At 62.4% G+C, this 54,858-nt stretch carries 62 protein-coding genes, 1 tRNA gene and 1 riboswitch (2 of these 64 running past the window's edge); of the genes, 44 read left to right on the forward strand and 19 right to left on the reverse strand.

Translation table 11 applies throughout. The annotated features are described in order from the left end of the window. On the forward strand, positions 1-250 hold the final stretch of the coding sequence (locus M0D68_RS27580) for a flagellar basal body L-ring protein FlgH (protein WP_093643420.1). The gene continues 422 nt to the left of window position 1, outside the view; only the last 250 of its 672 coding nucleotides appear in the window; its start codon lies beyond the left edge, outside the window; its stop codon occupies positions 248-250. A 90-nt stretch (positions 251-340) separates the two neighbouring features. Here the strand turns inward: M0D68_RS27580 and M0D68_RS27585 are convergent, their stop codons facing one another. The 5 genes from M0D68_RS27585 to M0D68_RS27605 all read right to left on the reverse strand — a co-directional run bounded on the left by M0D68_RS27585 (position 341) and on the right by M0D68_RS27605 (position 5,126). Continuing rightward, positions 341-1,084 (reverse strand): response regulator, encoded by a 744-nt coding sequence (locus tag M0D68_RS27585; protein WP_093643571.1) that lies wholly within the window; start codon positions 1,082-1,084, stop codon positions 341-343. Between the two features lie 92 nt (positions 1,085-1,176). Beyond that, positions 1,177-1,818: a hypothetical protein gene (locus M0D68_RS27590; protein ID WP_093643423.1), complete on the reverse strand. Its 642-nt coding sequence runs from the start codon at positions 1,816-1,818 to the stop codon at positions 1,177-1,179. Between the two features lie 90 nt (positions 1,819-1,908). Beyond that, positions 1,909-2,370 (reverse strand): hypothetical protein, encoded by a 462-nt coding sequence (locus M0D68_RS27595; protein WP_093643425.1) that lies wholly within the window; start codon positions 2,368-2,370, stop codon positions 1,909-1,911. Between the two features lie 171 nt (positions 2,371-2,541). Next, a complete protein-coding gene (locus M0D68_RS27600) occupies positions 2,542-3,315 on the reverse strand; it encodes an SDR family NAD(P)-dependent oxidoreductase (RefSeq protein ID WP_200650977.1) in 774 nt (257 codons plus the stop codon). Positions 3,316-3,374: 59 nt separating this feature from the next. Next, positions 3,375-5,126, reverse strand: a complete 1,752-nt coding sequence (locus M0D68_RS27605; RefSeq protein WP_093643427.1) for an ABC transporter ATP-binding protein/permease — start codon at positions 5,124-5,126, stop codon at positions 3,375-3,377. A 362-nt stretch (positions 5,127-5,488) separates the two neighbouring features. Beyond that, a riboswitch (TPP riboswitch) is annotated at positions 5,489-5,611 on the forward strand. A gap of 229 nt (positions 5,612-5,840) precedes the next feature. Between M0D68_RS27605 and M0D68_RS27610 the strand changes: the two genes are divergently transcribed. The 29 genes from M0D68_RS27610 to tatC all read left to right on the forward strand — a co-directional run bounded on the left by M0D68_RS27610 (position 5,841) and on the right by tatC (position 28,046). Then, on the forward strand, positions 5,841-6,971 hold the full coding sequence (locus M0D68_RS27610) for an FAD-dependent oxidoreductase (protein WP_266225960.1): 1,131 nt from the start codon (positions 5,841-5,843) through the stop codon (positions 6,969-6,971). 84 nt (positions 6,972-7,055) lie between these two features. Then, on the forward strand, positions 7,056-7,253 hold the full coding sequence (thiS, locus tag M0D68_RS27615) for a sulfur carrier protein ThiS (RefSeq protein ID WP_028199627.1): 198 nt from the start codon (positions 7,056-7,058) through the stop codon (positions 7,251-7,253). A gap of 39 nt (positions 7,254-7,292) precedes the next feature. Beyond that, positions 7,293-8,108, forward strand: a complete 816-nt coding sequence (locus tag M0D68_RS27620; RefSeq protein WP_266225961.1) for a thiazole synthase — start codon at positions 7,293-7,295, stop codon at positions 8,106-8,108. Then, positions 8,105-9,208 carry a thiamine phosphate synthase gene (thiE, locus tag M0D68_RS27625; RefSeq protein ID WP_266225962.1) on the forward strand — a complete coding sequence of 368 codons (1,104 nt, stop codon included), beginning with the start codon at positions 8,105-8,107 and terminating at the stop codon, positions 9,206-9,208. The genes M0D68_RS27620 and thiE overlap by 4 nt, the downstream gene beginning before the upstream one ends. A gap of 94 nt (positions 9,209-9,302) precedes the next feature. Continuing rightward, a complete protein-coding gene (locus M0D68_RS27630; RefSeq protein WP_093643433.1) occupies positions 9,303-10,124 on the forward strand; it encodes an ABC transporter ATP-binding protein in 822 nt (273 codons plus the stop codon). Then, positions 10,121-10,888 (forward strand): lipid asymmetry maintenance ABC transporter permease subunit MlaE, encoded by a 768-nt coding sequence (gene mlaE, locus M0D68_RS27635; RefSeq protein ID WP_054036607.1) that lies wholly within the window; start codon positions 10,121-10,123, stop codon positions 10,886-10,888. The genes M0D68_RS27630 and mlaE overlap by 4 nt, the downstream gene beginning before the upstream one ends. Positions 10,889-10,979: 91 nt before the next feature. After that, the gene (gene mlaD / locus M0D68_RS27640; protein WP_200619828.1) at positions 10,980-11,543 is read left to right on the forward strand and encodes an outer membrane lipid asymmetry maintenance protein MlaD; all 564 of its coding nucleotides are present in this window, start codon (positions 10,980-10,982) and stop codon (positions 11,541-11,543) included. 11 nt (positions 11,544-11,554) lie between these two features. Next, on the forward strand, positions 11,555-12,574 hold the full coding sequence (locus tag M0D68_RS27645) for a VacJ family lipoprotein (protein ID WP_093643435.1): 1,020 nt from the start codon (positions 11,555-11,557) through the stop codon (positions 12,572-12,574). A gap of 118 nt (positions 12,575-12,692) precedes the next feature. Then, positions 12,693-13,325, forward strand: coding sequence for a phospholipid-binding protein MlaC (locus M0D68_RS27650; protein ID WP_200619826.1), 633 nt, complete (start codon positions 12,693-12,695; stop codon positions 13,323-13,325). Then, on the forward strand, positions 13,322-13,615 hold the full coding sequence (locus M0D68_RS27655) for a lipid asymmetry maintenance protein MlaB (RefSeq protein ID WP_093643439.1): 294 nt from the start codon (positions 13,322-13,324) through the stop codon (positions 13,613-13,615). The genes M0D68_RS27650 and M0D68_RS27655 overlap by 4 nt, the downstream gene beginning before the upstream one ends. A 170-nt stretch (positions 13,616-13,785) precedes the next feature. Next, entirely contained in the window at positions 13,786-14,718 is a 933-nt protein-coding gene (locus M0D68_RS27660; RefSeq protein WP_093643441.1) for an ABC transporter ATP-binding protein, read from the forward strand. Next, positions 14,715-15,470 carry an ABC transporter permease gene (locus M0D68_RS27665; RefSeq protein ID WP_093643443.1) on the forward strand — a complete coding sequence of 252 codons (756 nt, stop codon included), beginning with the start codon at positions 14,715-14,717 and terminating at the stop codon, positions 15,468-15,470. The genes M0D68_RS27660 and M0D68_RS27665 overlap by 4 nt, the downstream gene beginning before the upstream one ends. A 15-nt stretch (positions 15,471-15,485) precedes the next feature. Beyond that, positions 15,486-15,725 (forward strand): BolA family protein, encoded by a 240-nt coding sequence (locus M0D68_RS27670; RefSeq protein ID WP_054036615.1) that lies wholly within the window; start codon positions 15,486-15,488, stop codon positions 15,723-15,725. Between the two features lie 12 nt (positions 15,726-15,737). Then, positions 15,738-17,099 (forward strand): UDP-N-acetylglucosamine 1-carboxyvinyltransferase, encoded by a 1,362-nt coding sequence (murA, locus tag M0D68_RS27675; protein WP_244179514.1) that lies wholly within the window; start codon positions 15,738-15,740, stop codon positions 17,097-17,099. Next, positions 17,096-17,791 (forward strand): ATP phosphoribosyltransferase, encoded by a 696-nt coding sequence (gene hisG, locus M0D68_RS27680; protein WP_093643445.1) that lies wholly within the window; start codon positions 17,096-17,098, stop codon positions 17,789-17,791. The genes murA and hisG overlap by 4 nt, the downstream gene beginning before the upstream one ends. A gap of 60 nt (positions 17,792-17,851) precedes the next feature. Beyond that, the gene (gene hisD, locus M0D68_RS27685) at positions 17,852-19,174 is read left to right on the forward strand and encodes a histidinol dehydrogenase (RefSeq protein ID WP_093643447.1); all 1,323 of its coding nucleotides are present in this window, start codon (positions 17,852-17,854) and stop codon (positions 19,172-19,174) included. 182 nt (positions 19,175-19,356) lie between these two features. Continuing rightward, positions 19,357-20,427 carry a histidinol-phosphate transaminase gene (hisC, locus tag M0D68_RS27690; RefSeq protein WP_266225963.1) on the forward strand — a complete coding sequence of 357 codons (1,071 nt, stop codon included), beginning with the start codon at positions 19,357-19,359 and terminating at the stop codon, positions 20,425-20,427. 114 nt (positions 20,428-20,541) lie between these two features. Then, positions 20,542-21,129: an imidazoleglycerol-phosphate dehydratase HisB gene (gene hisB / locus M0D68_RS27695; RefSeq protein WP_054036619.1), complete on the forward strand. Its 588-nt coding sequence runs from the start codon at positions 20,542-20,544 to the stop codon at positions 21,127-21,129. A 59-nt stretch (positions 21,130-21,188) separates the two neighbouring features. Next, positions 21,189-21,809, forward strand: coding sequence for a MarC family protein (locus M0D68_RS27700; protein WP_054036621.1), 621 nt, complete (start codon positions 21,189-21,191; stop codon positions 21,807-21,809). Beyond that, positions 21,806-22,447, forward strand: coding sequence for an imidazole glycerol phosphate synthase subunit HisH (hisH, locus tag M0D68_RS27705; RefSeq protein ID WP_093643455.1), 642 nt, complete (start codon positions 21,806-21,808; stop codon positions 22,445-22,447). Before M0D68_RS27700 ends, hisH begins: the two co-directional genes overlap by 4 nt. A 214-nt stretch (positions 22,448-22,661) precedes the next feature. Next, positions 22,662-23,414, forward strand: a complete 753-nt coding sequence (hisA, locus tag M0D68_RS27710) for a 1-(5-phosphoribosyl)-5-[(5-phosphoribosylamino)methylideneamino]imidazole-4-carboxamide isomerase (protein WP_054036624.1) — start codon at positions 22,662-22,664, stop codon at positions 23,412-23,414. A gap of 228 nt (positions 23,415-23,642) precedes the next feature. Beyond that, complete coding sequence (hisF, locus tag M0D68_RS27715; RefSeq protein WP_054036627.1) at positions 23,643-24,416, forward strand: imidazole glycerol phosphate synthase subunit HisF; 774 nt, start codon at positions 23,643-23,645, stop codon at positions 24,414-24,416. 1 nt (position 24,417) lies between these two features. Then, positions 24,418-24,828 carry a phosphoribosyl-AMP cyclohydrolase gene (gene hisI, locus M0D68_RS27720; protein WP_200566042.1) on the forward strand — a complete coding sequence of 137 codons (411 nt, stop codon included), beginning with the start codon at positions 24,418-24,420 and terminating at the stop codon, positions 24,826-24,828. Next, on the forward strand, positions 24,825-25,217 hold the full coding sequence (locus tag M0D68_RS27725) for a phosphoribosyl-ATP diphosphatase (RefSeq protein WP_211703562.1): 393 nt from the start codon (positions 24,825-24,827) through the stop codon (positions 25,215-25,217). Before hisI ends, M0D68_RS27725 begins: the two co-directional genes overlap by 4 nt. 106 nt (positions 25,218-25,323) lie before the next feature. Continuing rightward, a complete protein-coding gene (locus tag M0D68_RS27730; protein ID WP_063497496.1) occupies positions 25,324-25,719 on the forward strand; it encodes a hypothetical protein in 396 nt (131 codons plus the stop codon). A gap of 82 nt (positions 25,720-25,801) precedes the next feature. Next, on the forward strand, positions 25,802-26,167 hold the full coding sequence (locus tag M0D68_RS27735) for a histidine triad nucleotide-binding protein (RefSeq protein WP_012434499.1): 366 nt from the start codon (positions 25,802-25,804) through the stop codon (positions 26,165-26,167). Between the two features lie 267 nt (positions 26,168-26,434). Next, positions 26,435-26,674 (forward strand): Sec-independent protein translocase subunit TatA, encoded by a 240-nt coding sequence (tatA, locus tag M0D68_RS27740; RefSeq protein ID WP_093643459.1) that lies wholly within the window; start codon positions 26,435-26,437, stop codon positions 26,672-26,674. Between the two features lie 39 nt (positions 26,675-26,713). Continuing rightward, positions 26,714-27,232: a Sec-independent protein translocase protein TatB gene (gene tatB, locus M0D68_RS27745; RefSeq protein WP_093643461.1), complete on the forward strand. Its 519-nt coding sequence runs from the start codon at positions 26,714-26,716 to the stop codon at positions 27,230-27,232. Between the two features lie 34 nt (positions 27,233-27,266). Next, positions 27,267-28,046, forward strand: a complete 780-nt coding sequence (gene tatC, locus M0D68_RS27750; RefSeq protein ID WP_054036635.1) for a twin-arginine translocase subunit TatC — start codon at positions 27,267-27,269, stop codon at positions 28,044-28,046. A 106-nt stretch (positions 28,047-28,152) separates the two neighbouring features. Here the strand turns inward: tatC and M0D68_RS27755 are convergent, their stop codons facing one another. Continuing rightward, positions 28,153-29,376 (reverse strand): Do family serine endopeptidase, encoded by a 1,224-nt coding sequence (locus M0D68_RS27755; RefSeq protein ID WP_054036636.1) that lies wholly within the window; start codon positions 29,374-29,376, stop codon positions 28,153-28,155. Between the two features lie 19 nt (positions 29,377-29,395). On the opposite strand from M0D68_RS27755, the gene M0D68_RS27760 reads away from it, so the two are divergent. The 8 genes from M0D68_RS27760 to M0D68_RS27795 all read left to right on the forward strand — a co-directional run bounded on the left by M0D68_RS27760 (position 29,396) and on the right by M0D68_RS27795 (position 36,010). Then, entirely contained in the window at positions 29,396-30,142 is a 747-nt protein-coding gene (locus tag M0D68_RS27760; RefSeq protein ID WP_093643463.1) for a Nif3-like dinuclear metal center hexameric protein, read from the forward strand. A 221-nt stretch (positions 30,143-30,363) separates the two neighbouring features. Then, complete coding sequence (gene petA / locus M0D68_RS27765; protein ID WP_120289276.1) at positions 30,364-30,984, forward strand: ubiquinol-cytochrome c reductase iron-sulfur subunit; 621 nt, start codon at positions 30,364-30,366, stop codon at positions 30,982-30,984. Further along, on the forward strand, positions 30,984-32,363 hold the full coding sequence (locus tag M0D68_RS27770; protein WP_054036639.1) for a cytochrome bc complex cytochrome b subunit: 1,380 nt from the start codon (positions 30,984-30,986) through the stop codon (positions 32,361-32,363). The genes petA and M0D68_RS27770 overlap by 1 nt, the downstream gene beginning before the upstream one ends. Positions 32,364-32,385: 22 nt before the next feature. Beyond that, entirely contained in the window at positions 32,386-33,141 is a 756-nt protein-coding gene (locus tag M0D68_RS27775) for a cytochrome c1 (RefSeq protein ID WP_093643467.1), read from the forward strand. Between the two features lie 95 nt (positions 33,142-33,236). Next, a complete protein-coding gene (locus M0D68_RS27780; protein WP_006052302.1) occupies positions 33,237-33,848 on the forward strand; it encodes a glutathione S-transferase N-terminal domain-containing protein in 612 nt (203 codons plus the stop codon). A 74-nt stretch (positions 33,849-33,922) separates the two neighbouring features. Further along, positions 33,923-34,444, forward strand: a complete 522-nt coding sequence (locus tag M0D68_RS27785) for a ClpXP protease specificity-enhancing factor (protein ID WP_093643469.1) — start codon at positions 33,923-33,925, stop codon at positions 34,442-34,444. A gap of 19 nt (positions 34,445-34,463) precedes the next feature. Continuing rightward, positions 34,464-34,539, forward strand: a tRNA-Thr gene (locus tag M0D68_RS27790). Positions 34,540-34,885: 346 nt separating this feature from the next. After that, entirely contained in the window at positions 34,886-36,010 is a 1,125-nt protein-coding gene (locus tag M0D68_RS27795) for a class I SAM-dependent methyltransferase (RefSeq protein ID WP_266225964.1), read from the forward strand. A 50-nt stretch (positions 36,011-36,060) separates the two neighbouring features. Here M0D68_RS27795 and M0D68_RS27800 read toward each other — a convergent pair whose 3' ends face one another. Further along, positions 36,061-37,341 carry a TIGR03862 family flavoprotein gene (locus M0D68_RS27800; RefSeq protein WP_266225965.1) on the reverse strand — a complete coding sequence of 427 codons (1,281 nt, stop codon included), beginning with the start codon at positions 37,339-37,341 and terminating at the stop codon, positions 36,061-36,063. A gap of 396 nt (positions 37,342-37,737) precedes the next feature. Between M0D68_RS27800 and M0D68_RS27805 the strand changes: the two genes are divergently transcribed. Beyond that, complete coding sequence (locus M0D68_RS27805; protein ID WP_093643476.1) at positions 37,738-37,947, forward strand: DUF1059 domain-containing protein; 210 nt, start codon at positions 37,738-37,740, stop codon at positions 37,945-37,947. Between the two features lie 91 nt (positions 37,948-38,038). Here M0D68_RS27805 and M0D68_RS27810 read toward each other — a convergent pair whose 3' ends face one another. After that, positions 38,039-38,359, reverse strand: a complete 321-nt coding sequence (locus M0D68_RS27810; RefSeq protein WP_093643478.1) for a DNA-binding protein — start codon at positions 38,357-38,359, stop codon at positions 38,039-38,041. A gap of 386 nt (positions 38,360-38,745) precedes the next feature. Here M0D68_RS27810 and M0D68_RS27815 point away from each other — a divergent pair, with 386 nt between their 5' ends. Further along, positions 38,746-39,588: an SAM-dependent methyltransferase gene (locus tag M0D68_RS27815; protein ID WP_093643480.1), complete on the forward strand. Its 843-nt coding sequence runs from the start codon at positions 38,746-38,748 to the stop codon at positions 39,586-39,588. 41 nt (positions 39,589-39,629) lie between these two features. Here M0D68_RS27815 and M0D68_RS27820 read toward each other — a convergent pair whose 3' ends face one another. Together M0D68_RS27820 and M0D68_RS27825 are read right to left on the reverse strand one after the other, a co-directional pair. After that, positions 39,630-40,184, reverse strand: coding sequence for a DUF1415 domain-containing protein (locus M0D68_RS27820; RefSeq protein ID WP_266225966.1), 555 nt, complete (start codon positions 40,182-40,184; stop codon positions 39,630-39,632). An 86-nt stretch (positions 40,185-40,270) separates the two neighbouring features. Further along, entirely contained in the window at positions 40,271-40,912 is a 642-nt protein-coding gene (locus tag M0D68_RS27825) for a TetR/AcrR family transcriptional regulator (RefSeq protein ID WP_266225967.1), read from the reverse strand. A 153-nt stretch (positions 40,913-41,065) separates the two neighbouring features. Here M0D68_RS27825 and M0D68_RS27830 point away from each other — a divergent pair, with 153 nt between their 5' ends. Next, complete coding sequence (locus tag M0D68_RS27830) at positions 41,066-42,349, forward strand: MFS transporter (protein WP_211706475.1); 1,284 nt, start codon at positions 41,066-41,068, stop codon at positions 42,347-42,349. Positions 42,350-42,535: 186 nt separating this feature from the next. Next, positions 42,536-43,129 carry a nitroreductase family protein gene (locus M0D68_RS27835; RefSeq protein ID WP_200574028.1) on the forward strand — a complete coding sequence of 198 codons (594 nt, stop codon included), beginning with the start codon at positions 42,536-42,538 and terminating at the stop codon, positions 43,127-43,129. A 90-nt stretch (positions 43,130-43,219) separates the two neighbouring features. On the opposite strand, the gene M0D68_RS27840 is transcribed toward M0D68_RS27835, so the two are convergent. Next, positions 43,220-44,695, reverse strand: coding sequence for an MFS transporter (locus tag M0D68_RS27840; RefSeq protein ID WP_093643491.1), 1,476 nt, complete (start codon positions 44,693-44,695; stop codon positions 43,220-43,222). Between the two features lie 190 nt (positions 44,696-44,885). On the opposite strand from M0D68_RS27840, the gene M0D68_RS27845 reads away from it, so the two are divergent. Next, positions 44,886-46,136, forward strand: a complete 1,251-nt coding sequence (locus M0D68_RS27845) for an Hsp70 family protein (protein WP_093643493.1) — start codon at positions 44,886-44,888, stop codon at positions 46,134-46,136. A 122-nt stretch (positions 46,137-46,258) separates the two neighbouring features. Here M0D68_RS27845 and M0D68_RS27850 read toward each other — a convergent pair whose 3' ends face one another. Further along, the gene (locus M0D68_RS27850; protein ID WP_007180251.1) at positions 46,259-46,462 is read right to left on the reverse strand and encodes a cold-shock protein; all 204 of its coding nucleotides are present in this window, start codon (positions 46,460-46,462) and stop codon (positions 46,259-46,261) included. Positions 46,463-46,992: 530 nt separating this feature from the next. Between M0D68_RS27850 and M0D68_RS27855 the strand changes: the two genes are divergently transcribed. Next, entirely contained in the window at positions 46,993-48,588 is a 1,596-nt protein-coding gene (locus M0D68_RS27855; RefSeq protein ID WP_093643495.1) for an APC family permease, read from the forward strand. 147 nt (positions 48,589-48,735) lie between these two features. On the opposite strand, the gene M0D68_RS27860 is transcribed toward M0D68_RS27855, so the two are convergent. The 7 genes from M0D68_RS27860 to M0D68_RS27890 all read right to left on the reverse strand — a co-directional run. Beyond that, entirely contained in the window at positions 48,736-49,521 is a 786-nt protein-coding gene (locus M0D68_RS27860) for a class III extradiol ring-cleavage dioxygenase (protein ID WP_093643497.1), read from the reverse strand. 217 nt (positions 49,522-49,738) lie between these two features. After that, the gene (locus M0D68_RS27865; protein ID WP_093643499.1) at positions 49,739-50,338 is read right to left on the reverse strand and encodes a UbiX family flavin prenyltransferase; all 600 of its coding nucleotides are present in this window, start codon (positions 50,336-50,338) and stop codon (positions 49,739-49,741) included. Positions 50,339-50,387: 49 nt separating this feature from the next. Continuing rightward, on the reverse strand, positions 50,388-50,699 hold the full coding sequence (grxD, locus tag M0D68_RS27870; protein ID WP_012434475.1) for a Grx4 family monothiol glutaredoxin: 312 nt from the start codon (positions 50,697-50,699) through the stop codon (positions 50,388-50,390). Between the two features lie 115 nt (positions 50,700-50,814). After that, complete coding sequence (gene prmC, locus M0D68_RS27875; protein ID WP_266225971.1) at positions 50,815-51,657, reverse strand: peptide chain release factor N(5)-glutamine methyltransferase; 843 nt, start codon at positions 51,655-51,657, stop codon at positions 50,815-50,817. A gap of 6 nt (positions 51,658-51,663) precedes the next feature. Then, complete coding sequence (gene prfA / locus M0D68_RS27880; RefSeq protein WP_093643504.1) at positions 51,664-52,746, reverse strand: peptide chain release factor 1; 1,083 nt, start codon at positions 52,744-52,746, stop codon at positions 51,664-51,666. Between the two features lie 122 nt (positions 52,747-52,868). Beyond that, the gene (hemA, locus tag M0D68_RS27885) at positions 52,869-54,155 is read right to left on the reverse strand and encodes a glutamyl-tRNA reductase (protein ID WP_200621451.1); all 1,287 of its coding nucleotides are present in this window, start codon (positions 54,153-54,155) and stop codon (positions 52,869-52,871) included. 62 nt (positions 54,156-54,217) lie between these two features. Beyond that, positions 54,218-54,858, reverse strand: partial view of a response regulator transcription factor gene (locus M0D68_RS27890; RefSeq protein WP_093643508.1) — the 3' portion only. 70 nt of this gene lie beyond the right edge of the window; 641 of the gene's 711 nt are visible here — the last part of the coding sequence; its start codon lies off the right edge, out of view; its stop codon occupies positions 54,218-54,220.

Genomic DNA, 54,858 nt, shown 5'->3' on the forward strand with positions numbered 1-54,858 from the left:
GACCGTGATCGGGACGATGTCAACCGGCAATCTGGTGGTGTCGGGCGAGAAGGTGATCTCGATGAGCGGCAACCGCGACCGTCTGCGCTTGTCGGGCATCGTCAATCCGAAGGATATCGAATCAGGCAATTATGTCGCGTCGAGCAAGGTCGCGAATGCGCGCATCGAGCAGGCCGGCGCGGGGATGGTGTCCGACTCCACCACGATGGGCTGGCTGCAGAGAATGTTTCTGAGTGTGCTGACGTTCTAGCGTGGATGCGGCGTGTGCGCGAGATGCGCGACACGCCGCATTCATTCTCTTAAGTCCGAGGCCTGGCGCCGGGCGCCCGCCGGGCAAGCATCAGGCAAGCGGCGCCGGCGCGTCGCGTTCCGCAGCGCCGATTTCACCGTCCGGTACGAACACGTAGCCGCGTCCCCAGACGGTCTGCACATAGCGGGGCTCGGACGGATCCACTTCGATCAGCCGCCGCAAACGCCAGATCGAGACGTCAAGACTGCGATTGCGATGCACCTCGCTATTGCCGTGCAGTTTCTCCAGCAACTGCGCGCGCGTGAGTACGGTCATTGAGTGCGTGACGAACACCTTGAGCATGGCGAATTCGCTCGAACGCAGCGGAATCCGCTCACCGTCGCGGCGCAATTCGCGCGCCGGAAAGTTCACCTCGAAACGACCGAAGCGATAGGGCGCGCGTTGCTCCGGCGCGCTCGGCGCAATCGTGCCGCGGCGGCGCAGGACCGTGCGAATCCGAGCGACCAGCTCGCTTGGTTCGAATGGCTTGCCGAGATAGTCGTCGGCGCCGAGTTCGAGGCCGATCACGCGGTCGATCGGATCGGCACGCGCGGTCAGGAGGATCACAGGTATATCGTCGCCGGCGACGCGCAATGCGCGCAGCGCGCTAATGCCGTCGAGCTCCGGCATCATGATGTCGAGCACGACCAGCGCGGGACGTTCGTCCTGCAAGCTACGCTGCAGCGCCATGCCGTGTTCGAGCGTGGAGACCTTGAAGCCACGCCCCACCAGATATTCGCTGACGAGCTCACGTACGACGGGGTCGTCGTCGACGACCAGAATGGATTGGTTCATCCAGGTCATCTTAGTGATCCACGCGAGCGGAGCAAAGCGCGAAACGCTTTCGAATTCTTTCTCGCGTAAGAGAAAGCAAGCAGACGGTGCGGCTAGTTTGCCAGCGACGTCTGAATGGTCTGCATCGGCTGCCGGACCAGTTGGGTCTGATCGACCACCATCTTGTCGATCAGACCATTGAGTTTGGTCGAGGCGGTAGAGAAGCGGTCGGTGTTGAGGCCGCCGGTCTGGTAACGCGCGGTGACGAGAATGCGGCCATGCTGAATCAGCGTCAGATCGATGATCGACAGATACTGGATCGTTTCGTCGCTGAATGAACGGCGTCCGTAATCGACCGCGGCGTTGTAGACGAGACGCGCCTCGCATCCGGCGGGCGAGGTGCCCGGATTGTAGACGTCCGAACGAATGCCGTGCCGGTCGAGCGCAAGCTGCAGCGCCGGCACGAAATCGCCGACTGTCACAGTCTGATTCACTTCGATGCAGACGTTATGCACGTCTGCCGGCCGGCCATTGACGAAGGTCGGCGATGAGTAGTTTGCCGCGATCGCGTAGCCAGCCTGAATCACGGAGCCGGTGGCGTCGGCCGCCGAGATCAGCGTCCACGCGCAGCCGTTCAGGCCGAAGGCGAGGGTGGCCGAGGCGGCGAACCACGCACACGGCCGCCGCAACATGACCCACGCGGCCATTGGGGCCCGCGTGAAAGCGTAAGCGCGCAAGCTTGGCGTAGAGGTCATGATGCGGTGCCTGGTGGCGGTGAGGAAGTACGGCAAATGACAACGGGTCCCAGCAGAAAAGCAGCGGAGCGTGGCAAAAACGGCCCACGCTCAGCGCGTGATGCGCAGGCGCAGTTCGTTTTGCCCTTGCACGCTGGCCGTCACGTTTACGCGCCGATCTTCGGTGGTCACGATGAAATGCTGACGCGTCGGCGTGTTGACGTCGTGCACGACGTTCGGAAAGCAGGCGGCGATATCGGCGCCGAATTCTTCGAGCGGATCGTTGACGACACCGTCGGCTTGCCAGTGCGCGCGCCAGTGGCAATCGTAGGCGTGCGTGTTGGCGCGGCAGTCGTCCACGGCCGATACGCCCGGCAGTTGCGCGGCAGGTTGCGCGTGCAGCTGCTTGAAGTCGGGTGCGTCGACGATGTGTTTGAGCGCGGGGCAAACATCCGCCGGCTCAGTGGGCTGGGTGGCTTGCGCAGCGTACGCGGCGCTCGTGAGCAGCAGGGCTGCGCCAAGCGCAAGCGCTGCGCGCTGGGTCAAAGGATAGAAGCGGCGATCGAGTGACATGTGCGGAGAGTCCAGTAGCAGTGAGGGGCGGGGCGGGGCGGGCTGCGCGTGGTACGGCCCGCACGACTATCGTCGCTGCTACAGGGGATTTTCAAAGCGCGGAACAACTTGCCCGCTTCGCAACTGCTTTCGAACTGTTCTCGCGTATTTCCGGATGTTGCGGCGTGCTGCCTAGCCGAGCGTGAGGCCGCCGTCGATATGAATCACCTGGCCGGTGATGTGACGCGCTTCGTCGGAGAGCAGGAAAGCGATCAGCGCGGCGATATCCGCAGGCTCGGCGACGTGACCGAGCGGCGTCGCTTCGGCGGCGCGGGTCCACACCGATGCATTATCGGCACTTGGGCCGCGATCTTTACGGGTATAGCCGGGCGCTACGCAATTGACGGTCACGCCATGCGGCGCAAGTTCGGCGGCTGCGGTTTTAGCCAGTGACTCGATCGCCGCTTTCGCCGCCGCCGTTGCGGCGAACGGCGCTTCCACGCGATAGCGATGCGCGACGAACGAACTGAGCGCGACCACGCGACCTCGCTTCGAGGTTTCCAGGGCAGGCGTCGCACGCTTGACGAGCGCGGCGAATGCGGCCGGCATGGCGGCGAAGGCGGCGCTGAACACGTCCGCGTCGAGTGCGTTGAGCGTTTGCCGTTGCGCGTGGCCGGCGTTCGCTACCAGCTGATCAAGCGCGCCGAAGCTCGCGAGCGTTTGATGAATCACGTGTTCGGCGGCGCCGCGCTCGGCGAGATCGCCGAACACCGTCGCGCAGCGCGCGCCGTTCGCGCCGCAATCGGCGGCGACCTGTGCTAGACGCTGGCGCGCTTCGTCGTCGGCGCCACGGGCGTGCAGCATCAACGCGGTGCGCGGCGCGGCGATGCGTCGGGCCAGTGCGGCGCCGATGCCGGAGCCCGCGCCGGTGATCAGGACGACCCGATCGAGCCCGGCGCCGCTCATGCCAGTCGTGCTGCTCGCGTCACCGGTGCTGCTCATGTCGCTCGCGTTGTTCATGCTGTTCACGCAGCAATCGGTTCGCCCGAGCGTTCGACGTCGAGCGTTTCGTCATGGAATGCCGCCAGCGATTCGCGATGCGCGACGCTGACGATTGCCGCCTGCGGCAGCCGCTCGGTGAACAGGTGATAGAGGCGTGCTTCGTTTTCCGAATCGAGCGCACTGGTTGCTTCGTCGAGGAACAGATAGTCCGGTTTGTGCAGCAGCACGCGGGCGCCGGCGAGGCGCTGTTGTTCACCCGGCGAGAGAATGCGCGTCCAGTGCCCCGATTCCTGCAGGCGGTCGGCGTACTCCGACAGGCGGCAAGTGATGAGCGCTTCGCGGCATTCGTCGTCAGTGTAGGTATCTGCAGAAGACGGATAGGTGAGCGCGGCTTTCAGCGTGCCGATCGGCATGTAGCTGACCTGCGGGATGAACATCATGCGCGCGTTGACCGGTGCGTCGATCGAGCCGTCGCCGAACGGCCACAAGCCGGCGAGCGCGCGCATCAGCGTGCTCTTGCCGGAGCCGGACGGGCCCCGCACCAGCCAGCGCGAGCCCGGCTTGATCGCGATATCGCGGATGCGCGACAACGGATTGCCGTTCGGCAACGCGAGCTGGAGACCTTCGGTGGTGAGCTTGTCTTCGTCGACGAAATGCAGATTGATGCCGCCATGCGCAGTAGCGGGCGAGACCGATTCCTTCAGACGCGGCGCATGCACGATGCGCTTGAATTCACGCAACCGGTTCACGGTAGCGCGCCATTCAACGAGGCTGCCGTAACTGTTGATGAACCACGAAAACGAATCGCTGACGGTGCCGAATGCGCTCGAGATCTGCATTAGAACGCCGAACGTGAAAGCGCCCGCAAAGTAGCGGGGCGCGGCGACCACCAGCGGAAAGATGATTGCAATCTGGCCGTAGAAAGCCGTCACGAAGGTGAGCCGCTTGGTGTACTTCATCACCTGCCACCAGTTGTCGCGGATGCGGCCGAACAGCGAGTGCGTGTTCTTCTTCTCGGTCTCCATGCCGTTGTAGAAGGCGATCTGCTCGGCGTTTTCACGCAGACGGATCAGGCCGAAACGGAAATCCGCCTCGACTTTCTGTGCCTGGTAATTGATCGACACGAGCGGATGGCCGACCTTCTGGATAATCACTGAGCCGACCACCGCGTAGAGCGCCGCGGCCCACACCATATAGCCCGGAATCTGCACCGGCATGCCGCCGAGCGAAACGGTCAGCGCACCGGCCAGCGACCACAGGATCGTCATGAACGAGACCAGTGTGACGATCGTGGACAGCAGGTCGAGGGTCAGCGAGAGCGTGCTGGTGGCGAGTGATTGCAGGTCGTCGCTGATCCGCTGGTCGGGGTTGTCGGCGAGCCGGTCGCGTTCGATCCGGTAGAAGGCGCTGTCGTGCAGCCATTCGTTGAGATAACGTGTGGTCAGCCACTGGCGCCAGCGGAAGCCGAGCATCTGGCGTAGATAGCGGCCGTACACGGCAAGGATGATGAAGCCGAACGCGAGCCCCGAGAACACCATCAGCAGGTGCGGGAAATCGTGCACGTTCTTCGTTTGCAGCGCGTTGTAGAAGTCGGCGCTCCAGCGGTTCAGGCGCACGTTGATCCACACGATGAGCAGATTCATCACGATGATCGCGATGAGCAGCGCCCACGCCGTTTTTCGTTCTTCGGAAACCCAGTAAGGTTTGATCAGGCTCCATGCGGAGACTTTTTCGTCCGGCGGCAGCACGGGGCTGGAAGCGGTATTCGGTGTCATGAGCATCCTGGTGAAGTGCTGGCCCGCGTCGGGCGGCCCCCAAGTCGGGCCGGCCCCACGGCGGGTTTGCGGTGCGTGCCCCGGGCGTCGTGCTCGACGAACGCACGTCCGGGTGAGCGACCGATTCTGGCGCGAAGCCCTTAAGTGAAAATTAATTTCCGCTCAGAGGTCCCGCCTCGATGCCGCTGGCGCGCGGGCGGCGAAGCATGTCGCCCGCGCGCCAGCGGTATCCGGTCCTGGCATTGTGCCAGAGCGCTGCATTCGGCCGTATTGATGAATCGAAAGATAGTGACGGATCAATGGCGTGTGACGGCAGAGGCCGTTGGTTTGCGGGCGCCGCGCCTTTTATGGTCTAATGACCTTCGACGAAACAGGGGTGCTTTGCCCACAGGCAGCGTGATTTCACGCAGCGGCGGCGAGGCTGAGAGAGACCCTTTGCACCCGATCCGGGTAATACCGGCGCGGGAAGTTTCCGGAAGCAGCCAGTCTTCCATTCCCCGCCGGGCGGCGTCCGTCATTGGACGTGCTTATTGCCCGGCCGGCCTCACCCGCCGGTTTCGTCCTGGGTACGTGCGTTTTTTTGCCGTACGGAAAGGACTCGATGACCGCCTATTCTTCAGACATGTGTTTTGCTCGTCACCGCGTTTTCGTCGGTTGTGTCGGCGCGCCGGGCTGTTTTAGCGTTGCTTGCCGTTGTGACCCGGAGCGCACGCGATGAATCGTTTAGCTCAACCCGATTTCGCCGTGCTCGGCGGTGGGCTGTGCGGGCGTCTCGTCGCGTGGCGCCTCGCCGGTGAAGGGCATCGCGTGGCGCTCTATGAGCGCGGCGACGCCGCAGGTACGCAATCCGCGGCCTGGGTCGCCGCCGCCATGCTGGCGCCGCTCGCCGAAGCCGCCAGTGCCGAACTGCTGATCACCCGTCTGGGCGCAAGTTCGCTCGACACCTGGCCGCGCGTGCTGGCCGAATTGCCCGAACCGGTGTTCTTCCAGCGCAATGGCACGCTGGTCGTATGGCATCACGCCGATCGCACCGAAGCGCCATTGTTCGAACGCCGGGTGCGCTCGAACGCGCCTGCTGAGTTGCTCGACGGCGGCTTCGTGACGCTGGCGGGCGCTCAGGTCGGCGCTGCCGAGCCCGCGTTGGCGGGCCGCTTCAACCAGGGCTGGCTGCTGCCGCGCGAAGGCCAACTGGATAACCGTCAGGTGTTGACCGCGCTCGCGGCAGGCCTCGCCCAGCGCGGTGTCGAAACGCACTGGAACACGCCAGTCGACGATCATGCGCTGCCGGCCGCACGCATCACGATCGACTGCCGGGGTTTGGGCGCGAAGCCGGTGCTGCCGACGTTGCGGGGGATCCGCGGTGAAGTCGCCCGCGTGCATGCGCCGGGTATCAAGCTGACGCGGCCGGTGCGTCTGCTGCATCCGCGCTACCCGCTGTATATCGCGCCGAAGCAGGACGATCTCTACGTGATCGGCGCGACCGAAGTGGAAGGCGAGGACATGTCGCCGGTCAGCGTGCGCTCGGCGCTCGAACTGCTGAGCGCGGCGTTTTCCGTGCACCCAGGCTTCGGCGAGGCGCGCATCCTCGAACTGAATTCGCAGTGCCGCCCGACTTTGCCGGATCACCGTCCGGCCTTGCTGTGGGATGGCGCGCAGACATTGCGCGTGAACGGCCTGTACCGGCACGGCTACATGATCGTGCCCGAAGTCGCCGACGAAGCCGTGCGCTTCGCTGCCGCGCTGCTCGACGGCCGCATCGGCGACGCCGATGCTTTCGCCGACTGGCAAAATGCCGCGCGCTGGAGCGAGTTGTTTCAACTGGACGCCACGCGGGAGCCGGCATGAGCGTTGCGCGTCTGCCGGCGAAATAACCGCAGGCAAAACAGGCGGACGTCGCTCCCCCAATCGATTGAACCGTATTCGAACACCATGGACATTCATATCAATCAGAAGCCGTTGTCGTTGCCCGAAGGCGCGACTGTCGCCGATGCGCTCGCCGCGTTCGGCGCGCGTCCGCCGTTCGCGGTCGCGCTGAACGGCGATTTCGTCGCACGCACCCAGCATGCGGCGCGCGCGCTGCAGCCGGGCGACAAGCTCGATGTCGTGCAACCCGTGGCCGGCGGTTAAGCCCCGCGCCACGCCTTGCCGGAGACCAGGATTATGCAAATGACTAACCCCCAAACCGCCGACGCGCTCACGCTCTACGGCCAGACTTTCGCGAGCCGCGTGCTGCTCGGCACCTCGCGCTATCCGTCGCTGCAATCGCTGTCCGATTCGATCGACGCGGCGCAGCCCGGCATGGTGACCGTCGCGCTGCGCCGGCAGATGAACGAAGGCGGCGCCGAAGCCGGTTTCTTCGACCTGCTCAAGCGCCACGGCGTGCCGCTGCTGCCCAATACCGCAGGCTGCCTGACCGTCGGCGAGGCCGTGACGACCGCGCATATGGCGCGCGAGATTTTCGAAACCGAGTGGATCAAGCTCGAACTGATCGGCGACGACTACACGCTGCAGCCTGATCCGGTAGGCCTGATCGAAGCGGCCACGCAGCTGATCAAGGACGGCTTCAAGGTCCTGCCGTATTGCACCGAAGATCTGGTGATCGGCCGCCGCCTGCTCGATGCGGGCTGCGAGGCGCTGATGCCGTGGGGCGCGCCGATCGGCACCGGCAAGGGTGTGATCAATCCGTACGGCCTGCGCGTGTTGCGCGAGCGCTTGCCCGACGTGCCGCTGATCGTCGACGCCGGCCTCGGCGTGCCGTCGCATGCGGCGCAAGTGATGGAGTGGGGCTTCGATGGCGTGCTGCTGAACACCGCCGTTTCGCAGGCGACGCACCCTGACGCCATGGCGCGCGCCTTTGCGCTGGGCGTCGAAGCGGGCCGCCAGGCTTTTCTGGCGGGGCCGATGGCCGAGCGCGAAAGCGCGCACGCGAGCACGCCGGTGGTCGGCATGCCGTTCTGGCACCAAGACGGGAGCGCCGCATGACGCAAACTTTGCCTTTGACTGGCCGCGACCTCTTCTGGCCGCCTGCCGATGAACTCACCGAAGCCGCCGAGCGGATCCGCGCCCGCCTGGGCGAGTGGCCGCCAACCCACGCGCCGTGGCGCATCTGCCTGACCGCGCCGGACGAGCCGAACGGCGGCGACCTGATCATCGTCGCCGACGCGCAGCAGCATGGCGAGCAGGTGGCGCGCTGGCAGGTGCAGGGCGCAGGCGTGATCGTCGCCGCCGAGAACGCGGCGACGCTGCATCTGGGCGGCGAGAAATACAGTCTGGAGGGCCATCTGGCGGAAGACTGGATTCCCGCGCTGGCGGCGTTTCTGGATTGCGGCTTCGATCCGCACGACGCGCTGGTCCTGGCGCTGGCCTGGCGCGACGGCGACGAGACCAAAGCGGACGACGCCTTTCCGGACGATATCGCGCACTTCCCACGCCTCGCCGGTCTGCCGGCCGCGCCGGCGCAAGCGTTCGCGCGTTGCCCTGACCGGCTCGGCCTGTACCCGGTGCTGCCGACCGCGGAGTGGGTCGAACGGGTGGTGGGCTTTGGCGTGAAAACGGTCCAGTTGCGCCGCAAATCGGCCGAACCCGCCGACGAACTGAAGCGCGAAATCGCCCGCTGTGTCGCCGCGGGCCGTGAGCACGATGCCCAGGTTTTCATCAACGATCACTGGCAAGCCGCTCTGGAAGCGGGCGCTTACGGCGTCCACCTTGGCCAGGAAGACGTGCATACGGCCGATCTGTCGGCACTTGCCGCCGCCGGCATCCACCTCGGCCTGTCGACGCACGGTTTCTACGAGATTCTGAAAGCACTGCATTTCCGGCCAAGCTACATTGCATTGGGCGCGGTGTTCCCGACTACCACCAAAGTCATGCCGACCGCCCCGCAAGGCCTCAAGCGTCTGGCGCGGTATGTCCGCCTGCTCGACGGCGTCGTGCCGCTGGTGGCGATCGGCGGGATCGATCTGCAGGTGCTGCCGGACGTGCTGGCGACGGGCGTGGGCTGCGCGGCCGTGGTGCGCGCCGTGACCGAAGCCGCCGACCCGGCTGTCGCTGTTTCTGCGCTGCAACATGCGTTTACGCAATAATCGTCAAGTTCAGTAAAGGGACAGGGCACCTCACGGCAGCATTTCCATGATGGCCCTATAATTCGGCCTTCCGTGTAAAAGGACTGTCAGTTTCGTGTCTTCCTCCCCCGAGACCTTACTCGAGCTGCGCGACGTCGACTTCGGTTATGGCGACCGGCTCGTCCTGTCGAACCTGAATCTGCGCTTCAAGCGCGGCCAGGTCGTTGCGGTTATGGGCGGCTCGGGTTGCGGCAAAACCACAGTGCTGCGCCTGATCGGCGGTCTGGTGCGCGCACAACGTGGCCAGATCCTGTTCCAGGGCCAGGACATCGGCGCACAAACGCGCGACGGCCTCTACGCGCTGCGTCGCAAGATGGGCATGCTGTTCCAGTTCGGCGCGCTGTTTACCGACATGTCGGTGTTCGAAAATGTCGCTTTTGCGCTGCGTGAGCACACCGACCTTCCCGAAGAACTGATCCGCGACCTCGTGTTGATGAAGCTCAACGCGGTCGGCTTGCGCGGCGCGCGCGACCTCGCGCCGTCGGAGATTTCGGGTGGTATGGCGCGGCGGGTGGCGCTTGCCCGGGCGATTGCGCTCGACCCCGAGTTGATGATGTACGACGAGCCGTTCGCCGGCCTCGATCCGATCTCGCTCGGCATCACCGCGAACCTGATTCGCGCGCTGAATCAGGCGCTTGGCGCGACATCGATCCTGGTCACGCACGACGTGCCGGAATCGTTCGCGATCGCCGATTATGTCTACTTCCTCGCCAATGGCGGGGTGCATGCCGAAGGCACGCCGGCTGAGCTGCGCGCGTCGACCGATGCTACGGTGCGCCAGTTCATCGACGGCGCGCCGGACGGCCCGTTCAAATTCCACTATCCCAGCAAGACGCCGCTCGCGGCGGATTTTGGTATCGGCGGAGGTCAGTCATGATCAGCGCGCTTGGTCGCTCGGTACTCGACGGGCTGGGCACGGCCGGCTACGCCACGCGGTTCTTCTTCCGGCTGCTGCTCGAGTTTTTCCCGTTGCTGCGCCGGCCGCGCCTTGTCACGAAGCAGATCCACTTCGTGGGTAATTATTCGCTGGTGATCATCGCCGTGTCGGGGCTGTTCGTCGGCTTCGTGCTCGGCTTGCAGGGCTATTACACGCTGAACCGTTACGGTTCCGAACAGGCGTTGGGTCTGCTGGTCGCGCTTTCGCTGGTGCGCGAACTCGGGCCGGTGGTGACGGCGCTCCTGTTTGCGGGCCGCGCCGGCACGTCGCTCACGGCCGAAATCGGCTTGATGAAGGCGGGCGAGCAATTGACCGCGATGGAAATGATGGCGGTGGACCCGGTCAAGGTCGTTGTCGCGCCGCGCTTGTGGGCGGGCATTATTTCCATGCCGATCCTCGCGGCGATTTTCAGCGCGGTCGGCGTGTTCGGCGGTTATGTGGTGGGTGTGCTGCTGATCGGCGTCGATGCCGGCGCGTTCTGGTCGCAGATGCAAGGCGGCGTCGATGTCTGGCGTGACGTGGGCGCCGGGGTCATCAAGAGTGTGGTGTTCGGCCTCGCGGTGACCTTTGTGGCGCTGTTTCAGGGCTACGAAGCCAAGCCGACGCCGGAAGGCGTGTCGCGCGCCACGACCAAGACGGTTGTGTACGCGTCGCTTGCGGTGCTCGGCCTCGATTTTCTGTTGACCGCACTGATGTTCAGCTAAAACTGCGCTGCACGTTTTCGCTCGGCGGGCGCGCCTTGGTTTGCGCGCGACGTAAGCGGGAGCAGCGTGGCGGATTCACTTTGGGATGACGATGAAAAAGACTGCTCTCGACTTCTGGGTCGGCCTGTTCGTGGTGTTGGGTTTCGTGGCGTTGCTGTTTCTCGCGCTGAAGGCCGGCAACATGAGCTCGTTGTCGTTTCAGGCAACGTACCCGGTCAAGCTCAAGTTCGACAATATTGGCGGACTGAAGGCGCGCGCACCGGTGAAGAGCGCGGGCGTGACGGTCGGCCGGGTCGCCTCGATCGGCTTTGACAGCAATGCGTATCAGGCTGTCGTCACGATCGATATCGACAAGCAATACCCGTTTCCGAAAGACACGTCGGCCAAGATCCTGACCTCGGGTCTGTTGGGCGAGCAATACATCGGGCTCGAACCCGGTGGCGATAGCGAGATGCTTAAAGCGGGTGACACGATCTCAATGACACAATCGGCGATCGTGCTGGAAAACCTGATCGGACAATTCCTGTATAGCAAGGCTGCGGACTCGGGCGCATCCAAGTCGGGCGCGGGTTCGGCCACATCTGGGGCCGCCCCTGCCACGGCGCCCGCGTCGGCGGCGCCGACTCCGCCCGCCTCTGGTGCGGCCGGTCAATAAGGAGAATAAAAATGCAGACCCTACGCAAACGAGGCGTGCGCACCGTCCAGATGGCGACGTTCGCGCTCGCGACCGCTACGCTCGTCGGCTGCTCGACCGTGCAGACGCCGACCAAGGGCGATCCGCTCGAGGGCTTGAACCGTACCATCTTCACCGTCAACGACAAGCTCGACCAGTACGCGCTGAAGCCGGTCGCGAAGGGCTACGTCTTCATCACGCCGCAGCCGGTGCGCGACAGCGTCACCAACTTCTTCTCGAATATCGGCGACGTCTACATCGCGGCAAACAATCTGCTGCAGTTGAAGATCGCCGACGGCGTCGAAGACATCATGCGGATCGTGATCAATACGGTGTTCGGCGTCGGCGGTCTATTCGACGTGGCGACGCTTGCCAAGCTGCCCAAGCACGACAACGACCTCGGCCTGACGCTCGGTCACTACGGCGTGCCGGCGGGTCCGTACCTCGTGCTGCCGCTGTTCGGGCCGAGCACGCTGCGCGACGCGGTTGGTTCGATCGGCAATTACTATGTGAATCCGCTCAGCTACATTCATCCGGATGGCCTGAGCTGGGCTCTGTACGGCCTGAACGTGGTCAACACGCGCGCGAATCTGCTGAACGCGGGCGACGTGCTGGAAGGCGCAGCGCTGGATAAGTATTCGTTCGTGCGTAATGCGTACCTGCAGCGCCGCCAGTATTTGCTGTCGGATGGCAAGCAGTCGCAGTCGCTGCCGAACTACGGCGACGAAGCACCGCTGCCGAAGTACGACGACGTCGACAGCGGCGCGGCTGCTGCGCCTGCAGGCACGCAGGGCGCTGCCGCGAAAGCATCGGCGGCCTCCGGTGCGACCGCCGCAACGCCGCCGCAAGCTGCCTCGGGTGCAACCGGCACCGCGGCTGCACCTGAAGCCGCCTCGGGCAGCTCCGAAACACCGCCGCTCGACCTGAACGGCGGTCCGGAAACGACGCAGATTCCGGCCGGCCAACTGGTTCCGCCGACGCGTTTCAGCTTCCCGTCATTCAAATTGCGTTGATCGTGCGGCCGTAACACCTCGATACGACTCTCGCAGTTTGCGCATGGATTGCTGCTGAACTCGCGTGTTAATGTCGGCTCAAACGGTTGCACTATTTTTAAGGCAAGCAAGGTTCGATATGAAAAAACTATTCCTGATTCCGTTGTTCGCAGCGCTGTTCTCGTTCGCCAGTGCCGGTGCGTCGGCGCAAGCGGTGGACTCCAATTCGCCGGACGGCCTGATCAAGACCGTCACGCAGCAGGTGATCGATGCGGTGCGCAGCGACAAGTCGATCCAGCAAGGTGACATCTCGCATATCACCCAGCTCGTCAACGAAAAGATCCTGCCGTACACGGATTTCCGCCGCACCACGCAACTGGCGATGGGCCGCAACTGGCGCACCGCGACGCCGGAGCAGCAAAACGCCGTGGTCGAGCAGTTCAAGATGTTGCTGATCCGCACGTATTCGGGCGCGTTGGCACAAGTGCGCGACCAGCAGATCCAGTACAAGCCGTTCCGGATGAACCCGGACGACACCGACACGGTGGTGCGCTCGGTGGTGATGAACAACGGCTCGCCGATCGAACTCGACTATCGTCTGTACAAGACGCCGAACGGCTGGCGTGTGTATGACATCAACGTACTCGGCGCGTGGCTGATCCAGGCGTATCAGCAACAGTTCAACGAGCAGATCCAGCAGAAGGGCGTGGACGGACTGATCCAGTTCCTCACGCAGCGTAACCAGCAACTCGCCTCGGGCAAGCAGTCGTGAGCGAAGTGCTGAACGCCGTCGCCAGCCGCTTCGAAAGCGGCGCGACGCTGACCCACGAGAGCGCGAAAGCCGCGTTCGAGGCGGGTTTGCAGCGCATCGCTGCGGGCGCGACCGGCGTGGATTGCGCGCCGCTCGCGCAATTCGACTCGTCCGCGCTGGCCGTCCTGCTCGCGTGGGAGCGTGCCGCCCAGGCGCGCGGCGCCCCGTTCGAGATCGTCAACCTGCCGGCTGGTCTCGCCAGCCTTGCACAAGCCTACGGCGTCGACACACTCATCTCGACGCGACATTGACGCTCCCATAGCGTCACTTCCAAACGCCCCGGCCGAGCCGGGGCTGCTGATTTTTGCCCTATAATCAAACGTTTTTCGGGGCATATAACCGGCCCCAATTTCGTCCCTTCCAGCACTTTTGCGCCCCCTTGGGGCTCCTTTAGGCGCCGCGACGCACGCGGCCCACAGTCATGTCAGCCATAGAAATTCGTAACGTCAAGAAGCGCTACAAGGACTTGCAGGCGCTCAAGGGCGTCAGCCTCACGGTGGAAGAAGGCGAGTTCTTCGGACTGCTCGGTCCGAACGGCGCGGGCAAGACAACGCTCATCAGCATACTCGCCGGTCTCGCGCGCGCCGATGAAGGCAGCATCGCGGTACGTGGCCATGACGTAGTCAGCGATTTCCGCGACGCGCGCCGTGCGCTTGGCGTCGTGCCGCAGGAACTCGTGTTCGATCCCTTCTTCACGGTACGCGAAACCTTGCGCATCCAGTCCGGCTACTACGGGCTGCGCAATAACGACGCGTGGATCGACGAGATCATGGCCAATCTCGACCTCACCGAGAAGGCCGACGCCAATATGCGCGCGCTGTCGGGCGGCATGAAGCGCCGCGTGCTCGTGGCGCAGGCGCTGGTGCACCGGCCGCCGGTGATCGTGCTGGATGAGCCGACTGCTGGCGTCGACGTCGAACTGCGTCAAACCTTGTGGAAATTCATCTCGCGCCTGAATCGCGAAGGCCACACGATCGTGCTGACCACGCACTATCTGGAAGAAGCCGAATCGCTGTGCGACCGCATCGCGATGTTGCGGCGGGGCGAGGTCGTCGCGCTTGAGCGCACCAGCACGCTGCTGCAGCGCTTTGCCGGCATGCAGCTGTTCCTGCGCTTTACGCAAGGCGCGTTGCCGGTCGAGTTGCGTCCGCTTGAAGTGGAAAGCGGCACGGGCAATGGCAATGGCCGGCAGCACCTGCTGCGGCTCGCGAGCTATGACGACGTCGAGCGGATTCTCGCGCAGTGCCGCGCAGCGGGCTGCGCATTCGAAGAAATCGAGGTCCGCAAAGCCGACCTCGAAGATGTGTTCGTTCAGGTGATGAACGGTCCGGAAGTGATCGAGGGGCTGGCATGAGCGGCTTTCGCACGCTGTTTTACAAGGAAATCCTGCGTTTCTGGAAGGTGTCGTTCCAGACCGTGCTGGCGCCGGTCATCACCGCGCTGCTGTATCTGACGATTTTCGGCCACGCGCTGCGCGGTCACGTTCAGGTCTATCCGGGTGTCGAGTACACGAGCTTCCTGATTCCCGGTCTCGTGATGATGAGCGTCCTGCAGAACGCGTTTGCGAATAGCTCGTCCTCGTTGATCCAGTCGAAGATCACGGGCAACCTGGTGTTCGTGCTGCTGCCGCCGTTGTCGCACTACGAGATGTTTGGTGCCTATGTGCTCGCTGCCGTGGCGCGGGGTCTCGCGGTCGGCTTCGGTGTGTTCATCGTGACGATCTGGTTCGTGCCGGTCAGCTTCAGCGCGCCGCTTTACATCATCGCGTTCGCGATTTTCGGCGCGGCGATCCTCGGCACGCTCGGTTTGATCGCCGGCATCTGGGCCGAAAAGTTCGATCAGCTTGCTGCATTTCAAAACTTTCTGATTATGCCGCTCACGTTCCTCTCGGGCGTGTTCTACTCGACGCATACGCTGCCACCGGTGTGGCGCGAAGTGTCGCGGCTCAATCCCTTTTTCTACATGATCGACGGCTTTCGCTACGGTTTCTTCGGGATGTCGGATATCAATCCGCTCGTGAGCCTTGCGATCGTTGCCGGTTTCTTTGTGGTGCTGGCCGTGGTGGCGATGCGCATGCTCGCCTCCGGCTACAAACTGCGCCACTGATCAGGAGCATCTCTCATGTTGCCGACTCCCGAACAGGTCAAGCAATACATCGCGGCTGGGCTCGCTTGCCAGCATCTCGAAGTCGAAGGCGACGGTCAGCATTTCTTTGCGACCATCGTTGCCGAGAGCTTCGAAGGCAAGCGTCTGATCCAGCGCCACCAACTCGTGTATGCGGCGCTCGGCGACCGCATGCGCGAAGAAATCCACGCGCTCAGCATGAAGACGCTGACGCCCGCCGAATGGCAGAACGCGTAATCTGGAAATTTAGTGCGAATTACTCAAGAAGGGCGCGACGCCGGTAGCGGCGCGTCGAACACAGTCAAAGCGGGCCCGGCGGAAGTCCGGGTCAATCAGGAACTGACAGGCATGGATAAACTCGTCATTGAAGGTGGCTACCCGCTGTCGGGTGAAGTCGTCGTCTCAGGTGCCAAGAACGCGGCGTTGCCGATTCTGTGCGCGAGTCTGCTGAGCGCGGAGCCGGTGCATCTGGAGAACGTGCCCGACCTGCAGGACGTGCGCACGATGCTCAAGCTGCTCGGCCAGATGGGCGTGCAGATCGAGAGCGGCGAGGGCCGCGTGTCGCTGGATGCATCGAAGGTCGATAACCTCGTCGCGCCGTACGAAATGGTGAAGACCATGCGTGCGTCGATCCTCGTGCTCGGGCCGCTGGTCGCGCGCTTCGGTCACGCTCGCGTGTCGCTGCCGGGCGGCTGCGCAATCGGCGCGCGTCCGGTGGATCAGCACATCAAGGGTCTGCAGGCCATGGGTGCCGAGATCACGATCGAGCACGGCTTCATCGAAGCGCGCGCGAAGCGTCTGAAGGGCGCGCGCATCGTGACCGACATGATCACCGTGACGGGCACCGAAAACCTGCTGATGGCAGCGGTGCTGGCTGAGGGCGAAACGGTCATCGAGAACGCCGCGCGTGAGCCGGAAGTGGGCGACCTCGCGCATCTGCTGGTCGAGATGGGCGCAAAGATCGAAGGCATCGGCACCGACCGCCTGGTGATCCAGGGCGTCGACAAGCTGCATGGCGCAAAGCACACGGTGATTCCGGATCGTATCGAAGCCGGTACGTTCCTGTGCGCGGTCGCGGCTGCCGGCGGCGATGTCACATTGCGTAAGGTACGTCCGCTGATTCTGGAAGCGGTAACCGAAAAGCTGCGCGAAGCCGGTGTTACGATCGAAGAGGGCGAAGACTGGATGCGCGTGCGCATGGACAAGCGCCCGAGCGCGGTGAGCTTCCGCACGTCCGAGTATCCGGCGTTCCCGACCGACATGCAGGCGCAGTTCATGGCGCTCAACACGCTCGCGGACGGCACCTCGCAAGTCGTCGAGACGATCTTCGAGAACCGCTACATGCACGTGCAGGAGTTGAACCGCCTCGGCGCGAACATCACGATCGACGGCAACACCGCGCTTGTGACCGGCGTCGAGAAGCTGTCCGGCGCGAAGGTGATGGCGACCGACCTGCGTGCGTCGGCGAGCCTCGTAATCGCCGCGCTGCGTGCCGAAGGTGAAACGCTGATCGACCGTATCTATCACCTGGATCGCGGCTACGACCGGATGGAAACCAAGCTCAACGCCATCGGCGCCAAGGTGCGCCGTATCTCGGGGAGCCAGGCATGAGTTCGATGCCGCAAACGTCGTCGTCGCCGGCTGTGAGCGCACCGCTCACGCTGGCTTTGTCGAAAGGGCGTATCTTCGAAGAGACGCTGCCGCTGCTCGCCGCCGCCGGCATTGAAGTCGCCGAAGATCCGGAAACCTCGCGCAAGCTGATTCTGCCGACTACCGACGCGAACGTGCGCGTGATCATCGTGCGCGCCACGGACGTGCCGACCTACGTCGAATACGGCGCGGCCGACTTTGGCGTGGCCGGCAAAGACGTGTTGCTCGAGCACGGCGGCAGCGGGCTGTATCAGCCGGTCGATCTGGATATCGCGCGCTGCCGGATGTCGGTCGCAGTGGCGGCCGGTTTCGATTACGCGAACGCGGTGCGCCAGGGCGCACGTCTGCGCGTGGCGACCAAGTATGTTGAAACGGCACGTGAGCATTTTGCCGCCAAGGGCGTGCACGTCGACCTGATCAAGCTGTACGGTTCGATGGAACTGGCGCCGCTGGTCGGCCTCGCCGACGCGATCGTCGACCTGGTGAGTTCGGGCAATACCTTGCGCGCCAACAATCTTGTCGAGGTGGAAGAGATCATGCAGATTTCGTCGCGCCTCGTTGTGAACCAGGCCGCGCTGAAGCTCAAGCGCGCGGCGCTGCGGCCGATCCTCGATGCGTTCGAACGCGCGTCGAAGGCCGGCGCTGCGGCCTGAAAAGTTTGACCACGCTCGTTTGACCACGCTTTAGCGCGCCTTACCGAAACGGATACCCGTATGTCTATCAAGATTCGCAAACTCGATTCCAGTGCTCCCGACTTCCAGAAGTCGCTGCACGCGGTGCTCGCGTTCGAGGCGAGCGAAGACGAAGCAATCGAGCGCTCGGTCGCGCAGATTCTCAACGACGTGAAGGCACGCGGCGATGCTGCGGTGCTCGAGTACACGAACCGCTTCGACCGCGTCGATGCGAAGAGCGTCGCGGCGCTCGAGCTGCCGATGTCCGAACTGGAAGCGGCGCTCGAAGGCCTGGAGCCAAAGCGCCGCGCGGCGCTCGAAGCGGCGGCGGCGCGTGTGCGCGGTTACCACGAGAAGCAGAAGATCGAGTGCGGCAGCCATAGCTGGCAGTACACGGAAGCCGACGGCACCGTGCTCGGCCAGAAGGTCACGCCGCTGGATCGCGCGGGTATCTACGTGCCGGGCGGCAAGGCGGCGTATCCGTCGTCGGTGCTGATGAACGCGATTCCGGCGCGGGTGGCCGGTGTGCGCGAAATCGTCATGGTCGTGCCCACGCCGGACGGCGTGAAGAATCCGTTGGTGCTGGCGGCCGCGTTGCTGGGTGGCGTGGATCGCGTGTTCACGATCGGCGGCGCGCAGGCGGTGGGCGCGTTGGCGTACGGCACGGAAACGGTGCCCGCGGTGGACAAGATCTGCGGCCCCGGCAACGCCTATGTCGCATCGGCCAAGCGCCGGGTGTTCGGCACGGTCGGCATCGACATGATCGCCGGACCGTCGGAGATTCTTGTGCTGTGCGACGGTACGACGGACCCGCGCTGGATCGCGATGGACCTGTTCTCGCAAGCCGAGCACGACGAGCTCGCGCAATCCATCCTGCTGTGCCCGGACGATGCATTCATCGCCCGCGTGCGTGATGCGATCAACGAACTGCTGCCGACCATGCCACGGCAGGACGTGATCCGCGCATCGCTCGAAGGCCGCGGTGCGTTGATCAAGGTGCGCGATATGGCCGAAGCCTGCGCGATCGCCAACGACATCGCCCCTGAACACCTCGAAATCTCCGCGCTGGAACCGCATCAATGGGGCCAGCTGATCCGCCATGCCGGCGCGATCTTCCTCGGCCGCTACACCAGTGAAAGCCTCGGCGACTACTGCGCGGGGCCGAATCATGTGCTGCCTACGTCGCGTACCGCACGGTTCTCGTCACCGCTGGGCGTTTACGATTTCTTCAAGCGTTCGAGCGTGATCGAGGTCAGTGCGGAAGGCGCGCAGACGCTTGGCGAGATCGCCGCCGAACTCGCGTACGGCGAAGGCCTGCAGGCGCATGCCCGCAGCGCTGAATACCGGATGCGGCAGAACGGCTAAGCGCGGCTGACCGCAACAAGCCGGAGTACGGAGCGGGCGGGCATCGAACCGGTGTCCGCGAACTCTGCCGACGGATTACGCGCGGTTTCCCGTTAAATAACGACAATACAGACCAACCTGGGGCAGTCCGCAAGCCGCCGATTCCCGGCCGGCGTCTCCCGTGCGGCCCGGTCCACTGACTTATGACGACACCTCAAGACATCATCCGCCGCGACGTGCTCACGATGACGAGCTACCCGGTTCCGGACGCCACGGGCTATATCAAGCTCGACGCGATGGAAAATCCGTTTTCGCTGCCGCCGGTGCTTGCCGCCCATCTGGGCGAGCATCTGGCCGGCGTTGCGCTGAACCGCTACCCGGCGCCGCGCCCGGAAGCGCTGATCGAAAAGATCAAGCGCGTGATGGGTGTGCCCGCGGGTTGCGACGTGCTGCTCGGCAACGGCTCGGATGAAATCATCAGCATGGTGTCGGTGGCGTGCGCGAAGCCGGGCGCCAAGGTGCTCGCGCCGATGCCGGGTTTCGTCATGTATCAGATGTCCGCGAAGCTGGCGAATCTGGAATTCATCGGTGTGCCGCTGAAGCCCGATTTCACGCTCGACACCGAAGCGATGCTGGCGGCGATCGCCGAGCATGAACCGGCGGTCATCTATCTGGCCTATCCGAACAACCCGACCGGCACGCTGTACGACGACGCGGATATGGAGCGCATCATCGCCGCGGCGAACAAAAGCCTGGTGGTGATCGACGAGGCCTACCAGCCGTTTGCGCAGCAAAGCTGGCTGCCGCGCGCCGATGCGTTCGACAACGTCGTCGTGATGCGTACGGTGTCCAAGCTCGGTCTGGCCGGCATCCGCCTGGGTTATCTGGTCGGCAAGCCCGCCTGGCTCACCGAATTCGACAAGGTGCGGCCGCCCTACAACACCAACGTGCTGACGCAAGCGGCGGCCGATTTCCTGCTCGACCATGTCGACGTGCTCGACGCCCAGGCCGAGCAACTGCGCGAAGAACGCACGAAACTCGCGCAGGCCGTGGCCCAATTGCCGGGCGCCGAAGTGTTCCCGAGCGCCGGCAACTTCCTGCTAGTGCGGGTGCCTGACGCATCCGTTATGTTCGAAACGCTGCTGGCAGCACGGGTTTTGATCAAAAACGTGAGTAAAATGCATCCATTGCTGGTCAATTGCGTGCGTTTGACCGTCGGTTCGCCCGAAGAAAACGCCCAATTGATCGCTGGACTGAAACTCGTGCTGCACTGAACGGCGAGCTGAATGGCCGCGTGAGCGCTTTTCCGTACTGCGAAAAGTGCGCGCGGTCCGCCGTGTTCCCATCCCACACTACTATCGCTTTCTAGCTAGATTCGAGGAATTACCATGCGCCTTGCGGAAGTCGTTCGCAACACAAGCGAAACGCAGATCCGTGTGAAGATCAATCTGGACGGCACCGGTCAGCAGAAGCTGGCCACCGGTGTGCCGTTTCTTGATCACATGCTCGACCAGATCGCACGACACGGCTTGTTCGATCTCGACATCGAAGCGCATGGCGACCTCGAAATCGACGACCACCACACGGTCGAAGACGTCGGCATCACGCTTGGCCAGGCTGTCGCGAAGGCAATTGGCGACCGCAAGGGCATCCGCCGCTACGGTCATTCTTACGTGCCGCTCGACGAAGCGCTGTCGCGCGTCGTGATCGATTTTTCCGGACGCCCGGGTCTCGAATTCCATGTGCCGTTCACGCGAGCGCGCATCGGCACGTTCGACGTCGATCTCTCCATCGAATTTTTTCGCGGCTTCGTCAATCACGCCGGCGTCACGCTGCATATCGACAACCTGCGCGGCCTGAACGCCCATCACCAGATGGAAACGGTGTTCAAGGCGTTCGGACGTGCATTGCGCATGGCCGTCGAGATGGACGAACGCGCGGCGGGACAGATTCCGTCGACCAAGGGCAGCCTTTAAGCGCTCATTTACCAGCCTCGTGACCAGGACCGGCTGCGCTTGCCCGCACCCGGTGTGCGATGGATATTCTGAAGTCGTTTATTTCGCTGCTGGCGTTGATCAACCCGGTCGGCGCCATCCCGTTCTTTATGAGCCTGACGGCGCTTCAGAGCGACGCCGAGCGGCGTAGAACGATCCGCATCGCGGCAATTTCGGTGTTCTGCGTGATTGCGGTGACCACGCTGCTCGGGCAGCAGATCATCAGCTTCTTCGGCATTTCGGTCGGCTCGCTCGAAGTGGGCGGCGGGATCATCATGTTGCTGATGGCTATCAACATGCTGAACGCGCAGATCGGCAACAGCCGTTCGACGGCGGAAGAGCGCGATGAGGCCGAGCAGAAAAACAACATCGCGGTTGTACCGCTGGCGATTCCGCTGTTGACCGGCCCGGGCGCGATCAGCACCACGATCATTTATGCGGCCGGCTCGGCGCACTGGTACGACCGGCTGAGCCTTGTCGCGATCGGTGCGGTGCTGGCGGCGATCTGCTTTTTTTCGCTGCGCCTCGCTGAACCGATTGCCCGCTGGGTCGGTCGCACGGGTATCAACATCGGTACGCGGCTCATGGGTTTGATGTTATCGGCGCTGGCGGTGGAATTCATCGTCGATGGATTGAAGGCATTGCTGCCTAACTTGAAATGAAAACTTCGATAGCGATTGTGGATTACGGAATGGGCAACCTGCGCTCGGTTGCTCAGGCATTGCGCAAAGCCGCGCCGGAAGCGGACGTAGCGATCGTCGATCAGCCCGAAGCGATCCGCTCGGCCGACCGTGTGGTGCTGCCCGGCCAGGGCGCCATGCCCGACTGCATGCGCAGTCTGGCCGAATCCGGCCTGCAGGAGGCGGTCATCGAAGCCTCGCGCAGCAAGCCGCTGATGGGCGTGTGCGTCGGCGAGCAGATGCTGTTCGACTGGAGCGCCGAGGGTGATACGCCCGGTCTGGGTCTGTTGCCCGGCAAGGTGCTGCGCTTCGACCTGGAAGGTCAGGTACAAGACGACGGCTCGCGCTTCAAGGTCCCGCAAATGGGCTGGAACCGCGTGCGCCAGGCGCAGCCGCATCCCTTGTGGGACGGCGTCGCGGATAACGCGTTCTTCTACTTCGTGCACAGCTACTACGTCGTGCCGGACAACGCCGCCCATACCTCGGGCGAAACGGTGTACGGTGTGCCCTTTACCTCGGCGGTGGCGCGGGATAACATCTTCGCGACCCAATTCCACCCGGAAAAGAGCGCCGAAGCGGGGCTGCGCGTGTATCGCAACTTCGTGCACTGGAACCCGTGAGCGCCTTTCTCCATCCTGTTGCCCAACGCCGTTCCGCCACACGCGGAGCGTCGGCCGTGCGCCACAACCGCAGCAAGACGATTTCGCTTCACTACGGCGCTCCGCAAGGGCGTCGAAAGAGTTGTACTAAACTAGCGAAACGGCGTTATGGCGGGCTGGCTTGTCAGCCGCTGCCGCCGACCTTCAACCACCTCCCAGACAACACCCGATTGCTATGCTGCTGATTCCCGCCATCGACCTGAAAGATGGTCACTGTGTACGCCTCAAACAGGGCGATATGGACCAGGCGACGATATTTTCCGAGGAACCGGCGGCGATGGCCCGGCATTGGGTCGATCGCGGCGCCCGCCGTCTGCACCTCGTCGACCTGAATGGCGCGTTCGCCGGCAAGCCGAAAAATGAAGACGCGATTCGCGCGATCATCGAGGAAGTGGGTGGTGAGATTCCCGTCCAGCTGGGCGGCGGCATCCGCGATCTGAACACGATCGAGCGCTATCTGGACGACGGTTTGTCGTACGTCATCATCGGCACGGCGGCGGTGAAGAATCCCGGCTTCCTGCAGGATGCGTGCACGGCTTTCGGCGGCCATATCATCGTCGGTCTGGACGCGAAAGACGGCAAGGTCGCGACCGATGGCTGGAGCAAGCTGACCGGCCATGAAGTGGCCGATCTGGCGCGCAAGTTCGAGGATTACGGCTGCGAGTCGATCATCTACACCGACATCGGCCGCGACGGCATGCTCCAGGGCATCAACATCGAAGCCACGGTGCGTCTCGCTCGCGCGGTGAAGATTCCGGTGATCGCGAGCGGCGGTTTGTCGAACCTCGCGGACATCGAGTCGCTGTGCGAAGTCGAGGACGAAGGCATCGAAGGCGTGATCTGCGGCCGGGCAATCTACTCGGGCGATCTGGACTTCGCAGCGGCGCAAACCCTCGCCGACCGGTTGCGCGAATCGGACGACGCTTAAGGCTCTAGGTTCGAAGCGTCGCGATCGGCCCGGAATCGACGCAGCAGCGGGCTTCGGACTTTAAAAGCGGACGCAACGGCGTGTCCCGAAAGCGCGTCAAGCCGCCAGCTGGTGTCTTCGGCACATTTCCGGCTTGCGGCCTGACGCGGCGAGCAGCGCCGGCACAGTGCCGCTCGTGAAGATTCAGGCGAGCGGCCTCATCAGCGGTATTGGCAGAATTGCACGATTATGGCTCTAGCTAAACGCATCATCCCCTGTCTCGACGTCACGGCTGGCCGCGTGGTCAAGGGCGTCAACTTCGTCGAACTGCGCGATGCGGGCGACCCGGTCGAAATTGCGCGCCGCTACGACGATCAGGGCGCCGACGAACTGACCTTCCTTGACATCACCGCCACCTCCGACCAGCGCGATCTGATTCTGCCGATCATCGAAGCGGTCGCTTCCCAGGTGTTCATTCCGCTGACGGTCGGCGGCGGCGTGCGCGCTGTCGAAGACGTGCGGCGGCTGTTGAACGCGGGCGCGGACAAGATCAGCATGAACTCGTCGGCGGTTGCGAATCCGCAACTCGTGCGCGACGCGACGGACAAATACGGCTCGCAATGCATCGTCGTCGCCATCGACGCGAAGCGCGTCTCCGCGGACGGCGAACCGCCGCGCTGGGAAGTCTTCACGCACGGCGGGCGCAAGGCCACCGGCCTCGAAGCTGTCGAATGGGCGCGCAAGATGGCCGAACTGGGCGCCGGAGAAATCCTGCTGACCAGCATGGACCGCGACGGCACCAAGAGCGGCTTCGATCTCGCGCTCACGCGGGCGGTGTCCGACGCGGTGTCGATTCCGGTGATCGCCTCGGGTGGTGTCGGCTCGCTGCAGCATCTGGCCGACGGCATCAAGAGTGGCCACGCGGACGCAGTGCTCGCCGCCAGCATCTTCCACTACGGCGAACACACCGTGGGCGAGGCCAAGCGCTTCATGGCCGATCAAGGCATTTCGGTGAGGTTGTGACGTGGTGAATTCCTCGGCAGTAGAGTGGCTCGACAAGGTCCGGTGGGACGCGAACGGCCTCGTGCCGGTGATCGCGCAGGAAGCGTCGACCAACGACGTGCTGATGTTCGCGTGGATGAACCGCGAAGCCCTGGCGAAAACCGTCGAAACCGGCCGCGCGGTGTATTTCTCGCGCTCGCGCCAACGCTTGTGGTTCAAGGGCGAAGAGTCCGGTCACGTGCAGCATGTGCATGAAGTGCGGCTCGATTGCGACGAAGACGTCGTGCTGCTGAAGGTCGAGCAGGTGTCGGGCATTGCGTGCCACACCGGCCGCCACTCGTGCTTTTTCCAGAAATTCGAAGGCACGGTTGAAGATGGCGACTGGGTCGCCGTCGATCCCGTGCTGAAAGACCCCGAACACATCTACAAATGACGCAATCCACGCAATCCACCGACTCGGCTTCGTCCACTAAGGACACGCTGCTGCGCCTCGCGGCCATCATCGACAGCCGCAAGGGCGGCGATCCGGACATCTCGTACGTGTCACGCCTGTTCCACAAAGGCGATGACGCGATTCTCAAGAAGATCGGCGAAGAGGCCACCGAAGTCGTGCTGGCCGCCAAAGACACCCGCCACGGCGGCGCGCCGAAAGCGCTGGTCGGCGAAGTGGCGGACCTCTGGTTCCACTGCCTCGTGATGCTGTCGCATTTCGACCTGAGCCCGGCGGACGTCCTTGCCGAACTCGAGCGCCGTGAAGGCCTGTCGGGCATCGAGGAGAAGGCGCTGCGCAAGAGCCGCGAGCGCGAAGAGAACGGCGACTGATTGTCGCCGCCTTGTCGCTACCTTGTCAGCCGTGTCTTGAAGTGGCGAACGTCGGCACCCACATTGCACTGAACGAACAGGATCGCATCCTCGGGAGGACGCAAGCATGGAACAGTCGCAAGGAAATTATCCGCCGCCGGTCTACCGCAACGCGATCGAGCCAGAGCGCGAACGCAGTCTGCGCACGCTCACCCACGTGCTGTACGCGCTGTATGCGGTTCATTGGCTGACGGGTGGTCTGACGATTCTGATCGCGATCATCATCAACTACGTGAAGCGGCCCGATGTGGTGGGCACGCCCTACGAAGCGCATTTCGAGTGGCAGATCCGCTCGTTCTGGATGGCCTTGCTGGGTTATGCGATCGGCGGTGTGCTGCTGTTCGTGGTGATCGGCATTCCGGTTCTGTGGGCCGTCAGCATCTGGATGTTGTACCGTATTATCAAAGGCTGGCTGTATCTGTACGATAACAAGCCGCTCGCGAACCCGCGTGGCTGGTTCTGAGTTGGGTCCGGCTGCGGCCGGGCCGGATATGAGCCGTGCCGCATCACGCTTCGCGCTCTAGCCATACTGTGTCAGGAATACGATGAGCCACGACCCGAACTGCCTGTTCTGCAAGATCGCCGCCGGCGAGATTCCGTCGACCAAAGTCCATGAAGACGACGAATTCGTTGCCTTCCGTGATATTCGTCCGGCCGCTGAAACGCACGTGCTGGTGATTCCCCGCAAACACATCGCCACGCTATCGAATTGCACCGAAAGCGACGCACCGCTGCTTGGTAGAATGCTTGTTCTGGTGGCGCGTCTGGCCGACCAGCTGGGCGTGGCGTACACCGGCGGCGAAACCGGTTTTCGTACGGTCATCAATACGGGGCCGGGCGGTGGCCAAGAGGTGTATCACCTGCATGCGCACATCCTCGCCGGGCCGCGTCCGTGGCAGCGCATGGGCTGACGGGCGGGCTGATAGAGCGGGCTCGTAAATAACCGCGAGCTGCGAGGCGCGCAGCGAGTTTTGGCCGTTGAGAATAGCAGGGCCGTTTTTTTGCTGCACTGTAACGACGCCGACGCGATCGTCAGGTCACAATGGCACACCGTGTCGTGGGTTGATTCGAAACAGCTCGCGGCAACGTATAGATGGAGCGCACGCGCTTCGATTCACGCCGCAAGGCGCACGAGTTTTGCCGCATCACGTGCGGTGTCGGGGTTAAGGAGAGTAGTCATGGGTTCGTTGAGCATTTGGCATTGGCTGATCGTGTTGCTGATCGTGGCGCTCGTGTTTGGCACGAAGAAGCTGCGCAATATCGGTACCGATCTGGGTGGCGCGGTGAAGGGCTTCAAGGAAGGCATGAAGGAAGCCGAAACGCCCGCAGGCGAAGCGCAGCAGCGCGAACTGCCGCGCAATGGCGCGGTAGATGTGGATGCGAAGGAAAAGACGCCGCGTTCCGGCGATTACCGCTAAGCCGCGGCCCAACCGCGTTACTGACGGACACTTCACTTCATGCTGGACCTCGGTCTAACCAAGATGGCGCTGATCGGCGTCGTCGCGCTGGTCGTACTCGGGCCTGAGCGCCTGCCTCGCGTTGCCCGCACGGCCGGCGCGCTGTTCGGCCGCGCGCAGCGGTATATCAACGACGTGAAGGCCGAAGTCACCCGCGAAATCGAACTCGACGAATTGCGTCGCATGAAGACCGAGTTCGAAGCGGCGGCGAGCAACGTCGAAACCAACGTTCAGGACAATCTGCGCAAGCACGAAACGGAACTGAACGACGCTTGGAATAGCGGCACGTCGGTGTCGCCGAGCATTGCCGGCGGCGCGCTTGAAGATGTCAGCAATTCGCCGTGGCAGACCAGCACGCCACCCTCAGGCCCCAAGCGCAAGAACTGGCGCGTCAAGCAAACCGCCATGCCCACCTGGTACAAGCGCGCCACCACGCGCCGCACGCGTGTGCAGTCGGGCGCGGCGCGCGTGGCGCGGCATACGCCGGCCACCATGCGTCGTCCGACGCGGTTTTTCTGATGATCAGAACGACAATCTCTAACCGAGGGCCGGTGTGAGCGACCCCCAGCAAACCCAGGACGAAGGCACTGAAGAGACCTTCATTTCCCACCTCGTTGAACTGCGCGACCGTATCATCCGCGCCGGCCTTGCCGTCATCGTGGTGTTTGTCGGGCTCGTGTATTGGGCGCCGGATATCTTCCGGCTGCTGGCGCGGCCCTTGATGCAGAATCTGCCGAAGGACGGCAAGATGATCGTCACCGACGTCACCGGCTCGTTCTTCGTGCCGATGAAGGTGACCATGCTCGTCGCCTTCGTGATCGCGCTGCCGATCGTGCTGTACCAGATCTGGGCGTTCGTTGCGCCGGGTCTGTATCAGCACGAGAAGAAGCTGGTCGGGCCGCTGGTGGGCAGCAGCTACACGCTGTTCCTGTGCGGCATGGCGTTCGCGTACTTCGTAGTGTTTCCGACCATCTTTCGCGTGATGGCGCACTACAACGCGCCGCTCGGCGCGGAGATGACCACCGATATCGATAACTACCTGAGCTTCGTGCTCACCATGTTCCTTGCGTTCGGCGTGACGTTCGAAGTGCCGATTGTCGTGGTGCTGCTGGTCCGCATGAACGTGCTGACCATCAAGAAGCTCAAGGAAATCCGTCCGTATGTGATCGTGGGCGCGTTTGTGATTTCGGCGGTGGTGACGCCGCCGGACGTGTTCTCGCAGCTGATTCTGGCGATTCCGCTGATCGTGCTGTACGAGGCGGGCATCATCGCGGCGCGGTTGATTGTCGGCAAGCAAAAACCTGTGATTGCGGAAGATAGTCCGCCAGGTTGAACGGCAGCACAGAGAGACAAACAAAAAGGGCAGTCCATCACGGACTGCCCTTTTTGTTTTTGCGACGGCGTTGCACGCATCAATAGCCGCGATGTCTCTCGCGCTATCAACCGCCGTCGTCGTCCTGCTGATCGCCACCGCCGTTGTCCTCGGCCGGTTGCTTCGGCGGAGGCGGGCGCTTGCCGATCGTCACTTCCAGATCCATCTCGTGGCTCTTGCGCACCAGATGAACCTTCGCCGCCGTGCCCGGCTTGATCTGCGCGATGACGTTCAGCAAACGCGTGGTGTCCGTGATCTCCTGGCCGTTCACGCTCACCAGGATGTCACCCGGCTTGATACCCGCACGGTCGGCCGGACCGTTCTTCAGCACGCCCGCGACAATCGCGCCCGACTTCTGCTCGAGCCCGAACGATTCGGCGATTTCCGGCGTTACGTCCTGCGGCTCCACGCCGATCCAGCCCCGCGTGACCGAGCCCGTCGTGATGATGCTCTCCAGCACGCTGCGTGCGGTCGAGACCGGAATCGCAAAGCCGATGCCGAGCGAGCCGCCTGAGCGCGAATAGATGGCGGTGTTGATGCCGAGCAGATTGCCGTTCACGTCGACCAGCGCACCGCCCGAATTGCCTGGGTTGATAGCCGCGTCGGTCTGAATGAAGTTTTCGAACGTATTGATGCCTAGGTGATTGCGCCCCAGCGCGCTGACAATGCCCATGGTCACCGTCTGGCCGACGCCGAACGGATTGCCGATCGCCAGCACCACGTCGCCCACGCGCGTCTGGTCCATGCGGCCGAGCGTGATGGTAGGCAGGTTGGTCATGTTGACCTTCAGCACGGCCAGATCGGTCTCAGGATCGACGCCGATCACCTTGGCATTGGTGGTGCGGCCGTCGGCGAGCGCGATTTCGATCTGATCGGCGCCGTCCACGACGTGCTGGTTCGTTAGAATGTAACCTTCCGAACTCACTATCACCCCAGAGCCGAGATTCGACGCGGGTTGCTCCTGCTGCTTGCCTTTGTTCTTGTCGCCGAAGAAGTAGCGGAACAGCGGATCTTTCGCGCGTGGGTCGGGTGGCAGCGAGCCATCCTTGCTGGAGAACACATTGACGACCGCGGGCATGGCCTTTTGCGCGGCGTCTGCATACGACGCCTGTGCAGGACCCGTGCCGATGCCTGGCGCCACTTCCCGAAGGGCGACGATCGGTTCGGCGAGTTGCTTGCCGAATTGCCCTTGACGCTGGAGCCACTGCGGTTTGAGGGTCGCAATGATGAACATCAGCGCCAACAGCACAGTCACCGCTTGGGCAAAGAACAGCCAAAAGCGTCTAAGCATCTGAAGACTAGAGGTTTATATGGATCGGATCGAACTTGAATTGTACTTGAACAATCTCCTTGAAACCGCGCGCTTCAAGGACTATTGCCCCAATGGATTGCAGGTGGAAGGCCGGCGCAGGATCAATAAGCTCGCGACCGGCGTGACGGCTTCCGTGGCCTTTCTCGAAGCCGCGCTCGACTGGGGCGCGGACGCGGTGCTGGTCCATCACGGCTACTTCTGGCGCAACGAGGCGCCGCAGATCACCGGCCGCAAACACGCGCGGCTTAAGCTGCTGATCGCCAACGACCTGAACCTGTTCGCCTATCACCTGCCGCTCGACGACCATCCCGAGTTCGGCAACAACGCGCAGATCGGCGCGAAGATGGGCTGGATCAGCGACGCGCGCTTCGGCGAGAACGATCTTGGCTGGCTCGCCACGTTTCCGATGCCGATCACGCTCGCGCATTTCACCGCGCAAGTCGAGCAGACGCTTGGCCGCGCGCCGCTCGTGTTCGGCGACCCGGATCGCGAACTGCGCCGCGTGGGCTGGTGCACGGGCGCCGCGCAAGGCATGTTCGACGCCGCCATCAATGCCGGCGCGGATGTCTACCTGACCGGCGAAGTGTCGGAGTCGGTGATGCACACCTCGGCGGAAAGCGGCGTGGCGTTCCTCGCGGCCGGCCATCACGCCACCGAGCGTTTCGGCGTCCAGGCGGTGGGCAAGCATCTGTCGGAGCAGTTCGATATCGAACACGTGTTTATCGATATCCCGAATCCCGTCTGAATTGAAAATCGGCATTAGATAAGAAAAAGGCACGAATAACGTAGAGGGCGCTTAAAAGGAGGTGCAAAAAAGTTTGCGATCCGTACGGAGAAACCCTGACTTATCAAGGGCTTCGCACGGTTTTTGGCAATGGGGCCTTGTAAATGCCGACTCCATTCGCGCAAACTAGCGGCGGTAGAAGCGACGTGAAGGAAAAATCCAACTCAGAAGTGGGGCGTGTAATGCGAGACAAGGAAGATGAACGCGTCGACGGCGGCCGCCGTACCTGGCTGATAGCGACGACCGTAGCAGGTGGCATAGGAGGCGTTGCCACTGTCGTACCCTTTGTTAGTTCGTTTGCACCATCTGAAAAGGCCAAGGCGGCAGGCGCCCCGGTCGAAGTCGATATCAGTGATCTCAAACCCGGCGACATGAAGACGGTCGCCTGGCGCGGTAAGCCGGTGTGGATCATCAACCGCACCGACAGAATGCTGGCCGATGTTCAGAAAGCCGATAACGAAGTAGCGGATCCCCACACCAAGAATCCTTTTTCGATGCCGTTGCCGGAGTACTGCAACAACGAATTCCGTTCGCGCACCGATCACAAGAATCTTTTCGTCGCCGTCGCCGTGTGCACCCATCTGGGCTGCACGCCGACCCCGCGCTTCCAGGAGGGCGCGCAGCCCAATCTTCCCGACGACTGGCCAGGCGGCTTCCTGTGCCCGTGCCACGGCTCGACCTATGACATGGCCGGCCGCGTCTTCAAGAACAAACCTGCGCCGCAGAACCTCGACATCCCGCCTTACATGTTCACGTCGGCCACCGGCCTCGTGATCGGCAAGGACGAGAAAGGAGAAGCGTAATGGCGATCGAACATGAAGTGGAGACGACCGGGCTGGTCGGCTGGATCGACCGGCGCTTTCCCCTGACGTCTACCTGGAAGAAGCACGTTTCCGAGTACTACGCGCCGAAGAACTTCAACTTCTGGTACTTCTTCGGTTCGCTCGCGTTGCTGGTGCTGGTCAATCAGATCGTCACCGGCATCTTTCTCACGATGAACTACAAGCCCGACGCGACGCTCGCGTTCTCGTCGGTCGAGTACATCATGCGCGAGGTGCCTTGGGGCTGGCTGATCCGCTATATGCACTCCACGGGCGCGTCGATGTTCTTCGTCGTCGTGTATCTGCACATGTTCCGCGGGCTGCTGTACGGCTCGTACCGCAAGCCGCGCGAACTGGTATGGGTGTTCGGCTGCGCGATCTTTCTGTGTCTGATGGCCGAGGCGTTCTTTGGCTACCTGCTGCCGTGGGGCCAGATGTCGTTCTGGGGCGCGCAGGTGATCGTGAACCTGTTCTCGGCGATTCCGTTCATCGGCCCGGATCTGTCGCTGTGGATTCGTGGTGATTACGTCGTCTCGGACGTCACGCTGAACCGCTTCTTCGCGTTTCACGTGATCGCGATTCCGCTGGTGCTGATCGGGTTGGTGGTCGCGCACCTGGTGGCGCTGCACGAAGTGGGTTCGAACAACCCGGACGGCATCGAGATCAAGGCAAAGAAGGACCCGGACGGCATTCCGCTCGACGGCATCCCGTTCCACCCGTACTACTCGGTGCACGACTTCATGGGCGTGACGGTATTCCTGATCATCTTCGCGGCGATCATCTTTTTCGCACCGGAGATGGGTGGGTACTTCCTTGAAGCGAACAACTTCATTCCCGCCAATCCGCTGCAAACGCCGCAGGAAATTGCGCCAGTGTGGTACTTCACGGCGTTCTATGCGATGTTGCGCGCCACGACCGATCCATTCAAGATCGTGCTGATGATCATTGTCGCGCTGCTCGGTCTGTTCGCGCTGGTGCGCGCACGCGGCAAATGGAAGCTCGGTTTGCCGGTGCTCGCGGTGCTGGTGGTTCTGGCAATGGCGTTCACCGAATCGAAGTTCTGGGGCGTGGTGGTGATGGGCGGCGCGGTGATCTCGCTGTTCTTCCTGCCGTGGCTCGATCGCTCGCCGGTGAAGTCCATTCGTTACCGGCCGTTTTTTCACAAGGTGTTCTACGGGATCTTCGTGCTCGCTTTCCTGACGTTGGGCTTCCTCGGCACCAAACCGCCGTCGCCTGCCTCGACGTTGATTGCCCAGATCTGCGCGCTGATCTACTTCGCGTTTTTCCTCGGTATGCCCGTCTGGACGCGGCTTGGCACGTTCAAGCAGCCGCCCGAGCGGGTGCGGTTCAAGCCCCACTAATCGCGAGCCCGGAGAACACGAAATGAAAAAACTGCTTTCGACGTGCGCGCTGATCGGCGCGACACTGCTCGCGGTGCTGGCCGGACCGGCGCACGCGGACGAGAATTTCCCTCTCGACCGCGCGCCCGATAACGCGGAGAATTTTGCTTCGTTGCAGCACGGCGCTCAATTGTTTGTAAACTACTGCCTGAATTGCCATAGCGCGAACCTGATGCGCTACAGCCGGCTGACCGACCTCGGCATTACGCCGAGCGAAATCCAGTCAAACCTGTTGTTCACCACGGATAAAGTCGGCAACACCATGACCGTGGCAATGCGCCCGGACGACGCGAAAGCGTGGTTCGGCGCGAGTCCGCCGGATTTGTCGGTGGAAGCGCGGGCGCGCGGCAAGGACTGGCTGTACACGTATCTGCGCAGCTTCTATCGCGACAATACGCGGCCAACTGGCTGGAACAATCTGGTGTATGAGAACGTGAGCATGCCTCACGTGCTGTGGCAGCTTCAGGGGCAACGTACCGCGAAGTTCGGTGACGAAGTCGACGAAAAAACAGGCGAAACGGTGCACAAATTCGTCGGCTATCAACAGGTCACGCCGGGGACGATGTCGCCGGTAGATTATGATTCTGCTGTGGCCGACCTCGTGTCGTACCTGTCATGGATGTCCGAACCGACGCAGAAAACCCGCAAACAGCTTGGCGTGTGGGTGCTGCTGTTCCTCGGCATTCTGAGCTTTTTCGCCTGGCGACTGAACGCCGCGTACTGGAAACATATCAAATAATCACGCCGTCACCCGGCGTGGGGCCGGCGCCAGGAAAAACCTGTTGAACGGTTTTTCCGCGCGCTGGCCTTTCAGCTTTTTGAGGAAACGTAAACATGATGGTTCTGTATTCCGGCACAACTTGCCCGTTCTCCCAGCGCTGCCGGCTGGTGTTGTTCGAAAAGGGCATGGACTTCGAGATCCGCGACGTCGACCTGTTTAACAAGCCGGAAGACATCGCTGTGATGAATCCGTATGGTCAGGTGCCGATTCTCGTCGAACGGGACCTGATTCTGTATGAATCGAACATCATCAACGAGTACATCGACGAGCGCTTCCCGCACCCGCAACTGATGCCGGCTGATCCGGTTCAGCGCGCCCGCGCCCGTCTGTTCCTGCTGAACTTCGAAAAGGAACTGTTCGTTCACGTCGGCACGCTCGAAAACGAAAAGGGCAAGGCCGCTGAGAAGAATCACGAGAAGGCACGTCTTGCGATCCGTGATCGCCTGACGCAGCTTGCACCGATCTTCCTGAAGAACAAGTACATGCTCGGCGAAGAGTTCTCGATGCTGGACGTCGCGATCGCGCCGTTGCTGTGGCGTCTGGACCACTACGGCATCGAGCTGTCGAAGAATGCTGCACCGCTGATGAAGTACGCCGAGCGCATTTTCAGCCGCCCGGCTTATATCGAAGCGCTGACACCTTCGGAAAAGGTGATGCGTCGTTGAGTTTGGCTTTGGGGTGAAGGCGCCGCGTCTCGATTGTTTTCCGTGCGCGCCCAAACCCGGTAAGAGGACTGTTGATGCAAGAAATTTCCACCAAGCCTTATCTGCTGCGCGCGCTGTACGAATGGTGCACGGATAACGGCTACACGCCGCATATCGCCGTCCGGGTCGATAATCAGACGCGCGTGCCGCGGCAGTTCGTGCGCGATAACGAGATCGTATTGAACATCAGCTTCGAGGCGACCAGCCAGTTGCAGATGGGCAATGAATGGATCGAGTTCAGCGCGCGTTTCTCCGGCAAATCGCACAAGATCGAAGTGCCGATCGCCAATATTCTCGCGATCTACGCGCGGGAAAACGGGCAGGGCATGGCGTTCCCGGTCGAGTCGGCAGGCGGCGAGGCGCAGGATTCTGGCGCCGATGCGGAACTGGCGGACGAGACCGAAGCACCGGCCGCGCCCGTCAGCGTGGCGCCGCGTGCGGTCGAAACATCGTCTGCCGCGGATGCCGCCAAAGCGGAAAGCGCGACGGACGGCCCGCAGCCTGACGATGATGGATCGAAAGGTGGCGGAAGGGCTCGCCTCAAGATCGTGAAATGAAGTAGAATCACGGCCTCATGCCGGCTTAGCTCATCAGGTAGAGCGCTTGACTTGTAATCATGAGGTGGCGGGTTCGAGTCCTGCAGCCGGCACCAGTAGTGCGAAAGCGGGTTTCTGAATGACTTCAGAAACCCGCTTTTTTATTTGCGGCGGGGATTTCGCGGGTTGGACGAGAGGCGGAAACGGCTCATTTTTGCCAGATCTCATTCACCTTGTCGATTGTGGACATTTTAGTCTGCGAGCTGTCCGCAGGCCGCTGCAAAGGGCGGTGGCATCAGCCTTCTTCCGACGGCCGCCCTCAGATACCGCCCCGCGAACCCGACTGGGAGAGGTACTATTCGGGCGTCAGTCGGCATCACGATCAGTCACTCCGGCGGGCAACGCCCCCCGAGACGCGCGTTTTCACCGCGTCACTCCTGCAACACAGACCCCACCTTCATCATGACCAGCCCCGCAACCATCACCTGGCCCGAAGCCGACGGCCCCCGCACTGCGCGTTGGCGCTCCGAAGCCGCGGTCCCGCCGCCCAAGCGTGTCGTCGTCGCCGATGACCGCACCACCGCTGATTCCGCCTACCGTCTCGCGTGCGAAGGCACCGCGCTGCTCTGGAACGGCGACTTTCAGAACGCTCGCCAATTGCTGCAGGCGGTCACGCGCCGGCTGGAGCGCAAGCCGCGCAAGCAGGGCGAAACGCCGATCGACGCGTTCAACCTGCATCGCCAGGCGCAGTCGCAACGCGCCCGCACGCTTGGGATGATTCTGATCCCGCTCGACGCTGCGTACGCGATTCCGCTGCGTCGCGCGCCTGAAGTGCAGCAGGCCTGCATCGAAACCTACGGGCCGTCTGCCGACGAGCCCTCGGTCGTGTCGCTGCGCGAATTGCTCGGTCTGATCGGCGCGCACGAGTGGCGCAAGAAGGGCGTGGAAATTCCCGCGCTGGGTGAGCGCATCCATCCGCACTACGGCGTGTTTTCGCCGGTGCGCGGTGAATATGTGGATCTGGTCGCGCGCACGCCATTGCCGTCGTTGAACAAGGCGTTCGATATCGGCACCGGTACAGGCGTGCTGGCTGCGTTGCTCGCCAAACGCGGTGTGAAGAAGATCGTCGCGACCGATCAGGACCCGCGAGCGCTTGCTTGTGCACGCGAAAACCTCACGCGTCTTGGCTACGATCAGCAAGTCGACGTTGTGCAGGCTGATCTGTTTCCGGAAGGCCGTGCGCCGCTGGTGATCTGCAATCCGCCGTGGGTGCCGGCGCGGCCCGCATCACCGATTGAATACGCGATCTACGATTCGGAAAGCCGCATGCTGCTCGGTTTTCTGGACGGGCTGGCGGAGCATTTGTCGCCGGGCGGGGAAGGCTGGCTGATCATGTCGGACTTCGCCGAGCATCTCGGATTGCGTACGCGCGAGTGGTTGCTTGCCGCCATTGAAAAGGCGGGGCTGACCGTGGTGAGTCGCGAGGATATTCGTCCGCGGCACCCGAAGTCGACCGATGAAACCGATGCGCTACATACGGCGCGCAAGGCTGAAGTGACGTCGCTCTGGCGTCTGAAGGCGCGCTAAACGGAGGCGCTCGAGAGGAGCGCGATGAGGTGCAGTTAAAGAACGGCGTGTCAAACCAGCACGTCGCGCGCCTTGAGATACGCTAATGCGCCACGTCCGGCGGCCAGCCCGCTGGCGAAGCAGGCGGTGAGCAGATAACCGCCGGTCGGTGCTTCCCAGTCGAGCATTTCACCTGCGCAGAACGCGCCGGGCAGACGCTCGATCATCAAATGTTGATCGAGCGCTTCGAAGGGGATGCCGCCCGCGGTGCTGATCGCTTCCGCGATGGGCCGCGCGCGCGTGAGTCGCACCGGCAGCGCTTTGATCGCGTGCGCCAGGCCATTCGCATCGGCGAAGGCTTCCTTCGACAGAATCTCATGCAATAAAGCCAGTTTTACACCCCCAATGCCGACCCTGCCATGCAGGTGAGTCGACATGGAACGCGAGCCGCGCGGCCGCGTGACCTCGGCCACGACACGCTCCAACGTCAAGCCTGGCGCCAGGTCCAGCGCGATCGTGACGTCGCCATCGGCGAAAATCCGCTCCCGGATGGCTGCCGACAACGCATAAATCAGACTCCCTTCGAGGCCGGTTTCGGTCAGAAGTATTTCACCTTGTCGATTGTGGACTTTATTGTCTACGTCGGTGATCGTGATGCCCACGGATTTCACTGGCTGACCGGCGAAACGCTCGCGCAGATAAGGACTCCAGTCCGCGTCGAAGCCGCAGTTCGCGGGCCGCAACGGCGTCACCGGCACCTCGCGTGCGCTTAGGAGCGGCACCCAGGCGGCATCCGATCCGAGCCGTGGCCAGCTTGCGCCACCGAGTGCGAACACCACGGCTTCACAGTTCACGCGTTGCTCGCCGTCGGGTGTTTCGAAGCGCAACGTGTGCGCAGCTGCGTCGCCGTCATCGCCGCCATCGTTGTCCCAACCGATCCACTTGTGGCGCATGTGAAAGCGCACGCCAGCTTCTCTCAACCGATGCAACCACGCTCGCAGCATCGGCGCCGCTTTCATGTCGGTCGGAAAAACCCGCCCCGAACTGCCGATGAAAGTTTCGACGCCAAGCTCATGCAGCCAGGCCCGCAAGGCGTCGGGACCGAAGAGGCCGAGTAGCGGCGCGATCTGTTCGCGGCGCGCGCCATAGCGGCCAAGAAACGGCTCGATCGGTTCCGAATGCGTGATGTTCATGCCGCCTTTGCCGGCCATCAGGAATTTGCGGCCAACGGATGGCATCGCGTCGTAGACGTCGACTTGCACGCCGTGCTGGGCGAGCGCCTCGGCGGCCATCAAGCCGGCGGGGCCGCCGCCGATCACGGCGACGCGGGCGGGATCGAAGGAGGATGACATGCGGTCCTGCGGATGAGCGGAGGGCGGCGCGTTGGCCTGATCTGACAATCAGGCAGAGCGAAGGGCGCTATTTTCACACCGCCGGCAACGCAGGGCAAACGGCGGGCGGCGAACGACTAACGAGTCAACGGGCCAGCGCGAGCCAGCGGCCGAAAAAAGCTGGGTTCGGGCGTGTCGCAAGCCCCTGCGCTCGCGTTCGCGTCTTTGCTATTCACTCACGCGAACTATACTTTTCAAACACCTTCCACCGGACGCAGTCCGCTTCTTCCTCGCGTCACACTACCCACCGCTCTCATTTCGCCCGACACGGCCAATGCAGTCGCGTCAAGGCTGGCGACGTGGTCTGCGCGCCCGCTGTTTGTCTGGATGTTTCGACGTTTGATTTAGGAGATTGCCATGACTCGCAAATACATCGACTGCCGCGAGTTCCCGAGCGAAACGAAGTGCACCGTTGCCCTGTCCGCTGACAGCGAGAGCGAATTGCTCGACGCGGCCGTGCAGCATGCCGTCACGGTGCACAAACATACGGACTCGCCGGAACTGCGTTCGCAGCTCAAGACGCTCTTTCATGAAGGCACGCCGCCGGTCGAGGCGCCGCGAGGGTGATTCGTTGTCCTTTTCCTTGAGGATGAAAGCCGGCTAACCAGCACGAACGGCAGCGCGCCGTTCGCGCTGGTCGCGGCGTTGTCCTGGCGTCCTAGCCGGGATATGCCTCATCCACCTTCAATCCGGCCAGCTTGAAAATGACCCGCAGCGTTTGAGGTTTGATGTCACGACGCGAAGCGAGTGTCGTCATCACGAAGTCGAGCACCTTCGCGTACTTCAGCATCGTCAGGCACGTCTCCATGTCGACGCTGCCATCGCGCATGACTTCGGCCAGCCGCAGCATTTCGGTGGAGATGTCGCGTGCCATTTCCAGTTCGAGCTGCTGCTTTTCCGACCACGCAGGGGCGGCGGTGAGCTTCGCCATCATTTCCTGAAACTTCTGTTCGACGTTTCCGTTGGGTACCGTGTCCATCGCTGCCTCTTCTATTTTCCAGGCGCGCGTCCGTTTGAGATCGCGGCGCGCTGCTGGTTACGTAACGTTCGGTCCGTGTTCCGGGACCGTCCTCCCCACATGCATTCGGTTCGCGTGATCGAAGCCACGACCGGCAGCTTGTTGTTATGCGCGACGCGGCTTACGCCATCGAGTGAACCGGCCCGCAAGATGCTTTCAAGCCACGTCGGAATACGTCCCGCATAGTGCGTTTTGAGCAGGAAGTGTTCCAGGTTTATGGCATTTCTCGCATGGTCGACGCGGCTCCTTAGGTGAGCGGCCTGCGCTTTGGGTAAACTGGCAGCAACTTTTCCTTTTTTCCGTCATCTGTCGCACGTTCGCGTTGCAATCGATGGCGGTCTCCCACGATGTCCAGCAAAACCCACGAAATCCGTCCGAACCAGTCCGTCGAGTTGTTGAAGGAGCTTCATATCCTCACGCGCGACGGCAAGATGAACCAGGACAGCCGCCGCAAGCTGAAGCAGGTCTACCACCTGTTCCAGTTCATCGAGCCGCTGCTGAAAGACCTCAAGGAGCAGCAGGGCGCGGTGACGCTCGTCGACCATGGCGCGGGCAAGTCATACCTAGGTTTTATCCTGTATGACCTTTTCTTCAAGGAGTTTCAGGACGCCGCTGGTGGGGCATCGCACATTTACGGCATCGAAACGCGCGAGGATCTCGTGACGAAATCCGAGGAGTTGGCCGGGCGGCTGGGCTTCACGGGGATGTCGTTTCTGAATTTGTCGGTGGCGGAGTCGATTACGTCAGACCGATTGCCGGCGCAGATCGATATCGTGACGGCGTTGCATGCGTGCAATACGGCGACTGACGACGCGCTTCGGTTTGCGCTGGAAAAGCGTGCGAAGTACATCGTGGTGGTGCCGTGTTGCCAGGCCGAGGTGGCGGGGGTTTTACGGCAGAACAAGGGTAAATCGCTCGGGAATGCATTGACCGAGATCTGGCGGCATCCGTTGCACACCCGGGAATTTGGCAGCCAGATTACCAATGTGCTGCGCTGCCTGCAGCTCGAAGCGCATGGATATCAGGTGAGTGTGACCGAGCTGGTCGGATGGGAGCATTCCATGAAGAATGAACTGATTATTGCCCAGTTCAAGGACCTGCCGAGACGGCGGCCAACCGAGCGGCTGAATGAAGTGATGGAGACGCTCGGGATCGAGGAGCTGAAAGAACGGTTCTTTGTCTCGGCCTGATCCGTCCTGCGGCGGTGGCTTTTTGATAGCCACCGCGCGCATTATTTTTTCATCAATTCATTCCAGCCTTTAAGACCAATTCGCCGAAGCGTTTCCTGATTCCGTTCATAAATAGCTTCCGCATCGGGAAAAGCCTGAACTGCCCGTTCAATACTCTCTTCACGAAGCAGATGCAAAATCGGGTAGGGCGCGCGATTCGTATAGTTCTCGATATCGTCGGGTCTGCTGTCTTCAAACTGATAATGCGGGTGAAAACTGGCAATCTGAATAATGCCTTCCAGCCGAAGTTGTTTAATCATTCTCTCGGCAAAAAACAGGCAATCGTTATAGTCGAGAAAATCGCTGAGCGCGGCCGGTATAACCAGAAGCGTAGTATCCACCGTGTCAGGATTCGCCGCGACGAGCGCCTGAATCTCGGTTTCGAGATCGGCTAACACCCCTTCCATATCCACGGCGTCGCTCACGGCGTAGCGAATCTGCCCTTTCACATGTACGGCTTTGGCAAAGGGGCACAAATTGAGCCCGATCACGGCCTCCGTCAGCCAATGACGGGTGGCGGCGATAACGGCATCATGAGATTCGGCGGGCGACGACATGGCAAGCAGCGAAAGAGGAAAGTGCCATTCTAACGGCGCGCAACGGCAACCGATCCGCACCCGGCCTCAACAGGACGGCCCAAACCTCAACCCGCTTGCGTCCCGCTACATGCCGCCGCGATCAACTGCGCCGCTACCTTCGGTGCGGCAAGAATCGGTCCGCAGCCCGGTCCGTAGGTCTGGCTGGCCGCGTACACGCCTTCGATCATCAAACCGAGACCGTTGGCCAACGCCACCGGATCGTCGGCGCCTGCCGCGGTTGTCAGTTCCAGAAGCCGCGCCATCAACCGTTCCTTGTTGTGAAACACGAATTGTCGCGCCGGATGCGTTGTGTCGGAAAACTCCACGGCCACATTCACGAAAGGACAGCCGCGGTAATCGTCGACCGATGCGCGCACCGCCAGGTCGTCGAAATACTGCTGAAGCTGCCTGGCCGGTTCGCCTGGATGCTTGGCAAAGCTTTTCTCGACGTAGCCGAAAAACTGCTCGTCCTTGCGCTCCAGATACGCCATCACCAATTCGTCCTTCGACGAGAACTGGCGGTACAAGCTCATCTTGTTCACACCCGCTCGCTCGACCACCGCGTCGACGCCGACCGTCCGCACACCCTCGCGATAGAACAGTTCGTCTGCGGCGCGCAGCAGATGCTGCTGCGCCTCCGGGCCGGCTGTCTGCGCGCCGCGTGCTCGCCGTGCGGCGGTTGGCTTGAGGGTTTCACTATCGGACATGGGTACCACCTGAATTGAATTGATGCCTTGACATGTTACCGACCAGTAACTAACATCGCAACACCATTGTGACAGATCTGTCACAAGTCCTTTACCGAAGTCGTAACAATGCGAGCGGCGCGGCCTGCGGGGCAGGCGTCGATTGGAGAATTAATGAACTGGGCAGCGAGACTGATTGGCGGACGTTTCCACTACGGCTGGTTGACCGTGGCAGTGGTGTTTCTGGTGCTGCTGGCGGCGGCCGGCACGCGCGCCACGCCGAGCGTGATGATGGTGCCGCTGGAGCATCAATTCGGCTGGAGCCGTGCGACGATTTCGCTCGCCATCTCCGTGAACATCGCGCTCTACGGCCTGATGGGGCCGTTCGCGGCCGCGGCGATGCAGCGCTTTGGCGTGCGTCCTACTTTGCTGATCGCGCTCGGGACGATGGCGGCGGGGGTGGCGTTGTCGTCGCTGATGACGCATCCGTGGCAGATGGTTCTGATCTGGGGCGTGATGGTCGGCGGCTCGACCGGGGTGGCGGCGCTGTCATTGTCTGCGACGGTGGTGACGCGCTGGTTCACTACCCATCGCGGTCTCGTGATGGGGATTCTCACGGCCAGTTCAGCGACTGGCCAACTCGTGTTCCTGCCGATGCTCGCGGCCATCGCCGAGCATTACGGCTGGCGCCAGGTGGTGTGGGTCGTCGCGGGCGCGGCGGCGGTTGTCTTGCCGCTGGTTGCGTTCCTGTTGCCGGAGCGGCCCGCGGATATGAAGCTGCGCCCGTTCGGCGAACCGGCCGACTCGCCGATTTCCAATTCCGTGACCAAGCAGAATCCATTGGCCATCGCCTTCGGCACGCTCGCGATGGCGAGCAAGACGCGTGATTTCTGGCTGCTGTTCTTCAGCTTTTTCATTTGTGGCGCGAGTACCAACGGTTACGTCGGCACGCACCTGATCGCAATGTGCGGCGACTACGGCATGAGCGAAGTGCAGGGCGCCTCCCTGCTCGCCGCCATGGGTATCTTCGATCTGTTCGGTACGACGCTGTCGGGCTGGCTGTCGGATCGCTTCAATAGCCGCGTGCTGCTGTTCTGGTATTACGGTCTGCGTGGTTTGTCGCTGATGTATCTGCCGCACGCCTTCGGCATCGATTTCTTCGGCTTGCCATTGTTCGCGGTGTTCTACGGACTCGACTGGATCGCCACCGTACCGCCTACCGTGCGTCTCGCGACCGATGTCTACGGCAAGGAAGCGGCGCCGGTCGTGTTCGGCTGGGTGGTCGCCGGCCATCAGCTCGGTGCGGCCTTCGCGGCGCTCGGTGCGGGCATGCTGCGCGCGAGCCTCGGTACGTACACTGTGGCGTCGATGATTTCCGGCGGACTGTGCCTGATTGCTGCCGTGATCGTGCTGCGGATCAACCGGCCGGCCAAGGTGCCGGAGCCGCAAGCGGCGTAAAGCTGCGGCCCTGCGCGTGGTGAACAAGGCGCACTTGAGCAAACGGCCTGATACGAGGCCGTTTGCCATTGCAGCTGAGCTGAAAACTAAGTGTGTACTTGTTGGAGCGCGAGTGGCTCAGCCCGGTTATGCTATGAAGCCCCGGGCAGCCGCCCGTCGTTCATGAATTTCGACCGAGAGAAGCGCATGACCAACAAACCCGCCCCTACCGCAGTTGCCATTCACGAGCTGATTGCAGGTCGCTGGAGCCCGCGCGCGTATTCGAGCGAGCCGGTGAGCCGCGAGGATCTGCATTCGGTGCTCGAAGCGGCACGCTGGGCGCCGTCTTCGTATAACGCGCAACCGTGGCGTTTCCTCGTATTCGACCGTAGCGTCGATGAAGTCTCGTTCAAGCAGGCTTTCGCCACGCTGGTGCCATTCAATCAGGGCTGGAATGCGCCGGCGCCGGTGCTGATCGCTGTGACCACGCACACGCTCACCAACAAGGGCGAAGTGAACCGCTGTGCGCCTTACGATGCGGGTGCCGCGGCAATGGCGCTGGTGCTGCAGGCGCATGCGCTCGGCCTCGCCGCGCATCAGATGAGCGGCTTCGATCCAAACGCGTTCCGCACGGCGTTCAAGCTGCCGACCGACGTCGACGTGATCGCGATCATTTCGCTCGGCCACTACGGTGATGTCGATAAACTCGATCCGGTGCTGCGTGAGCGTGAGAAGTCGGTGCGTCAGCGTTTGCCGCTTGCTGAAATCGCTTATGGCGGCGGGTGGAAGAAGGCGTTCTGAGTCCCTTGCGGCTTTGGTGGCGACAAAAACGCGTGGCGCTGACCGCGCGTTTTTATTTTGCATTGTTCGTGAGGCTTTAAGGCGCGTGGCTCATTCCTCGCCGTCCGCGACGCTCGAAAGCGGCGTGGCGACATTCTCGAGCGACTTGCGCTCTGCATCCACGCCCCATATCGCGGCAATCACCGCGGCGGCGAGCATCAACCCCGAGCCGACCAGATAGCCCACAAACACTTCGCTGCGCTGATGCGTATCGATCAGCCGACCGAAAAACGCCGGCCCGATGATGCCGCCCAGCGCCGTGCCGAATGCGTAGAACACCGCGATCGCCAAGGCGCGGATTTCCAGCGGAAATGATTCACTGACGGTCAGATACGCCGAACTCGCCGCCGCTGAAGCGAAGAAGAAAACGACCATCCACGCGATCGTCTGCGTCACGACGGTGAGCATGTGCTGCTCGAACAGATAGCCGCTCAGCGTCAGCAGGATGCCGGACAGCGCGTAAGTCGTGGCGATCATCTTGCGTCGCCCGATGACGTCGAAGAGCCGGCCGAGCACCAGCGGTCCAAGAAAGTTGCCGAGCGCGAACGGCAACAGATACCAGCCTATATGGTCGCCCGGCACTTGATAGAACTCGGTCAGCACCAGCGCATAGGTGAAAAAGATCGCGTTGTAGAAGAACGCCTGCGCGGTCATCAACGATAAGCCGACCAGGGCGCGCCGTCGGTGCGCGTTGAATAGCGTGTGAAACACCTCGCGCAGCGGCGTATGTGCGCGTGCCCGCAGTCTTAGCCGCGTGAGGTCCTCATCGGCGAGTGCATGGCCTTCGCTGCGAAAGCGCGTTTCGATGCCGTCGACGATCGAACGCGCGTCACGTTCGCCGCCGTGCGTCAGCAGCCAGCGCGGACTTTCAGGCACCCAGATGCGCATCGGCAGAATCCCCAGCGCCAGCACCGCGCCGATGAAGAAACAGGCGCGCCAGCCCCAGTCGCCCGGCAGCAGATTCGGATCGAGCAGGACCAGCGATCCCGCCGCGCCGAGCCCCGCGCCCACCCAGAAGGTGCCGTTGATGCCGAGATCGGTCCAGCCGCGCACCCGCGCGGGCGTGAATTCCTGGATTGTCGAATTGATCGCCGTATATTCACCGCCGATGCCTGCGCCGGTGAGAAAGCGAAACAGCAGAAAACTGGCGAGATTCCACGAAAAAGCAGTCGCCGCGGTAGCGGCCAGATACAACGCGAGCGTGATGAAAAACAGCCTGCGACGGCCGAGCCGGTCGGTCAGCCAGCCGAAGCCGAGCGCGCCGAGCACGGCGCCGGCAATGTAGGCGCTGCCGGCGAGGCCCACGTCGGCGTTGGTAAAGCGCAACGATGGGCTAGACTTCAACGCACTCGCGACAGCGCCTGCTAGCGTCACTTCGAGACCGTCGAGCAGCCACGTCACGCCCAGCGCGACGACGATCAGCGAGTGAAAGCGTCCCCACGGCAAGCGGTCGAGCCGCGAGGGCAGATCGGTTTCAATGACGGCGGCGTTTTTCTCGTGGACAGCGGCGGTGGGCGGCGCGCTCATTGCTACAAGTCTCCTGTTTACCGAAAATTGGCGGCGTATCCTGTCGAATTCAGCAATTTTTGTTCCGTCGAGCGGACCTTGGTCGGTATTGCGGGCATCCCGGAAAGCGTCAGTTGATGCTGATTGGGCTTTCGTGATACAAAGCCGCTCCCCTTTCTGTCCGCGCCAGCCGTGAGCGGCGATTCCTGCCATGAACTATTGCGCGATTGACTTTGGTACTTCCAATTCGGCCGTGGCCGTCCCAGACGGCGCTGCGCTTAGGCTTGCGCCGGTCGAGGGCGCCTATACGACGCTGCCGACCTCCGTCTTTTTCAACACCGACGAAGACACCCGCGAATTCGGGCGTGCGGCGTTGGCGGCCTACATCGACGGTTTCGACGGCCGTTTGATGCGTTCGATGAAAAGTATTCTCGGCTCGCCGCTCGCCGAGAATTCGACCGATCTCGGCGACGGTTCGGCGATCAAGTACACGGACATCATCGCGATTTTCGTCGACCATCTGAAGCGCTCAGCCGAGAAGAGCGTCGGCGGCCCGATCAGCCGCGCTGTGCTGGGCCGCCCGGTGTTCTTCGTCGACGACGATCCGCGCGCCGACCAGATGGCGCAGCAGCAACTCGAAGCCGCGGCGCGTTCAGTCGGTTTGCGGGAGATTCACTTTCAGTATGAGCCGATCGCGGCTGCGTTCGACTACGAATCGCATCTGACGGAAGAAGGGCTTGTGCTGGTGGCCGACATCGGCGGCGGTACGTCGGACTTTTCGCTGGTGCGGGTGGGGCCGGAGCGGGTAAAGCGCGTGGAGCGCAAAGACGACGTGCTGGCCCACCACGGCGTACACGTTGCGGGCACGGATTTCGACCGACGTGTCGAACTGGTGACGATCCTGCGCGAACTCGGCTATCAGACGCTCGATCCCGAAGGCCGTGAGATTCCGAACCGCATCTATTTCGATCTGGCCACCTGGCACCTGATCAACACGGTCTACGCCCCGAAGCGTGTCAGCGAACTCGCGCTCATGCGGCATCTGTTCCTCCAGACCAAACATCACGACCGCCTGATGCGCGTTGTGGACCGCCGCCTGGGGCACGCGTTGGCGGCTCACGCGGAAGAAGCGAAGATCGGCGTGGCGGCGGGTGGCGAGACCGTGATCGACCTCGACGAGGTAGAAGACGACCTGCGCCTCGCATTTGACGAAGCGCAGCTCATCAAGGCCGGTCAGGACGAGACGCAGCGCATCGTGCAGGCGGCGCGCGATACGGTGCAGGCGGCCGGTGTGGCTCCGCGCGACGTCAACGCGATTTACTTCACGGGTGGCTCGACCGGATTGGCGTTTCTATCGGGCGCATTGGCCGCGGCATTTCCGGATGCCAAAGCGGTATTCGGCGACCGTCTCGCCAGCGTCGCGACAGGTCTCGGTATTCACGCACGGCGTTTGTTCGGATAACCGAATTGATCAAACTCATACTACGAAGATAATCACCGAATGTAGTTACGAGTAGTTACGACGAATATAAAAAAACCCCGCCAAGGCGGGGTTTTTTTGCGTCCAGAAGGAAGCGTGCTTGCTTACACCGGCTTGATGTTAGCGGCTTGCTTGCCCTTCGGGCCCGTCTTCACTTCAAACGTAACCTTTTGGTTTTCTTGCAGCGTCTTGAAGCCTTCCGTACGGATTTCCGAGAAATGCGCGAACAGATCTTCGCCGCCGCCGTCCGGCGTGATGAAGCCAAAGCCCTTTGCGTCATTGAACCACTTGACGGTACCGGTTTCCATATTACTTGTTCCTAAAGATGGTAAATAAGGCCGAAGCCCAATGGGTGCGCATGAAAATCAAGGAAGGGGGTAATGGGACCAACCGGAGTACCGTTGATGGGCGAACTACGAAAGACCAATTCACTCGCCGCTTGAAATCCTGCCCGAACGTTATACGGCGATTTCGGGCGAAGGTCAACACTCTTGTCCCAACTTTACAAGTTTTTGATGGATTGGCGTAGAAATTGCTTACAAAGCTTGCTATTCATCTGAGAATTTTGCTAGGGACAACCCTTAGTTTCGCCGCAACGGCGGGGTGCAACCGTTAAACTACGCGCCGCGCGTCGGTTGCACCTGTTTGGGGATCGCCGCGCACGCATGCGCGTCACCCCGTCCGCAACGCCATAAGCGATGTGACGCGGTGCCGACATGGTTCTGACGCAATCTGCATGGGACCGGCGCCAGTGCTTTGCATGCGGCCAGAGTAAGCGTTAAAGCGCTAACTCCGGCCGACAGCTAAAGCGCTAACTCTGGTCGACACAGGAGAAGATGTGAAAAGTTCTATACAACGGAACATCGGACCGGTCGCGCTACTGCTGACCGGCTTGGGTTCGATCATCGGGTCGGGCTGGTTGTTCGGCGCGTGGAAGGCTGCAAAAATTGCCGGGCCGGCGGCCATTTGTGCATGGGTCATCGGCGCGGTGGTGATCCTCGCGATTGCCTTGACCTACGCAGAACTCGGCGCGATGTTCCCGGAGTCCGGCGGCATGGTGCGTTACGCCCGCTATTCGCACGGCGCATTGGTTGGGTTCATCAGTGCGTGGGCCAACTGGATCGCCATTGTCTCGGTGATTCCAATCGAGGCTGAAGCATCCATTCAATATATGAGTACCTGGCCGTATCCATGGGCGCATGCGCTATTCGTGGATGGGTCATTAACGACTAATGGGCTATTGCTGTCCGCGGCCCTCGTGATCATTTACTTCCTGCTGAATTACTGGGGCGTGAAGCTGTTCGCGCGCGCCAATTCGGCGATCACGGTCTTCAAGTTCCTGATTCCGGGCGCGACGATCGCTGGTCTGATGCTGTCGGGCTTCCACAAGGAAAACTTCGGCGAAGTGAGCACCTTTGCGCCGTACGGCTGGTCGGCTGTGCTGACTGCCGTGTCGACGAGCGGCATCGTGTTCGCCTTCAACGGCTTCCAGAGCCCGATCAACCTCGCGGGTGAAGCGCGCAATCCGGCGCGGAGCGTGCCATTCGCGGTGATCGGCTCGATCCTGCTGGCGCTGGTGATCTACGTGCTGCTGCAGGTCGCGTACATCGGCGCGGTGAACCCGGCCGACGTCATGAAGGGCTGGAGCCACTTCAACTTCGCTTCGCCGTTTGCCGAACTGGCCATCGCGCTGAACCTGAACTGGCTGGCTATCCTGCTGTACGTCGACGCGTTCGTCAGCCCGAGCGGTACCGGCACGACTTACATGGCGACCACCACCCGCATGATCTACGCGATGGAGCGCAACAACACGATGCCGAAGATGTTCGGCAACGTGCACCCGTTCTACGGCGTGCCGCGTCAGGCGATGTGGTTCAACCTGCTGGTGTCGTTCATTTTCCTGTTCTTCTTCCGCGGCTGGAGCTCGTTGGCGGCGGTGATCTCGGTTGCGACCGTGATCTCGTACCTGACTGGCCCGATCAGCCTGATGGCGCTGCGCCGCGCGGCAACGGATCTGGAGCGCCCGCTGCACATTCCGGGCATGAAATTCATTGCGCCGTTCGCTTTCGTTTGCGCGTCGCTGATCCTGTACTGGGCGAAGTGGCCGCTGACCGGCGAAATCATTCTGTTGATGGTCGTCGCGCTGCCGGTCTACTTCTATTTCCAGGCGAAGTCGGGTTTTGGCGGCTGGGGGCGTGACCTGAAGGCCGCGTGGTGGCTCGTGGCCTACCTGCCGGTGATGGCGATTCTGTCGTTGATCGGTAGCAAGGAGTTTGGAGGCCATGGTCTCCTGCCGTACGGCTGGGACATGCTGGTGGTGGCCGTGTTCTCGCTGGTGTTCTACTACTGGGGCGTGCATAGCGGCTACCGTTCGGAATACCTCGAAGAACGTCAGACGCACGACGAAGTGCTTGAGGGCATGGGCGCACACTAAGTTGCTGCACTGAGCCCTTTCGCCGGATCGCCGGACCGCCGGATTGCCATGATCCGGCACAGTACGAAAAAGCCCGCCTGAGTTGCTCAGGCGGGCTTTTTTGTTGGCGGCGCTTTGGCCTTGGTTTGGCGTTGCGCTGACGTCGAATCAGGCGGTGCCGAACACGTAATTCGTCATGGCGAGCGAGCGCTGGTAGGTTCCGAGCGACTGAATCGCCAGCGAATAATCGTCGTCCGCCGCACCCAGCGCCGCGAACACGGGCAACAGATGCTCGTCGGTTGGATGCATCAGCACCGCGTGCGGCGCTTGGCGGCGGTAGTCGAGCAACGCGTCGATGTCGTGCGCGGCAAGCTTTGCCTCGAACCAGTCGGTGAATTCGGCCACACGCGGATCGGCATCGCCCGGGCGCGCGGAAAAATCCGCAGCGCGCAGGTTGTGCGTGATCTGGCCCGAGCCGATCACCATTACGCCGTCATCTTTCAGCGAGCGCAGCGCCCGACCTACCCGGAAGTGATGGGCGGCATCCATGTGCGGCTGGATCGACAGTTGCGCGACCGGTATGTCGGCTTCCGGGAACATCAGCAGCATCGGTACCCACGCGCCGTGATCGAGCCCGTGCGGCTGGGCGTCGGTGAGGATGCCGTGTTCGCCGAGCAGCACTGCGGCACGGCGCGCCACATCGGGCGCGCCGGGAGCCGGGTACTGAATTTCATACAACTGACGCGGGAAGCCGTAGAAATCGTGGATGGTCTCAGGCGCCGTGGACGTGCTCACCACCGGTTGCGCCGTGCCCCAGTGGGCCGACAGCATCAGCACGCTCTCAGGGCGCGGCAATTGCGCCGACAGCGCGCCGAATTCGGCGGACGGCAGGGAAGGGTCGATCGGCAGGGTAGGTGCGCCGTGGGAGAGGTAGAGCGACGGTAAGCGATTCATGGCAGCAACGCCGCCGCGGGAACGCGGCGCGGAAGTAGGGTTGCTATCAATATAGGTCCGTACCGGCGTTTTATAAACGGGCGAAAACGGAATTGATTGTGTCGCCGGTGTTGTTAATGGCGTTTGTGCGATTGTGGCGCGCCGCTCATTAGGCCGTGGCAATGCATGGTGCTTGCCTCCGCGCCAAGCGAGGTGGCGGTGCGCCGCGTCCTTCGAATTATTCCTGCGTGCCGCGCAAACCTTGCCACGCCGGCGACATGGCCGGTCCCAACGCGAATAGATCCAACACGCGCGCCACCGTGTGATCGACCATTTCGTCGATCGTCGTCGGTTGGTTATAGAAAGCGGGCAAGGGCGGAAAGATCACGCCGCCCATTTCCGTGACGGCCGTCATATTGCGCAGATGCGCGAGGTTTAACGGCGTTTCCCGCACGAGCAGCACGAGCCGGCGGCGTTCTTTGAGCGTGACATCGGCGGCGCGGGTGATCAGGTTGTCGGATAAACCGTGTGCGACGCTTGCCAGCGTCTTCATGGAGCACGGCGCGACCACCATGCCATCGGTCGCAAACGAGCCGGACGCGATACTCGCGCCGACGTCGCGCACCGAATGGACGACATCTGCGAGCGGATGCACGTCTTCTTTGCTTAACTGGAGTTCGTGCTGGATATTGAGCCACCCAGCGCTCGAAATCAGCAGATGGCTCTCGACGCCGCCCAGCCTGCGCAACGTCTCGAGCAACCGGATGCCGTAGATGGCGCCGGTCGCGCCGGTAATCGCGACGATTAGCCGGCGTGGCGCCGCAGCACGTGTTTCCATGGCTCGCGGCGCCTTATCGGAGGACAACGAAGGTTCGGACAGCGGGGTTTTAAGCCGCGGCGAACAGTTGCTGCAGTTCGCCCGATTCGTACATTTCCATCATGATGTCCGAGCCGCCGACGAATTCGCCCTTCACGTAGAGCTGCGGAATGGTCGGCCAGTTCGAGAACTGCTTGATGCCCTGGCGGACTTCGTCGTCTTCGAGCACGTTGACGGTCTTGATTTCGCCGACGCCGCATGCCTTCAGGATCTGGATGGCGCGGCCGGAAAAGCCGCACATCGGGAACTGGGCGGTGCCCTTCATGAAGAGCACGACGTTGTTTTCGTCGACGATTTGCTTGATGCGTTGTTGCGTATCCATGACTGACCTTGCGGTTCCGTTATGTGTAGGGAATAGGCTGAAATGATAGCGGATTTCGGTAAGACCGGCCGAGGGCCGCTTTGCCACCTCAGCGAATAGGGCCTTCCATCGATGGTTAGCCGGGCCAGCGTCCGCCGCTGATTCGCTCGATGCCGGCGAGATCCTGCTCCGAGCGGACGTCTGTAAAACCTTGCGCGGTCAGGAGGTCGCGTACGGCTTGCGCCTGATCGTACCCGTGTTCGATCCACAATACGCCGTTGGCGGCCAAGCGTGTGGGCGTGCCCGCGACAATCTCGCGGATCGCGCTGAGGCCGTCGGCTTCATCCGTGAGCGCGCCGCGCGGTTCGAAGCGCAGATCGCCTTCCGACAGATGCGGATCGCCGTTCGCGATATACGGCGGATTGCTGACGATCACGTCAAAGCGCAATGCTGAGTCGAGCGAGTTGTACCAGTCGCTTTGCTGCAGGCCCACGGCGCCGCCGGGGCGTTTGGCATCCAGCAAGCGTGCCGCGTTGCGTATGGCCACGGCCAGTGCTTCGGCGGAACGGTCCAGCGCCCAGACTTGCGCGTCGGGCCGCATCGACGCAATGGCCACGGCGATTGCGCCAGTGCCGGTGCCCAGATCGAGTACGCGCGGCCGCGAGATGTTTTCCATCGCCGCCAACGCAGTTTCGACCAGCAATTCGGTTTCGGGACGTGGGATCAGCACGTCCGGTGTCACCTCGAAATCAAGCCCGAAAAATTCACGCGCGCCGACCAGTTGCGCTACCGGCTCACCCGCGACACGCCGCGCTTCCAGAACTCGATATCGTTCGATTACCGGGCCGTCGAGCGCCTCATCGCTGCGCGTAATCAATTGCGTATGCCGCCAGCCGAGCACGTGCGTGAGCAGAATCCGCGCTTCGAGTGACGGCAGCGGCGAGGCGCGCAACAGCGCGGCGGGCGTGACCGGATCCATTCGCGCTTAGTCCGCGTCGCCCAGCGACGCCAGCAACTCGGCCTGATGCTCGCTAACGAGCGCCGCGATCAGTTCGTCGAGATCGCCGTCCATGATCGCGTCGAGGCGGTACAGCGTCAGATTGATCCGGTGATCCGTCAGACGCCCTTGCGGGAAGTTGTAGGTGCGAATCCGCTCCGAGCGATCGCCTGAACCGATCAGGCTCTTGCGGGTTGCAGCTTCCTTCTGCTGCTGCTCATGCGACTGCTTGTCCTTGATGCGCGCGGCCAACACCTTCAGTGCGCGATCCTTGTTCTTGTGCTGCGACCGGTCGTCCTGACATTCGACGACGATGCCCGTTGGCAAGTGCGTCACCCGCACGGCCGAGTCTGTCTTGTTGATGTGCTGACCGCCCGCGCCGGACGCGCGGAACGTGTCGATGCGCAGATCGGCCGGATTGATTTCGACTTCGCCGATTTCGTCCGCTTCCGGCATCACCGCGACCGTGCACGCCGAAGTGTGGATGCGGCCCTGCGTTTCGGTTGCCGGCACACGTTGCACGCGATGGCCGCCCGACTCGAACTTGAGCTTGGAATAGGCCGCTTCGCCGGCGATCCGCACGATCACTTCCTTGTAGCCGCCGAGGTCCGATTCGCTCGCCGACATCATCTCGACCTGCCAGCGATTGCGCTCAGCAAAGCGCAAGTACATGCGCAGCAAATCGCCCGCGAACAGCGCCGATTCGTCGCCGCCGGTACCGGCACGGATTTCGAGGAAGATGTTGCGATCGTCGTTCGGGTCTTTCGGCAGCAGCATTTTCTGCAATTCCGCGCCGAGTTTTTCCATCCGCTCGCGCGCCGCGCGAATTTCTTCTTCCGCAAAGTCGCGCATCGACGCGTCCGCCAGCAGTTCTTGCGCGGTCGCCGCGTCGTTCATCGCCAGGCGCCACAGCGCGTAATGCTCCACAACCGGCCCGAGCTCGGCGTGTTCACGCGTGAGCTTGCGGTATTGGTCGAGATTCGAGGTGATGTCCTCGCGGCTCAACAGGTCGTTCAGTTCGGCCAGCCGGGTAGTGAGCTGGTCGAGCTTGCGTTGCATGCTCGTTTTCATCGGACGGGTATCGGAGCGGACTCCGGCAAAGACGACGACTAGGGGAGTGGGCAGATGCCCTGGTCAGAAGCATGTCGCGGGCCACTCAGTGTGGCGCGGACGGTGCGGCGGTGGCTGCGCCGCTAACGCTCCGTAGAACCGGAGTGTTTGTAGAAACCGCTCATCAATTCGATAAGCGTGTCACGGTTCTCGCTGCTCGCGCGATTGAGCGCGTGCGTGGGGCCGTGGATCAGTTTGTTGGTGAGCGATTGCGACAACGCTTCGAGCACCGCTGCCGGGTCCTCGCCGCGTGCGAGCATTTTCTGCGCGCGTTCGACTTCGGCGCGACGCAGCACGTCGGCCTGTGTATGCATGTGGCGGATCACCGGCACGATGCTGCGTGCGTCGAGCCACTGCATGAAGTTCTGCACACGCGTTTCGATGATCGCTTCGGCCTGCGCGACCGCGGCTTGCCGCGACGCATTGCCTTCGCGCACGATCGCGCCGAGATCGTCGACGGTGTACAGGAAAACGTCTTCAAGCTTGCCGACTTCGGGTTCGATATCGCGCGGCACGGCCAGATCGACCATGAAAATCGGCCGGTGACGGCGTGCTTTCACGGCCCGCTCGACGGCGCCCAGACCGATGATCGGCAGGGTGGACGCGGTGCACGACACGATGATGTCGAACTCATGCATGCGGGTGGGTAGTTCCGAGAGCGGAATGGCCCGGCCGTTGAAGCGTTCAGCGAGGCGGGTGCCGCGCTCGGCAGTGCGATTGGCGACGACGAGCTCGCGTGGTTGCTGCGCCGCGAAGTGCGTAGCGCACAACTCGATCATTTCGCCCGCGCCGATGAACAGCACGCGCTGGTTTGAAATCTTGTCAAAAATCCGCTGTGCGAGCCGCACGGCGGCTGCCGCCATGGAAACCGACTGCGCGCCGATTTCGGTCGTGCTGCGCACTTCCTTCGCCACAGCGAAGGTGCGCTGGAACAACTGGTTCAGGTAGGTGCCGAGCGCGCCGGCCTCGGACGCCGTGCGCACTGCGTCCTTCATTTGTCCGACGATTTGCGTCTCGCCCAGCACCATCGAATCGAGTCCCGAGGCGACGCGGAACGCGTGGCGCACGGCTTCCGACTGCGGCAGCGCGTAGACATGCGGTGCGAGTTCGTCGACGGGCAGGTTGTGATACTTCGAGAACCACTGGATCGCGGCTTCACGCGCGGCCTGGTCGTCGGTCGCGCAGTAGAGTTCGGTACGGTTACAGGTGGACAGAATCGCCGCTTCCGGCGCCGTGCGGGCGGTGCGGCCGAGCCAGACGCTCTTGAAGGTGTCCAGTGCAGGCTTGATCTGTTCGAGCGGAAACGCCACGCGTTCGCGCAAGGCGACAGGCGCAGTGTGGTGATTGATTCCGATCGTTAGAAGCTGCATATGGGGAGCTATGGTTTAGCTCAATATTATAGCGTTTCCACGATTCTTACATTGTGGATGCGTCACCCGGCCGCCACAATGGCGTCAGGCGGGATGGCGTCGAGCTGGTAGCCATAGCCGTAAAGCGGCGTCAGGCAGTACCCGTGCTCTGGCCGCAACTGCAACTTGGTCCGCACGCGTGATGCATGGGTGTCTACGGTGCGCGACTGTACGTCGCGGCGGCGCGTCCAGACCGTTTCGAGAATATGCGCGCGCGACACTGGGCGAGACAGATTGGAAAACAGCAGCAGCGCAAAGCGGAACTCCTTCGGTGTCAGGGCGACCGTCTGATTACGGAAGGTGACGGCGAACTGCGCTGCGTCGAACGCATAGCCACCGATCGTGTCGCGCCGCCGGTTCGGCGGCCGCCGCAGGGCCGCGCGCCGCAGCAGCGCGTCCACTCGGGCCAGCATTTCCGGGCCGCGGACCGGTTTGGTCAGGCAGTCGTCGGCGCCGGCATGGAGCGCTGCGACAATCTGGCTCTCGCGTGGCTCCGACAGCAGCACGATCACCGGCAAGTTCGGCAGGATCGAGCGGGCGCGCGGAATCAGGTCTTCGGCGCAATGGTCGCCGGCCCAGTTTTCAGTGATGAGAAGATCGAAGAATTCGTCGGCGGCGCGGACCAGAAACGGTGTGCTCGCTGTGAAGTGCTGGCACGCATGGC

This window comes from Paraburkholderia sp. SEWSISQ10-3 4 (assembly GCF_030464785.1).
Classification (GTDB): domain Bacteria; phylum Pseudomonadota; class Gammaproteobacteria; order Burkholderiales; family Burkholderiaceae; genus Paraburkholderia; species Paraburkholderia aspalathi.

Coding starts and splice junctions, on each gene's coding strand:
- M0D68_RS27730 (WP_063497496.1), top strand. CDS start 25,324: ATGGAACAGTCGCAAGGAAATTATCCGCCGCCGGTCTACCGCAACGCG.
- M0D68_RS27845 (WP_093643493.1), top strand. CDS start 44,886: ATGAACTATTGCGCGATTGACTTTGGTACTTCCAATTCGGCCGTGGCC.
- M0D68_RS27770 (WP_054036639.1), top strand. CDS start 30,984: ATGGCGATCGAACATGAAGTGGAGACGACCGGGCTGGTCGGCTGGATC.
- M0D68_RS27735 (WP_012434499.1), top strand. CDS start 25,802: ATGAGCCACGACCCGAACTGCCTGTTCTGCAAGATCGCCGCCGGCGAG.
- mlaE (WP_054036607.1), top strand. CDS start 10,121: ATGATCAGCGCGCTTGGTCGCTCGGTACTCGACGGGCTGGGCACGGCC.
- M0D68_RS27725 (WP_211703562.1), top strand. CDS start 24,825: ATGACGCAATCCACGCAATCCACCGACTCGGCTTCGTCCACTAAGGAC.
- M0D68_RS27800 (WP_266225965.1), bottom strand. CDS start 37,341: ATGTCATCCTCCTTCGATCCCGCCCGCGTCGCCGTGATCGGCGGCGGC.
- M0D68_RS27810 (WP_093643478.1), bottom strand. CDS start 38,359: ATGGACACGGTACCCAACGGAAACGTCGAACAGAAGTTTCAGGAAATG.
- M0D68_RS27595 (WP_093643425.1), bottom strand. CDS start 2,370: ATGTCACTCGATCGCCGCTTCTATCCTTTGACCCAGCGCGCAGCGCTT.
- prmC (WP_266225971.1), bottom strand. CDS start 51,657: ATGGATCCGGTCACGCCCGCCGCGCTGTTGCGCGCCTCGCCGCTGCCG.
- hisB (WP_054036619.1), top strand. CDS start 20,542: ATGCGCCTTGCGGAAGTCGTTCGCAACACAAGCGAAACGCAGATCCGT.
- M0D68_RS27805 (WP_093643476.1), top strand. CDS start 37,738: ATGACTCGCAAATACATCGACTGCCGCGAGTTCCCGAGCGAAACGAAG.
- M0D68_RS27700 (WP_054036621.1), top strand. CDS start 21,189: ATGGATATTCTGAAGTCGTTTATTTCGCTGCTGGCGTTGATCAACCCG.
- hemA (WP_200621451.1), bottom strand. CDS start 54,155: ATGCAGCTTCTAACGATCGGAATCAATCACCACACTGCGCCTGTCGCC.
- M0D68_RS27825 (WP_266225967.1), bottom strand. CDS start 40,912: ATGTCCGATAGTGAAACCCTCAAGCCAACCGCCGCACGGCGAGCACGC.
- M0D68_RS27590 (WP_093643423.1), bottom strand. CDS start 1,818: ATGACCTCTACGCCAAGCTTGCGCGCTTACGCTTTCACGCGGGCCCCA.
- hisG (WP_093643445.1), top strand. CDS start 17,096: ATGAGTTCGATGCCGCAAACGTCGTCGTCGCCGGCTGTGAGCGCACCG.
- M0D68_RS27620 (WP_266225961.1), top strand. CDS start 7,293: ATGACTAACCCCCAAACCGCCGACGCGCTCACGCTCTACGGCCAGACT.
- M0D68_RS27665 (WP_093643443.1), top strand. CDS start 14,715: ATGAGCGGCTTTCGCACGCTGTTTTACAAGGAAATCCTGCGTTTCTGG.
- M0D68_RS27610 (WP_266225960.1), top strand. CDS start 5,841: ATGAATCGTTTAGCTCAACCCGATTTCGCCGTGCTCGGCGGTGGGCTG.
- M0D68_RS27820 (WP_266225966.1), bottom strand. CDS start 40,184: ATGTCGTCGCCCGCCGAATCTCATGATGCCGTTATCGCCGCCACCCGT.
- M0D68_RS27785 (WP_093643469.1), top strand. CDS start 33,923: ATGCAAGAAATTTCCACCAAGCCTTATCTGCTGCGCGCGCTGTACGAA.
- thiS (WP_028199627.1), top strand. CDS start 7,056: ATGGACATTCATATCAATCAGAAGCCGTTGTCGTTGCCCGAAGGCGCG.
- M0D68_RS27760 (WP_093643463.1), top strand. CDS start 29,396: ATGGATCGGATCGAACTTGAATTGTACTTGAACAATCTCCTTGAAACC.
- M0D68_RS27645 (WP_093643435.1), top strand. CDS start 11,555: ATGCAGACCCTACGCAAACGAGGCGTGCGCACCGTCCAGATGGCGACG.
- M0D68_RS27600 (WP_200650977.1), bottom strand. CDS start 3,315: ATGAGCGGCGCCGGGCTCGATCGGGTCGTCCTGATCACCGGCGCGGGC.
- M0D68_RS27830 (WP_211706475.1), top strand. CDS start 41,066: ATGAACTGGGCAGCGAGACTGATTGGCGGACGTTTCCACTACGGCTGG.
- tatB (WP_093643461.1), top strand. CDS start 26,714: ATGCTGGACCTCGGTCTAACCAAGATGGCGCTGATCGGCGTCGTCGCG.
- thiE (WP_266225962.1), top strand. CDS start 8,105: ATGACGCAAACTTTGCCTTTGACTGGCCGCGACCTCTTCTGGCCGCCT.
- M0D68_RS27865 (WP_093643499.1), bottom strand. CDS start 50,338: ATGGAAACACGTGCTGCGGCGCCACGCCGGCTAATCGTCGCGATTACC.
- M0D68_RS27670 (WP_054036615.1), top strand. CDS start 15,486: ATGTTGCCGACTCCCGAACAGGTCAAGCAATACATCGCGGCTGGGCTC.
- hisF (WP_054036627.1), top strand. CDS start 23,643: ATGGCTCTAGCTAAACGCATCATCCCCTGTCTCGACGTCACGGCTGGC.
- M0D68_RS27660 (WP_093643441.1), top strand. CDS start 13,786: ATGTCAGCCATAGAAATTCGTAACGTCAAGAAGCGCTACAAGGACTTG.
- petA (WP_120289276.1), top strand. CDS start 30,364: ATGCGAGACAAGGAAGATGAACGCGTCGACGGCGGCCGCCGTACCTGG.
- M0D68_RS27605 (WP_093643427.1), bottom strand. CDS start 5,126: ATGACACCGAATACCGCTTCCAGCCCCGTGCTGCCGCCGGACGAAAAA.
- M0D68_RS27755 (WP_054036636.1), bottom strand. CDS start 29,376: ATGCTTAGACGCTTTTGGCTGTTCTTTGCCCAAGCGGTGACTGTGCTG.
- M0D68_RS27850 (WP_007180251.1), bottom strand. CDS start 46,462: ATGGAAACCGGTACCGTCAAGTGGTTCAATGACGCAAAGGGCTTTGGC.
- M0D68_RS27650 (WP_200619826.1), top strand. CDS start 12,693: ATGAAAAAACTATTCCTGATTCCGTTGTTCGCAGCGCTGTTCTCGTTC.
- M0D68_RS27775 (WP_093643467.1), top strand. CDS start 32,386: ATGAAAAAACTGCTTTCGACGTGCGCGCTGATCGGCGCGACACTGCTC.
- M0D68_RS27795 (WP_266225964.1), top strand. CDS start 34,886: ATGACCAGCCCCGCAACCATCACCTGGCCCGAAGCCGACGGCCCCCGC.
- M0D68_RS27835 (WP_200574028.1), top strand. CDS start 42,536: ATGACCAACAAACCCGCCCCTACCGCAGTTGCCATTCACGAGCTGATT.
- hisC (WP_266225963.1), top strand. CDS start 19,357: ATGACGACACCTCAAGACATCATCCGCCGCGACGTGCTCACGATGACG.
- hisD (WP_093643447.1), top strand. CDS start 17,852: ATGTCTATCAAGATTCGCAAACTCGATTCCAGTGCTCCCGACTTCCAG.
- M0D68_RS27860 (WP_093643497.1), bottom strand. CDS start 49,521: ATGAATCGCTTACCGTCGCTCTACCTCTCCCACGGCGCACCTACCCTG.
- M0D68_RS27815 (WP_093643480.1), top strand. CDS start 38,746: ATGTCCAGCAAAACCCACGAAATCCGTCCGAACCAGTCCGTCGAGTTG.
- hisA (WP_054036624.1), top strand. CDS start 22,662: ATGCTGCTGATTCCCGCCATCGACCTGAAAGATGGTCACTGTGTACGC.
- grxD (WP_012434475.1), bottom strand. CDS start 50,699: ATGGATACGCAACAACGCATCAAGCAAATCGTCGACGAAAACAACGTC.
- mlaD (WP_200619828.1), top strand. CDS start 10,980: ATGAAAAAGACTGCTCTCGACTTCTGGGTCGGCCTGTTCGTGGTGTTG.
- tatA (WP_093643459.1), top strand. CDS start 26,435: ATGGGTTCGTTGAGCATTTGGCATTGGCTGATCGTGTTGCTGATCGTG.
- M0D68_RS27780 (WP_006052302.1), top strand. CDS start 33,237: ATGATGGTTCTGTATTCCGGCACAACTTGCCCGTTCTCCCAGCGCTGC.
- M0D68_RS27585 (WP_093643571.1), bottom strand. CDS start 1,084: ATGAACCAATCCATTCTGGTCGTCGACGACGACCCCGTCGTACGTGAG.
- M0D68_RS27840 (WP_093643491.1), bottom strand. CDS start 44,695: ATGAGCGCGCCGCCCACCGCCGCTGTCCACGAGAAAAACGCCGCCGTC.
- hisH (WP_093643455.1), top strand. CDS start 21,806: ATGAAAACTTCGATAGCGATTGTGGATTACGGAATGGGCAACCTGCGC.
- prfA (WP_093643504.1), bottom strand. CDS start 52,746: ATGAAAACGAGCATGCAACGCAAGCTCGACCAGCTCACTACCCGGCTG.